Below are 49,756 nucleotides of genomic sequence, written 5' to 3' on the forward strand. Positions count from 1 at the left end.
ATGGATTTAGGGACTCAGAATACTTTTTTCTGAAAATCAAGGCGGCCTTCCCCGGAAAGCCGCGATGAACCTTTTTTATTGGGGAACGGCGGCGGGATATCGTCGGGAGAGGCGGGAACTGACCTCGCGGCCATGTATCAGCGCGTGATAGGCACCTTAAAGCCGGGAAAAGGGCGCGATCTGTGCTGTTATTGTTCAGTTTTTGTGTGCGTGTAGCGAAAGTCATTTAATTTGTCTAAACAAAAACGAGCACTGTGAGTGCGATTTTTCGCCCTTGCCGGGCGTTCAAAGGCCGCAGTAGGATGCAGTCTGGCGCCGGGATCGCATCTCCCGGCGGCGTTCATCTCATATGGCAGGGCTGCATCCATGACCTTACTCAAACCGCCGGGGCTCAACCCCGGCGACACCATAGGTTTCTTCTCCCCCTCCAGCGCGGCCACCGCCTGGGCGCCGAACCGGTTCGCGCGCGCCAAGGCTTATCTGGCGGCGCAGGGCTTCGAACTCAAGGCGGGCAGCCTGACCGGCGAACAGGATCACTGGCGCTCCGGCTCCATCGCGGCGCGGGCTGACGAGCTCAATGCCCTCATTCGCGATCCGCAAGTGCGAGCAATCATGTCGGTGATTGGTGGCAGCAACTCCAACTCCCTGCTGCCCTACCTCGATTTTGATGCGCTGAAGCGGGATCCCAAGATAGTCATCGGCTACTCCGACGTAACGGCCCTGCTGCTCGGCATTCATGCCCAGACCGGCCTCGTCACCTTCTATGGCCCTGCGCTGGTGGCTTCCTTCGGCGAGCTCTCGCCGCTGGTGGACGAGACCCTGGTCGGCTTCCTGTCCGTTTGCATGGCCGGTGGCGCCAGCCTGCCCCACCGGTTGCCGACTCCGACGCAATGGACCGAGGAGCGGCTCGACTGGGAGCATCAGACCCGGGCCAAGCAGTGCTGGCCAAACCGGCTGATCTCGGTGGGCACTGGCCGGGTGCGGGGTCGGCTCATTGGCGGCAACCTCAATACCCTGGCGGGGATCTGGGGTTCCCCCTATATGCCGTCCATCAAGCGGGGCGACATCCTGCTGCTGGAAGACAGCCTCAAAACCGCCGAAACGGTGGAGCGCTCCTTTGCCCACCTCAAGCTGTGCGGGGTGTTTGAGCGCATCGGTGCCCTGGTGCTCGGCAAACACGAGCTGTTCGACAGTCAGGGCAGCTGCAGGCGGCCCCTCGACATCCTGCTGGAGGTCGTGGGGGAGCCGACCTTCCCCATTTTGGCGGAGTATGACTGTGCCCACACCCACCCCATGCTGACCCTGCCCCTTGGCATCGAGGCCGAACTGGATCTCGATGCCCAGAGCCTCACCCTGTGCGAGTCCTGGCTTGGGGAGTGAGTCACTGCACTGCCTGCCATAGTTGCATCGGCACAGAGACAAAGAGGCCGCCCGGGCGACCTCTTTGTCGTCTGCTAGTTCGCTGCGGATCAGGGCAGGGCATCGGGCCGGAAGGTGTTGCAAGGATCTGTGTCCCTCGTGTCTCAATCGATCAGGGCAATGCATCGGGCCGGAAGCTGGCGCGGATCTGCGGCACCAGGGGTGAGGGGTCGAAGCCTTTCTCCTCCCCAAGCACCGGGTGGAGCAGGGGTTGGTCCCGGATGGGGGTGAGGTCCCCCGCCAGCAGCTGCCTTGTGGCCTGGCCCATCTGGTAGAGCTGGCGCACCGGGTCGAACTGGCGGGCGAGATCCAGCCCGTCCCCGGCCCGGGTGAAGGCCATCATGGGGATCTGGTAGCTGGCATCCCGTGGCGGTTTGGCGCCGTGGATACCCTTGCCCGCCGACATCAGGAAGGGCTGGTGATCCCCGAAGGCCACCACCAGGTAGCGCTTGCCGGAGTTGTCCAGGGTCTTGAGCAGCCGCTCCAGGGAGGCAATGGCATCCACCACCCCGGTGTAGTAGGTGTTGAGCAACTGGGTATCCGCCGGGCTCTGATCCGGGCAGGCGCCGCTGCGCTGCTGGGCCCGGTAGCGATCCCCGTCGAAGGGGCCGTGCCCCTGCATGGTGACCGCGTAGGCGAACAGGGGCTGATCGTCCTGGTTGCTGCGTTTGAGCAGGTGATCGATGAGGGCATCGTCGGAGATGTAGAGCCCCTTGTGCTCGAGGGCGGTGAAGCGGGTATCGAACCAGCGCTCCTCATAGCCGAGGGCCGGGATCGCCTTGGCGCGGCCCCAGAACTTCTCCACATAGGGGTGGGCGAACAGGGTCTGGTAGCCGCTCTGGGCTGCGCTGCGCGCAAGGCCGGGCACCTTGTCCGAGAGGTAGTAGTAGGGCACCACCCCCTGTTTGAGCAGGCCCACCGGCAGGCCGGTGTTCATCTCGAACTCCGCCAGTACCGTCATGCCGCCCGTGGTGGGGGAGTGGATGGTCTTGCGCCATTGGGCCACGCTGGCGGGCAGGCTCAAGGTGGGGGCGGGGGCGCAGAGACGGCCCTGCCAGTCAAGCCAGAGTGACTCGTATTGCAGCACGATCACCAGATCGAAGCGGGGAGCCCTGGGCTGGGCGGGCAGGCTCAGCTCCGGGGTGCGCTCGTTGATCTGCAAGGGGTAGCGAAACACGTTGCCGCTTTGCAGCATCTCGTCCACCAGGTTGAACAGGTAGAGGCCGGGGCCGGCGCGGATGATGTCCCTGTGGTAGTTCACCGCCCTGTCCACGTAGCGGATGTTGGCCCCGAGCAGCTTGTTGCCGGTCTGGGTGGCGAACACGCAGAGGGCGAAGAAGGCGGCGGTGGCGGCGGTGGTGCGCAGCAAGCCCCGCAGGATCCAGCGGGAGAGGGCGAAGCGCCACACCAGAAAAAGGAGCCCCAGCACGACGAGCACCGGCACCACAGGGTGCTGATCGAGCAGGATGTGCAGCAGGGCCAGCAGGTTGCCCAGATCGTCCCCCCCCAGCGGCACCCCGTAGATGGCGATCTTCATGAAGTTGGCGAGCAGCCCGATGCCCGAGAGGGCGGTGAAGAGCAGCCCCATATAGAGGCTGAAGCCTGCGAGGGCACAGAGGCTCCAGCCCAGCACCATGCTGCCCCAGGCGAGGTAGTAGTGCTCTGGCCGAAAGCCCGACCAGAACAGGAATTCCCCCAGCTTGAACACCACGAAGCCGTGCAGCAGCACGAAGGTGAGGTTGCCAAGCAGCAGGCTGCCTGCCACCCGGGCGCGGTAGCTTCGGCGCAGCCGCGGCAGCAGGGCCTTGAGCACGGCGGCGCTCACCAGCAGCACCAGCAGCAGGCTGGTCATCAGGTAGAGGAGGTTGAAACCGCGCTCCGGCAGGGTCTGGAGGATCTGGCTGTATTCGGCGCTCTCCGGCCTGTCTGCCAGCAGCAGCCCGATGCGCAGCTGGTAGCGGCTGTCCAGGGCGTCGTCGGGGGCGCGCAGGGCGCTGTTGAGGCTCAGGGTGCAGCGCTCCTTGCGGCACTTCTGGCGCTTGTCCACCGCCTGGCTCAGCTGATCGATGCGCACCCCTTTGTCGTTGAGCAGCTCCACCCGCACCTTGTCCCCCTCCTGCAGGGGTTTGAGCAGTTGCCACTGGCTGCGCACCACCAGATAGAAGCCCCGGTTGTCACTTTTGTAGAGCAGGCTGTAGCGATTGAGGGTAGCGATGGGCTGATCCGCCGGGCCCAGAATGAGGGGGGCGGCACGCCCGAGCCAGCTGACGGGGTTGAGCAGCGGCAGGGCGAGGGTCAGCAGCAGCAGGGCGGTCAGCAGACCCAGCAACAGCCCGGCCAGGGGCTGGGAGGCGGGGCGGTGGCCGGTGACGGGGGCATTCATAAGGGCTCATCCTTGGAGCGGTCATGGCAGCGACGACTGCCTCTATTTTGACCCGATGGTGCGTGGCTTGTTCCTTGATGTCAATTTAATGACAACAAGATGAATATTCCGTGATGAGCACTGTGAAGCAATTTGTGATCCCGATCCGCCAGGGGCACTCATTCTGTGATGAAAGCGTCATCATGAGCCTTTGCTGCTGGTCTGGGAGGGGGGCGCTGTTTAGTCTCTCAGTAACGATTGGAGGTACATGTATGAATCCCAAAGTTGCGGCGCGTCAGGCCAGATTGCTCCAGATGCTGGAGAGCAAAGAAGAGATCCGGATCGGGCGGGAGCGGGACTGCCCCCTGCCGCTGCCCCAGCTCGTCCGGCTGACCGAGGATCACCCGGACGTCGTCAAGGTCTACGGTCACGGGCTCACCGCCGAGGTGTTCCATCTCAAGGTGGAGGGGCACCACTGGTGCCTGAAACGCTGCCGCCAGGACTCTCTGGTGGCCAATGTGGACGGCAAGACCGCCTTTCTCACCGAGCTGGAGCGCCGCCGGGAGATAGAGAGCCTGCGGGAGCTGCACCCCACCATCCTCTCCAACGTGGTCTGCACCAGTTTCGGCTCCGCCCGGGCCGGGGTGCTGGTCTCCCCCTGGCTGCGGGGGGAGCCGGTGCGCACGCTCTGCGAGCGCAACCTGGCGCAGATGCTGGCGGTGGAGGCGGAGCTGGCCCGCTGGGGCTGGTTTGACTGGGATCCGAGCCCGGGCAACCTGCTGGATGACGGCCAGCATATCTCGGTGTTCGATTTTGGCTACATGTGGCCCTTCGATCCCCTGCACGAGTTCAATTCCAACGGCCTCACCGATCCCGATTTCCATGTGCCTGAGCGGCTGGAAACCCGCACCCTCTCCGGGCTCTGGCTGGACGAGGCGGATCCCTTGCCGCTGTTTCGCCGCTGGCGCGAGCTCTGCCTCGCCTGGGCCAGGGGAGAGCTGCAATACCTGTCGCGGGAGGGGGCGAGCGCCCCCGTGCTGGCGCGGATGCAGGGACTGGTGGGGGAGTGGAGTGCGGCGCTGGCAAGCAACGAGGCGCTGGCGGCCAACTGGTGGCGAGACATGTACCGCAGCCATCGGCTCGACATCCTGGACGACCTCAGCGGCAAGAGCTGCGGCCCGCTCACCCTGCGCCGCCTCGACTGGCTGGAGCAGGCGGTACGGGAGCACTTCCCGGCCCTGGTGGACAATCTGGCTCCTGACGAAGCGGGGCTCGGTCAGGCCGGGTTGCTGCAACGGCTGGGAGGGCTGCGCGAGCAGATCCGGGCCAATCTGCTGCCCACCCGGGCTACCCTGGTCACCAGCTGATGGTGGAAGAAGAGTGACAAGAGGGGCGCCGCGGCGCCCCTCTTTGCTGAGTGGGGAAGGCCGCCCCGGATGTGATGGGGCGGAGGAGGCTTGTGGTGTGCCAGCGCCGGGGCGACTCAGTCGAGCAGTTCCCGGTGCAGGCAGTTGACGATGTGGCCCGCCTCGTCCTCTTTGACCAGGAAGCAGAGGTTGTGGGCGCTGGCGCCGTAGCAGATCATCCGGATGTTGTGCTCGCGGATGGCGTCGAACACCTGGCTGCCCACCCCGGCCGCCTCGCTCATGCGGTTGCCGATGAGCGCCACCAGAGCGAAGCCGGTCTCCACTTCCACCTTGCACAGCTGGCCGAGCTCCGCCAGCACCTTGTCGTTCAGGATGGGTTCGCCGTTGCTCTGGCTGCCGGTGTGATCCAGGGTCAGGGAGACGCTCACCTCGGAGGTGGTGATGAGATCCACCGAGATGCGGTGACGGGCCAGGATGCCGAACACCTCGGCCAGGAAGCCGTAGGCGTGGAACATGTTGAGGCTGTGCAGGGTCACCAGCACCTGCTGGCGGCGCAGGGCCACGGCCCGGAACAGCGGGTTGCTGCGGGTGGTGGCGCGGATCCAGGTGCCACCGGCGGCGGGATCCTTGGCGGAGCCCACGAACACCGGGATGTCCTGGCGCAGCGCGGGTTGCAGGGTGGCCGGGTGCAGCACCTTGGCGCCGAAGGTGGCCATCTCCGCCGCCTCCACGAAGCTGATTTCGGGGATGGGGCGGGCGCGGGTAACCAGGCGAGGATCCGTGGTGTAGATGCCGGGCACGTCGGTCCAGATCTCGATGCTGCCTGCGTCCAGTGCCTCGGCCAGGAGGGCCGCGCTGTAGTCGGAGCCGCCACGGCCGAGGGTGGTGGTGCGACCATCGCCGTCGGCACCGATGAAGCCCTGGGTGATGACCAGGCTGTCACCCAGCAACGGGCCCACCGCCTGCTGGCAGAGGGCGCGGGTCGCCGCGAGATCCACGGTGGCCTTGCCAAAGCGGCTGTCGGTGCGCAGCAGTTGGCGCGCATCCTGCCACTGGGCCTTGACCCCGCGCTGGTGCAGGAGTTCGGTGAAGAGACGGGTGGACATCAGCTCGCCGCAGGCGATGAGGCGATCGGCGAGTTCGGCGTCGGTGTGCTGACTGGCCTGGCGGGCCATGGTGCGAATGTCGCCGAGCTGGGCATGGATGAGGGCGCTCACGTCGCTCGGGTTGCCAAGGGCGGCCAGAATGGCCAGCTGGATGTCGGCAAGCCTGGCAAGCTGGGCATCCTGTCCGGCTTCGTCCAGTTCACCCTGAGCCAGGCTCACCAGCAGGTTGGTGACGCCGGCGCTGGCGCTCAGCACCACCACCCGGGTCGCCGGATTGGCCAGCACCACGTCGGCGCAGTGGTTCATGGCCGCGGCATTGGCGACGCTGGTTCCGCCAAACTTGGCGACATTGATCGGGTTCATTGCATACTCCTGTCTCAAGGTGAAAATCCGGTTTCATCGGGCAAATAGAGAGGAGGAGGCAAAAAATGGCAGGAAAACGCGAGGATCCCGGCCAGAAGCACTCCACCTGCAGAGCCCATCCCGTACCCGCCCCAAGGTGGGGCGCGGTGTGGGATGACCACTACCGATGACAACCCGGGGGATTCAGCCCCCGCAGCCGACGTGGCGGTGTCCAGTCACTCGCCTCGTCTCGGCGCAGCTCCCCCTGACCCAAGTTCACCGGACACTGGTGTCCTCCCCTGGGCTGCCTGGGCAGCGCTCCTCTTCTGGTGCCACCTGTGACAGGTGGCGTGCATGTACAAATACCTTGGTCTGGATTGCACTGTCAATCGAGTTCGTAAAAAAGAACAAAATTGACGGTAACTAGGCACAAGATCAATCAGTTACGAAATGGTCTTGGACAAAACCTTGGAGCGACGCTGCCAGTTGTAGAAGCGCTGGCGCTCCACCGGCAGATCTTCGACTTCCAGGGGATCGAAGCCCCGCTCCCGGAACCAGTGGATGGAGCGGGTGGTGAGCACGAACAGGCGACGGATGCCGAGCCGCCTGGCCCGCTCGGCCACCTTGGCGATCAGGGTGTCTCCTCGGTTGGAGTTGCGATACTCCGGGTGGATGGCGACGCAGGCCATCTCGGCCATGGCTTCTTCCATGAAGCAATAGAGCGCGGCGCAGCCGATGATGAGGCCGTCCCGCTCGATGATGGTGAACTTGTCTATCTCCATCTCCAGCTGCTCCCGGGAGCGGCGCACCAGGATCCCTTCCTCCTCCAGCGGACGGATGAGATCCAGGATGCCGCCGATGTCCTCAATGGTGGCGGCCCGGGCCCGCTCGGCGCTTTCGCGCACGATCTGGGTACCCAGCCCCTCGCGGCTGAACAGCTCCTGCAGCATGGCGCCGTCGTCCTGATAGCTCACCAGGTGGGAGCGGGGCACGCCACCCCGGCAGGAGGCGATGGCCGCGCGCAGGTAGCGGGCGGTGCCTGACATCTCTTCCCCCGCCTGCTCCAGCGCCACCAGCAGCTCTTCGGCCTGTTCGGGGAAGAGCTCGGAGATAGCCTCTCCGTGCCTGTCCATGACCCCCTGGGTGCTGCTGAAGCAGATGAGCTTGTCGGCTTTGAGATCCACCGCCACCCGGCGGGCTACCTCTTCCGAGCTCAGGTTGAAGCTCTCGCCGGTGACCGAGCAGCCGATGGGGGAGATGAGCACCAGGCCGTGCTGATCCAGCTGGCGGGTGATCCCCTCCACATCGATGCGACGCACCCGGCCGCTGTGGCAGAAGTCGATGCCGTCATCCACACCCAGAGGCTGGGCGGTGACGAAGTTGCCGCTCACCACGCTGATGCGGGCCCCCTGCATGGGGGTGTTGGCGAGGCCCATGGAGAGCTGGGCGGTGATGTCGTATTGCAGACCACCGCACACCTGCTTGATGATGGCGAAACTGGCATCGTCGGTGACCCGGATCCGCTTGTGATACTGGGCCTGGATGCCGGCACGGGCCAGGGCCTCGTCATTTTGCGGACGCGAACCAAACACCAGAACCAGGCGGATCCCCAAGGTCTGCAGCAGGGCGATGTCGCTGACGATGTTGGCGAAATTGGGGTGACAAATGGCTTCCCCGCCGATCATCAGGACGAAGGTGGCACCCCGGTGCACATTGACATAGGGGGTGGATTGCCGAAAGGCATGGACCAGGCTGGGTTCGCGTTCACGCACGTGTTTCATTCCATAAAAAAGCAGCAATTCGCCCAATATATGAAAATAAATTCACAAATCAAGACTAAATATCGACTTGGTGTTTTTTTGTCGCCATTTTGACCAGTGCGGGCGGGGAGGGGAAGACGCAGGCGAGGGCGGGAGGGGCGCCCCGGGGGCCGCTCCCTTGTTGATCCGGGCTAATAACCTGATATCTTCGGTGTTCCTTTTCGTCAGCCGCATTGCGCGGGGTTTTATACAAGGACAGGGCATATGGAGCAGATTATTTCACCGGCAGAGGCGCTGCCGGGACGGCGGGAAGCGCTGGAGATTGGCCTGGTGCATGCAGTAAACGGCCACCCGACCCAGGGGCCCTGGCCCGAGGGGATGGAGCTTGCCTGGTTCGGCATGGGCTGTTTCTGGGGTGTGGAGCGTCTGTTCTGGCAGCAGCCCGGGGTCTATTCCACCGCCGCCGGGTATCAGGGGGGGCTGACCCCCAATCCCACCTACAAGGAGGTGTGCAGCGGCCTGACCGGCCACGCCGAGACGGTGCAGGTGGTGTTCGATCCCAAGGTCATCAGCTATGGGGATCTCGTCAAGCTGTTCTGGGAACACCATGATCCGGCCCAGGGGATGCGCCAGGGTGGCGACATCGGCACCCAGTATCGCTCCGTCATCTTCGTCGGGGACGACACCCAGGAGGCGATTGCCCAGCAGAGCCTGGCCGCCTACCAGCAGGCCATGACGGCGAGCGGTGACGGGCGCACCATCACCACCCGCATCCTGCCGCTGGCCCCCTTCTACTATGCCGAGGATTATCACCAGCAATATCTGGAGAAGAATCCCGAGGGGTATTGCGGCCTGGGGGGCATTGGCGTCTGCCTGCCTCCCAGCCTGAATCGCTGAGGCGTCATTGCATACCACGGGGGCCATCAGGCCCCCGTGTTATTGTGATGAAAAATAATTGAAAAAAATGCGTCAGGTGGGGAACTAAACTGAACCCTGGCTGACCAACAGGGTAGCGACCACGGACGGTTGCCAAGACCAGACACATTTTTTTGCCCCGAAATTCATTACTCTGACAAGCGCGATGAATTGACAATGCTAGCAAGCAGGGCTGCCCGATGAGGCGGCCCTTTTCATTGGGCGTCCCGCCTCACTCCTCGCCTCATTGCATCTCGTTCCCTTGCCGTCACGGCAGGGGCGGGGTCAGCCGATGGTGCTGTCGAACAGGTTTTTGATGAGGTCGATGAACTCGATGAGGAAGGCTTGCTGGGCTTCGCTGGGGGCGGACAACCAGACGGCGGAGAGCACCTCTTCCAGGTCGGCGACCACGGCATCGGCCTCCTGCATGATCAGGAAGCGCACCTTGGGGTCGAGCTGGGGGTTCTGCTCGCAGATGGCCATCAGGTTGTCGGCCACCCGGCTGCTCACCAGATCCTCGATGGTCTGGACGCCGCCGCCTTGTTGCTGGCTCTCGAACAGACCCAGACTCTCTACCAGATACTCGATCAGCGCAATGTAACCGTCGCTCTCTACCACCATGATGGCTGCCCTTTCTTCATTGCCTTGGGGAAATGGTGCGTATTTTAGTGGCTGAACCCGTCATGGCAAGCGGCAGTGGAGCCGATGGCGGATAAATTGGACACCGCCGCGCTCCACCGTCTCCAATCCGGTCAGCAGGAAGCCGTGACGCAGGAAGAGGGCGAGGCTGAAGGCGCTCGCCTCCGTGGTGAGGCTGCCAAGCCCCATCTGGCTGGCGGCTGCCAGCACCCGCTCCAGCAGCAGGGTGCCGAGCCCCTGGCGCGGATGATCCGCGCTCACGTAGAGCAGGCTGAGATGACCGTCATCGCTCAGGTTGGCAAAGCCAAGGGGCACATCGTCTTGCTCGATGACCCAGCCATGGTGCTCGCGCAACTGGCTGGCAAGCCCCGGGTGATGGGCGCCCCTGGCCCACTGCTCCACCTGCTCCGGGCTGTAGTGTGCAGGCCCCAGGCGGCGTACCGACTGCTCGAACAGATCCAAAAGTCTTGGAATGTGCGCCTCCTCGAGGGGGGCGATGCGAGGAGAAGAAGGAGACGGCATGGGTCAATCCTTCCTGATGGTCGCGCGGGGAGCCTGGGGCCGCTTCGCCCTGGGCAGACCCGCCACCACCCGCTCATAGGAGTGGACTATCCAGCCCTGCCAAAGATCGTCAGACAGGCCTTCGCTCAGGGTCACCGTGTTCCAGTGCTGCTTGTTCATGTGCCAGCCCGGTTTCACCTCGGGGTGGATCTCCCGCAGCAGCAGGGCGAGCTCGGGTTCGCACTTCAGGTTGATGGAGAGGGGCTCCGCCTGCCAGTCCACCAGGGCAAACATCTTGCCGGCGATGCGGTAGACCAGGATCTCCGGGCCGAAGGGGGTGTCCTCGGTGGCGCCGGGCTGGCTGAGCAAAAATTCACGCAATTGAACGAGGGTCATGGGGACTCCAGGCTGGTCCGATCATGGTGGAAGCATGTTCACCGGGGTGAGCCTTCTGTTAATATGCGCGCCGAGTATACCCCCCATCACCCCGGGAGCCCATGAGATGTTGTACCACAAGACCTTTGAACTGGGTCCCGATCGGGATTGGGTGGTGTTCGTGCACGGTGCGGGCGGCAGCTCCTCCATCTGGTTCAAGCAGTTGCGGGCCTACCGGGAGCACTTCAACGTGCTGCTGCTGGACCTTCGCGGTCACGGCCAGTCCAACCAGCTGCAGCAGGTGGTAAAGGGGCACTACAGCTTTCGGGAGGTGACCGAGGACATCCTGCGCCTGCTGGATCATCTGCGCATCCCCCACGCCCATTTTGTCGGCATCTCCCTTGGCACCATCCTCATTCGCCACCTGGCGGAGCTTCGCCCCGAGCGGGTCAAGAGCATGGTGCTCGGCGGTGCCATCCTGCGTCTCGACATCCGCTCCCGGGTGCTGGTGCAGCTTGGCCGCCTCGGCCAGCACTTCCTGCCCTACATGTGGCTCTACCGCCTGTTCGCCTTCATCATCATGCCGCGCCAGCACCATCAGGAGTCCCGCAACCTCTTCGTGCGCGAGGCCAGAAAGCTGTGCCAGAAGGAGTTCAAGCGCTGGTTCCGTCTCGCCACCGAGGTGAACCCCCTGATGCGCTACTTTCGCGAGCGGGCCCTGCCCATTCCCACCCTCTACGTGATGGGGGAGGAGGATCACATGTTCCTCGCCCCGGTGCGCGAGCAGGTAGCCCGCGACCCTTACAGTTGCCTCGAAATCATCGAAAAGTGCGGCCACGTCTGCAACGTGGAGCAGCCGGATCACTTCAACCGCCAGTCCCTGGCGTTTCTCTCCCGTCAGGCGGCGTCATCCGCCCTTTGAGGCCCGGCAAGGGTCTCAGATGAAGTAGTGGCCAATCTCCAGATAGCGCTGGCGGATGTGCTCGATGAGCAGCCTTATCTTGCGCGGCGGTTGGCGGGTGAAGGGGTAGACGGCGTAGATGCCGAGCTTCTTGCCCACCTGATCGGGGAAGAGATCCACCAGCTCGCCGTTCATCAGATCGTGATAGACCAGACAGCGCGGCACATAGACGATGCCGCGCCCCCCCAGCGCCGCCTTGCGCAGGGCCCCGGCGTTGTCGGTTGAAAAGCTCCCCGACACCGACACCAGATAGTTGCCCTCTTCCCCCTTGAAGGCCCACTCCGAGGCCCCCGTGCTCTGGTAGGCGTAGCGCAGGCAGTTGTGGGTGAGCAAATCTGACGGCTCCCGCGGCGCCCCGAAGCGGCGCACATAGGCGGGGGCGGCGCAGATGACCCACTGGGAGTCGAGAATGTGGCGGGCAATCAGGCTCGAGTCATCCAGATAACCGGTGCGAATGACCAGATCGAACCCCTCTTCCACCAGGTTGACGAAGCGGTTGTCGAGCGACATCTCCACCGTGAGCCCCGGGTGCTGCTGGCAAAAATCGGCCACCGCATCGGCGAGCAAGAGCTCGCCGGAGATGGTGGGCACCGACATCCGCACATGACCGCTCACCTTTTCACCAAATCCCGCCACCGCGTCGAAGGCATCCAGTGCGGCGGCCTTCACATTTTTGGCACCCTGATAGAGCGCCTTGCCCGCCTCGCTCAGGGTGAGCCGGCGGGTGGTGCGATAGAGGAGCTGGACCCCGAGCTCCTCCTCAAGACGCCCGATCCGCTTGCTAACCACTGAATTTGTCAGGGAATTTTGTTCAGCCACCTTGCTGAAGGAGCCTGCCTCCACCACCTGGGCGAAGAGGATGAGGTCGTCGGTACTGGCCATATTGATCAACTTTTGGAACGAATGTTGTTCATTATTTCCATATATCGCGAAAAAGGAACAGGGTAAGGTCACGTCCGCTTAACAAAACAACAACAAGGTGCGCCTCTGCACCCCTCTGGACAAGGACGCAATGATGACAGACACCCTGCTGGCCCTAGTGGCCTTCTCGCCGATCCTGGTGGCCGCCGTGCTGCTGGTCGGCCTCAACTGGCCCGCCAAGCGCGCCATGCCCGTCGCCTTTCTGTTGACCGTGTTCATTGCCCTGTGGGGCTGGCAGATGAGCCCGACCCGGGTCTTCGCCTCCACCCTGCAGGGGCTGGTGATCACGGTGACCGTGCTCTGGATCGTGTTCGGCGACATCCTGATGCTCAATACCCTCAAACACACCGGTGCCATCACCGCCATTCGCGGCGGTTTTACCAACATCTCGCCGGACAGGCGCATCCAGGCCATCATCATCGCCTGGTGCTTCGGCGCCTTTATCGAAGGGGCCTCGGGCTTTGGCACTCCGGCCGCCATCGCCGCGCCGCTGCTGGTGGCCATCGGCTTTCCGGCGCTCGCCGCCGTGCTGCTCGGCATGATGATCCAGTCCACCCCGGTGTCGTTTGGCGCGGTGGGCACCCCCATCCTGGTGGGCATCAACAAGGGGCTGGATAACCAGGCCATCGGCCAGACCCTGAGCGCCGGTGGCAGCAGCTGGGACATCTACCTGCAACAGGTGACCACCAACGTGGCCCTCATTCACGCCACCGTCGGCACCCTGATGCCGGTACTGATGGTGATGATGCTGACCCGCTTCTTTGGCCGCAACCGCAGTTGGACCGAGGGGCTCTCCATCCTGCCCTTCGCGATATTCGCCGGGCTCGCCTTCACCGTCCCCTATGCCCTCACCGGCATGCTGCTCGGCCCCGAGTTCCCGTCCCTCATCGGCGGTCTGGTGGGGCTGGCCCTGGTGGTGACGGCGGCGCGAGCCGGTTTTCTGGTGCCCAAGAACTCCTGGGATTTCGCCCCCGAGAACGAGTGGCCCGCCGAGTGGCTGGGCTCCTTGAAGCTCGATCTCAAAGAGGCCGCCGGTCGCCCCATGTCGCTCATGCTGGCCTGGCTCCCCTATGTGGCGCTGGCGCTCCTGCTGGTGGCGAGCCGGGTGAGCCCGGAGTTCAAGGCCAGCCTCCTGTCGGTGAGCCTCGCCTTCACGGATCTGCTGGGTGAGAAGGGGGTCAGCGCGTCCATTGAGCCGCTCTACCTGCCGGGGGGCCTGCTGGTGCTTTGCGCCCTGCTCGCCACCTGGCTGCAATCGCGCTCCCTCGCCCCCTTCGGGCGGGCGCTGGGGGAGTCCAGCCGCACCCTGATCGGCGCCGGCTTCGTGCTGATTTTTACCGTGCCCATGGTCCGCATCTTCATCAACTCCGGCGTCAACGGGGCGGATCTCGCCAGCATGCCGGTGACCACCGCCAACTTTGCCGCCGGTCTGGTGGGGGAGTTCTTCCCGGCGCTCAGCGCCACCATCGGTGCGCTGGGGGCCTTTATCGCCGGATCCAACACGGTATCGAACATGATGTTCAGCCAGTTCCAGTTCGAGGTGGCCCAGACCCTGGGGGTCTCCACCGCCGCCATGCTGGCCCTGCAGGCAGTCGGCGCCGCTGCGGGCAACATGATCGCCATTCACAACGTGGTGGCGGCCTCGGCCACCGTGGGGCTGCTCGGCCGTGAGGGGGCGACGCTGCGCAAGACGGCGCTGCCGACCCTCTACTACCTGCTGGTCACCGGCCTTATCGGGCTGGCGCTCATGTACAGCTTCCACATCTCGGACGCACTGCTGCAGCTCAAGTAAGGAGAGCAAGTGATGAAGGTAATGCGGGTCTACCCGGCCAAGCCGGCCGATGTCTATCTCTACGCCACCTGTCTGGTGGACCTGTTCGACCCGGTGGCGGGGCTCGATGCCATCGCCCTGATCGAGCGGGAAGGGATAAGGGTGCACTTTGTCGAGAAACAGACCTGTTGCGGGCAGCCGGCCTACACCTCGGGTCACGAGGAGGAGGCGCGCAAGGTGGCGCAAAGCCAGATGGCGCTCTTCCCCGAGCCCTGGCCGGTGGTGGTGCTGTCGGGCTCCTGCGGCGGCATGATGCACCACCACTACCGCCGCCTCTTCCCCGAGAGCCCCGAGGTGGCCGATTTTTGCGATCGGGTGTTCGAGCTCACCGAGTTTCTGGCCCGGATCTGCCGGGTGCGCTGGCACGGGGTGGGGGAGGCGAGCATCGTCATGCACACCTCCTGCTCGGCCCGGCGCGAGATGCAGGTACACACCACGGCCCGCAGCCTGCTGGGGCAGCTCGATGGCGTCACCTTGCATGAACAGGCCTACGAGAGCGAGTGCTGCGGCTTTGGCGGCACCTTCTCGGTGCGTCACCCCCACATCAGCCAGGCCATGGTGGAGGACAAGACCCGCCACCTGCTGGCCACCGGCGCCGACACCCTGGTGAGCGCCGATTGGGGGTGCCTCTTGAACATCAAGGGATCCCTGGCCTATCAGGGCAGGATCTTGCCTGCCACCCATCTGGCGAGCTTCCTGCTCGCCCACAGCCGCCCCGACAGTGACGAAATAGCTCATAACGGCGCCGCTGTTAGCGATTTGGCTCATACCAAAGAGGCCCAGCCCCATGTCTGATCACGCCAAGTATTCGCCGCGACGCTTCCATCCCCAGGCCGAGGCGGCCCTGGCCGACCCCGTGCTGCGCCAGAATTTTCGCGGTGCCATGGATTACCTGCGCGCCAAGCGCCGGGATGCCTTCGCCGATCCGCAGGAAGAAGCGGCGGTGCGCGATGCGGCGGAGCAAATTCGCCAGCGCTGTCTCTCGCGCCTGCCGGACCTGCTGGAGCAGCTCGAAGCCAACTGTGAGCGCAACGGCATCCGGGTGCACTGGGCCCAGACGCCGGCCGAGGCCAACGCCATCATCCTTCGCATCGCCCAGCAACACGGGGTGAGCAGCATCGTCAAGGGCAAGTCCATGGTGAGCGAGGAGGTGGGCTTCAACCACGAGATGGCGCGCCACGGCATCCGCTGCCTTGAGAGCGACATGGGGGAGTTTATCGTCCAGCTCGACGGTGACACCCCGTCCCACATCATCATGCCCGCCATCCACAAGAACAAGCAGGAGGTGAGCGATACCTTCGCCGGCAATCTGGCAGATTTCACCCCTACCACCGACGTGGACGAGCTGATCCAGACCGGACGGCGGGCCTTGCGCGAAGAGTTTCGCCGCGCCGGCATGGGGCTGTCGGGGGTCAACTTCGCGGTGGCGGAGACTGGCAGCCTGTGTCTGGTGGAGAACGAGGGCAACGGGCGCATGTGCACGACTGTGCCGAAAGTCCACGTGGCCATCACCGGCATCGAGAAGGTGGTGGAGTTCTTATCCGACGTGCCGCCCCTTTACAGCGCCCTGACCCGCTCGGCCACCGGACAGGCCATCACGACTTACTTCAACGTCATCAGCGGCCCGCGCCGGGCAGGGGAGCTGGACGGCCCGGACGAGGTGCACCTGGTGCTGCTCGACAACGGCCGCAGCCAGGCTTATCGGGACGAAGAGCTGCGCAAGACCCTGCAGTGCATCCGCTGCGGCGCCTGCATGAACCACTGCCCGGTCTACACCCGCATCGGCGGCCACGCCTACGGCACCATCTACCCGGGCCCCATCGGCAAAATCATCTCCCCCCACCTGCTGGGGCTGGAGAGCACGAGCGATCTGGTGACGGCCTCCAGCCTGTGCGGCGCCTGCGGCGAGGTGTGCCCGGTGCGCATCCCCATTCCCGATATGTTGCAGCGCCTGCGCCGGGAGGCCAAGCACGACGCACAGCCTGGCCACGAACCGTTGGCGGGGCAGGGGGCGGCCAAAAGCCGGCTCGAGACCCTTGCCATGCAGGGCTTTGCTTTTGCCGCCACCCACCCGCGCCTCTATCACGCCGCGACCGGGGTGGCCGGTCGCCTGCGGGGCTTGATGCCCAAACACTTGGGTCCCTGGACCCAGTGCCGCGAGGCCCCCAAACCCGCCCCCCAGAGCCTGCACGCCCTGCTGCGCCAGAAGAAGAAGGAGTCCTGAGATGTCGAGCAAAGAGGCTATCTTGAACCGCCTGCGCGGCGCCGCCACCCCCATTGCCCACGCACCGCACGCCTGGCAGCCCTGGCGCGGGGTAGATGACAACGCACGGCGCGAGCGCTTTGTTGCCGGGATCAGCGCGAGCCACGCCGAGATCCTCACCGTCAAGGAGGAAACACTGGCCCGGGAGCTGACCGCTTGGCTGGATGAAGAGGGCGTGACGAGTCTGGTCTGTGGCCAGGGCGGCCGCTGGCAAGTCGAAATCGCGGCCGCTTGCGCCGGGCGATCTGTGTTGACCCCCTCTGGCGAGTTCGCAAGCTGGAAGGACGATTTGTTCGATGCCTGTCAGGCGGGCATCACCCACTGCGCGGGGGCCATCGCCGATACCGGGACGCTCGTGTTGCTGCCCGATGGCGGCGAGCCGCGCACCTTGTCCCTGGTGCCACCCTGCCATATCGCCCTGCTGGCGGCCTCCACCATCGCCGACAACCTGGCGGGGCTGGTAGAGGCCGGGCGCTGGCAGCAGGCCATGCCCACCAATCTGTTGCTGGTCTCCGGCCCCTCCAAGACCGCCGACATCCAGCAGACCCTGGCCTACGGCGCCCACGGCCCGAGCCGCCTCTTGGTCGTGCTGGTGGAGGATTGCTGATGCGCTGGAATGAATTTGACGCCGCCATGCTTGAGCGCATCCCGCCGGAGCGGCTGGTGAGCGACCCGGACTTGCGCCTCGCCCACGGCACGGACGCCAGCTTCTACCGGCTGGTGCCCGAGCGCATCGTGCGCCTCGACTCCCTCGATGAAGTGCGCTTTGTGCTGGCGGTGTGCCGCAAATTGCACCTGCCGTGCACCTTTCGCGCCGCCGGCACCAGCCTCTCGGGCCAGGCCCTGAGTGATTCGGTGCTCATCACCCTGACCGACAGCTGGCGCGGCCACCGCATTCTGGACGAGGGGGCGCGCATCGCCCTGCAACCCGGGGTGATCGGCGCCGATGCCAACCGCTATCTGGCGCCTCTGGGGCGCAAGATTGGGCCGGACCCCGCCTCCATCAACGCCTGCAAGCTCGGCGGCATCGCCGCCAACAACGCGAGCGGCATGTGCTGCGGCACCGCCCACAACAGCTATCACACATTGCACGCCATGACCTTGCTGCTGGCCGATGGCACCGTGCTGGAGAGCGGCGACCCTCACAGTCGCGCCGCCTTTGCGGCCAAGCGCCCGGAGTTGCTGGACGGGCTCGCCGCCCTGCGTGCCGAAGTGCTGGCGAATGCCGAGCTTGCCGCCAAGATCCGCCACAAGTACCGGCTCAAGAACACCACCGGCTACGCCATCAACGCCCTGCTCGATCATGAGGATCCCGTCGATATCCTCACCCACCTGATGATCGGCTCGGAGGGAACCCTCGGCTTTATCGCCGAGGTGGTGCTCGATACCGTGCCCGAATACCCCCACAAGGCCTCGGCCCTGCTGGTGTTCCGGGACGCCGAGCAGGCGTGTCTGGCCACCTCGCGCCTGAAAAGTGCGCCGGTGGCGGCGGTGGAGCTGATGGATGGGCGATCCCTTCGCTCGGTGGCGGGCAAGCCCGGTCTGCCGGACTTTATCAAGACGCTGGATCTGGCTGCCTGCGCCTTGCTTGTGGAGGTGCATGGGGAATCGAAAGAGGCGCTGGTGGATCGCTGCGAGCAGGTGATGGGCATGGCGGCCGAGTTCGCTCAGGTCGCCTCTGTGCCTTTTACCAGCGACAGCGCCGGGCTCTGGGCCATTCGCAAGGGGCTCTTCCCGGCGGTGGGGGCGGTGCGCACCACCGGCACCACCGTCATCATCGAGGATGTCGCCTTTCCCATCGAGCGCTTGGCCGAAGGGGTGGCGGGGCTGCAAGCCCTGTTCGATCGCTTCGAATACGGTGAAGCCATCATCTTCGGCCACGCGCTGGAGGGGAACCTGCACTTCGTCTTTACCCAGGGGTTCGACGATCCGGCCCAGGTGCTCCGCTACGGCGCCTTTATGGACGCGGTGGCGGAGCTCGTCGCGGTGCGCTTTGGCGGGTCTCTCAAGGCCGAGCACGGCACCGGCCGCAACATGGCCCCCTATGTGGAGCTGGAATGGGGGCCGGAGGGGATGGCGCTGATGCGCCGCATCAAGGCGCTGCTGGACCCGGACGGCCTGCTCAATCCCGGCGTCATCATCAACGATGACCCCAAGGCCCACCTGGCCCATCTCAAGCCCATGCCGGCGAGCGATGCCATCGTGGATCCGTGCATCGAGTGCGGCTTTTGCGAGGCGGTCTGCCCCTCGCGCACCCTGTCGCTCTCGCCGCGCCAGCGCATCGTGCTCTATCGGGAGTTGTCGCGCCGTGGTCGCAGCGGTGAAGTTGCAGGGGATCTTGCCCGGCTGTTTGACTATCAGGGCATCGACACCTGCGCCGCCACCGGGCTGTGCGCCGATCGCTGCCCGGTGGGCATCAACACCGGAGCGCTCATCAAGAAGCTGCGCTCTGACAAGTACCAGCGCTTCGTGCCCATCGCCCGCTGGAGCGCCGATCATTTCGCCGGCGTTACCCGCACGGCCCGTGGGGCCCTCGGCTTCAAAGCCATTGCCGGGAAGGTGCTGGGAGACAAGGCGCTGGCAGGATTGGTGAACGGGGTTCGCCATCTGAGCGGCCAGCGCACACCCGCCTGGTTGCCCACACTGCCGGGGCCGAGCCGCTACCTGTGGCCGCAAGGGGAGGGGAGCCATGGCGGATCCAGCGAGGACATTGGAGAGGATCGCGCCGTGGTCTATCTGCCGTCCTGCGCCAGCCGGGTGTTCGGCCAGCAGGAGGAAGCCCCGTCACTGCCGGACGTGGTGCAATCACTCCTCAATAAAGCGGGTTGCCGGGTCATAGTGCCGCAAGGTATCGAGGGGCTCTGCTGCGGCATGCCCTATGACAGCAAGGGGATGGTCGAGGTGGCTGCCGCCAAGCGCAGTGAGCTGGCCGAGGCATTGTGGCAGGCAAGCGAGCAGGGCCGCTGGCCCGTGCTGCTCGATACCAGCCCCTGCGTGCAGCGACTGCTCTCGGGGGCACTCGGCAAGGGCCTTCGGGTGTTTGAGCCCTCTGCCTTTGTGCTGGAACACCTGCTGCCCCACCTTGAGCTGACCCCCATCGATGAGACAGTGATGCTCCATATCACCTGCAGCAGCCGGCGCATGGGGCTCGGCGATAAGATGCTGGCGGTGGCCCGCGCCTGTGCCCGCGAGGTGATAATCCCTGAGCATATCCAGTGCTGCGGCTTTGCCGGCGACAAGGGGCTGATGACGCCTGAGCTCAACGCCGCGGCGCTTGCCAGCCTGCCCGTTCAGGTCCCCAGGGATTGCCGCCAGGGATTCAGCAACAGCCGCACCTGCGAAATGGGGCTTAGCCAGCATGCTGGCATTCCCTATCACAGCATCCTCTATCTGGTGGATCAGGCGGCGAGATAGGAAAACAACAACGGCAGGACAAAAAAATCCTGCCGTTGTTGGAGACGTTAAACGCCTGGGGCGTTACTCCAAGGAGTTGCTGCGCGTCATAGTCAGAACCTGCATAGAGAAAACGGATTATCCCATCCCTGCCTAATTGTGTGCGTCAAGCCCCTGCCGGTGAGCAGTTACCGCGGGTGCTGGTGCAGCTGGGCCGATTCGGCCAGCATATCCTGCCCTAGTATGTGGCTCTATCGGCTGTGTGCCTTCATCATCATGCCGCGCCAGCACCATCAGGAATCGCGCAACCTCTTTGTGCGCGAGGCCCGTAAGCTCTGCCAGAAAGAGTTCAAACGCTGGTTCCGCCTCGCCACTGAGGTTAACCCGCTGATGCGCTACTTCCGTGAACGTCCCAGCCCATTCCCACCCTTTATGTGATGGGGGAGGAAAATCATATGTTCCTCGCCCCGGTTCGCGAGCAGGTGGCACGCGACCCCTACAGCCGGTTGGCCATCATCGAGAAATGCGGCCATGTCTGCAACGTGGAGCAGCCGGAACACTTTAACAGGCAGTCGTTGGCGTTTATATCCAGCCAAACGGTCGAGTAATAAACCATTAGCTATATTCTTTCAAATTCAAGTGCATATTTAGATTTAGACTTTACAGCTTGAAACCATTTAACATGACTCCATTCGCAACCCGAGGTGATATTCTTTAAGGTTGCCTTGTCCCGCTCTGTAGTTCTTAGCCCAAATGCTATTCAGTTAACTGCTTGCGGGGAGAATTCAACAGCCTTAGAGCTTACGAATACAAGCCTGCGTTCTCGCTCGTAGCTCCAGCTAGTATATTTAGTGCCTAGTACTGAATAAAGTATATCACCTGCGATATTTTGGATGTTATTCATTCCAGGCTGATGTTCAAAATGATGAAAACGTTCAATAATCTCTTTAAATGGGTAGTTATCTTGATAAGTGACATCTATAGGATAGATCATAGAGCCTTCTGGTCTAATTAATTGCTCCTTGAAGCCAATACATACACCTTTATGTTCATCTGCATAATGGGCCCACATCAATTGATTTTTACGAGCCTTACTAAATGAGCAGATTCCAGTTTCTGATAACTGTTTTTTTATAACGTCATGATAGTATTCTCTTTCTTCTTTCGGAAATGGATAGCGATCCCATACAGCATCCAGAACTTCTGAGAATGAAGATTCGCCTTCAAATGGATCGTTCAACGAAGCTGGTGTGGCGAACCACAGTTCACGATTTAGGAGCAGTTCCAAACAGCTTTTATCGAGTTTTCGATATTTAAATAAAATTCTCGGATGTAACATTTCATCTCTTTGAATATAACAATGTGTTAATGGAGGATGAGCAAAGCCACAGGTGATCCTTGGGGTTTTGGGCAGTAGGGGAAGGGCCGTCTGGGTAAGGTATCAAGTACGAGAAATTCTGTTGAGAAAAAAACCATCTAAAGCATGGAATCTGAATGATTTTTTGAAGGCGATCTGATTTCAAGGCGGTCAATATCCCGTCATTTCCAGATAGCCGACGCCTTTGGCGTCCCCCGAGACTAAGACCGCCCCTTCCCAGTAGTCAAAACGCCCCGTCATGGCCTGATTGGGCTGGCGCGCCTGGATGGTGAGCTTGATATCGGCGGCTTCCAGCTGCCACTCGATGGGGTAGGCTTGCCCCTTGGGGCCGCGCCAGGTCTTGCCGGGAGTGAGGCGGATGTGATCTGGGCTCAGCACCCGGCTGCTGCCGTCCCGTTCAATCAGGATGCCGTAGCGGTTCTCGGGCTTGTTTTCGGAATGGGCGCGGCCCGATTTGGTGCGCAGGCGAAACAGCATCAGCTCGCGGCCATCTTCAAATTGCAGCGAAAACCAGTCCCAGCCCGATTGCCACTCGGCCAATACCGAGCTGCTCCACTCGTGATCAAACCAGCCCTCACCGCTGACGTTGCGGGTCTCCCCATCCAGGGTCAGGGTGCCGCTGATGGTCAGGCGCGGGTAGGAGTAGTAGAAGGAGGCGTTGCCCGGGCTCTTCTCGCTGTAGCCCTGTTTGCCTTGCAGCACCGCCGGCTTGGCGGCACTCACCTTCACATCAAGATCCCCCGCCTTGCTCTGCACCTTGAGGGTGGCGGGAAAGAGCGCTTCTCCTTGAGAGGCCAAGACCCACTCTTTCAGCCAATACTCACCGCCGCTGGCACCGGCGAGCCCTGGCCCCTGGCGGCTGGTGCGCTCGTCCTGCTGGTGGCTGCCTTTGCTCACATCCGTGATGGCGAACTGGGCCAACCAGAGCTGGGGGGTGAGCCAGGGGTTGTCGGATGTTATCTCCTGCTCGATGCCTTGGCGAAACAGGGTCCACTGCATGCCGTAGCCGCGCCCTTGCTCGTCTTTGAGGTTGCCGGTGAGATACCACCATTCGGAGCGGTAGTCGGGGTGGGCACCGTGATCTGCGGGCAGGAGGATGGATTGACCCGGCAGAGCCTTTTTGAAGTGATCGCTACCGCCACCCAGGATGGTCCCCAGATCGCTGGCCTGCGCGTGACCGCTTATGGCAACAAGCGTGATCAAGAGGGCTGCAAGCCAAGAGGACAAGATTCCCCTCACCCCGGCCCTCTCCCGAAGGGAGAGGGGATGGTTCGCGGCAGCTCTGTGCGCTTCTCTGCGCTGAATCAGGGACGGTGATAGAGATCTGGTCAATGGGAACGTCAAGCCATGGCTGAGCCAGTGCGCCAACCGATATGTCATACCACTCTCCTTGCGGCGTACCAGGAGGCCAGCGCCCCGCACACCGGTGCCAGCAGGAGCGCCGTGACGGCGTGCAGGGGGGCGGTCTCGAAGGCCAGCCGCCAGCCAAAGGCGCGGGGGTTGACCACCTCAATCAGCACCCAGGCAAGGCCATAGCCCACCGGCAATGCCAGGATCGCCGTGAGCAGCCCGAGGCCTGCCCCTTGCCACACCAGCAGCCGGCGGCAGTGGCGGGGGCTCAGGCCTAAGCTCTGCAGGGTCTGCAACTCGCCGCGCCGAGCCAGCCCCAGCACCATAAAGGCCGAGCCGATGCCGACGAAAGCGATCCCCAGGATCAGCAACTTCAATAGCTCGGTCACCACGAAGGTCTGATCGAACACCCTGAGGGCGGCGGCGTGGATGGCGGGGGCGGGCAACAGGTTCACCTGCTCGCCAAACTGGCTCCTGAGCCTGTCGCCAAGGTGCTCGGGATCCGGGCTGAAGAGGGCCAGGGATTGCACCTTGCCCCCTTCGAAGGCGTGCAATATCTGCCCCTTGTCGCTGCCGTAATCCTGATAAACGCCGGTGACGGTGAAAGCCCTCGGTCCCCCCTCGCTGGTTACCTCGAGGCGCTGGCCCACCTTGACCCCGAGGCGCACCGTCAGCGGTTCGCTCGCCAGCACCTCGTCGGGGGTGGCAGGCCAGCGTCCGGCCAGCAGCGGATAGGCGGCTTTGAGCTCGGGAATAAAGTCCATCTGCGCCCACTCGATGGGCTGCCCCTGCCAGCGGACGGGGAGCACGGCGCGGCGGGAGGCGGCGCGCACGTCCGGCGAGGCGAGGATGGTGTTGAGGGTCTGCTCGCCGAGGGCGCCCCTGCTGCCTGCCACCCCCTTGGGGGCGGTGACGTAGAGATCGGCGGCCAGGCGCTGGCCGAGCCAGATCTCCACGCTCGAGCGAAAGCTCGACACCATGACCCCGATGCCGATGGCTGCGGCGATGGCCAGTTGCAGCGCCATCACCGCGATGGCGGTGCGATCCAGGTGATAGAGGGTTTCGGCTACCCCGAGCCGGGCGGTGAGGGGGCCGCGTGCACGCAGCCGCCCCAGCAAGGAGCGAAGGGCATCGGGCAGCAGGAGGGCCATGGCGAGCAGCCAGCCCCCGGCCACGAAGAGGGCGCCGCCAAGGCCGGTGGCGGGCTGCCACAGACACAGGGCGCACAGCAGCAGAATGGCGATGGCGAGCCCCCGGCGTTGCCAGGGGTGAGCCGGTGGGCGACTGTTGCCCTCTCGCAGCGCAAGGGGGGATTGGCGCAGCAGTTGCCACCAGCCGGGCAGGTTGGCGGCAAGCATCCCCAGAAGGCCGATCACCAGCGCCTTGCCAAGGCTCGTCGGGGAGAGGCGCAGCAGGTCGATGGGGTTGGGGCCATAAAGGTCGGCCAGCGCCTGGGTGAGCTGCCCCATCAGGACGAGGGCCAGCAGGCTCCCCAGCAACAGCCCGAGCAGAGTGCCGAGGGTGGCGAGGATCAGGAGCTCCAGAGTCAGCCAGCGCAGCACCCGGCGCGGCGGCATCCCGAGGATGATGAGCTGGGCGAGCAGGGGGCGGCGCACGCTCTGCACGAAGCGCTGGGCGTTGAACACCAAAAACAATCCCACCGCCATGGCGAGCAGGGAGAGGGCGGTGAGGTTCAGGGCCAGCGCATCCCCGAGCTGGCTGGCATCGAGGGCCGGGCTGATGGGCTCAAGCCAGAGGGGCTGATGGGGGGCATAGGATTGCAGGGCCGCCTGCAAGGCTCTTTGCAAGGTATTGGCCTGCGCATCGCTGAGTTTGAAGACGATGCGATCGAGCCGTCCTTCCTTGCCAAGCAGCGGCTGGGCGAGGCCGATGTCGGTCACCAGCAGCCGCTCCATGGGGACGGCGCCGGGCTCGAAGGTGCCCGCCAGGGTCAGGGTCAGGGGGCGTTGCCCCTCATCCCCCAGCACAAAGGTTCGCGACTGGCCCGGTTGCCAGTCAAGGCGCCTCGCCTCGGGGGCGGCCAGCCAGACGCTGTCGGCGCGATTCAACGAGACATCGGGTTGGCTGTCTGGCGCATCGCCAAAGAGGCGGCGCAGGGGGCCGGGGTTGAAGAGATCCATCCCCAGCAACTGGAAGCTGCGCCCCTGCTCGTCCTTGAGCCAGGCGTGAAGCTCTGGCATGGCGTCAAGGTTCGGCTGGCTTCGCACCAGCCTCACGTAGACTTGCTCATCCAGGCCACCCTGGGGGGCCAGGCGGTAGTTGGCCTCCCCGGCGAGCTGGCTGCGGGCGGCGACGAAGTTGGTGCGGGCGCTGTGGTTCAAGAGCTCGATGGCCACCACCAGGGTGACCCCGAGGGTGAGCCCGGCCAGGCTCATCAAGAGCAGCCAGGGGTGAGAGCGATAAAGGCGCAGCAGTGCCTTGAGGGGCAACATCAGCAGGCCCCCCGGCAGACGTCAGCCATGGCGGCGCCCCTTGAGCTCGACCAGCTGTCCCCCTTCAAGGCGCAGCACCCGATCCGCCAGGTCGCCATAGCCCGGGTTGTGGCTCACCAGCAAGAGACCGGCGCCGGTATCGCGCACCGCGCTCATCATCAGGGCCATCACCTGCTCGGCGTTGTGCTCGTCGAGACTCCCGGTGGGTTCGTCGGCGAGCAGCCAACGGGGCTGATGAATGAGGGCACGGGCCAGCGCCACCCGCTGGCGCTGGCCGCCGGAGAGCTGCTCCGGCCAGGCGTGGCGTTTGTGGCCCATGCCAAGGCGCGCGAGCAGGGCATCGAGGCGCCCATCGTCCTGGGGCAGGTTGTTTATCTGAAGGGGCAGGGCGAGGTTCTCGGCCACGGTCAGGGTCGGCAGCAGGTTGAAATCCTGATAGACGATGCCGAAATGGCGCCCGCGAAGCCGGGCCCGCTCGTCTGTCGGCAGGGTGTCGAGACGGGTCTCTTCCAGCCAGATCTCCCCCTCGTCCGGGGCGATGAGACCGGCGATGAGGTTGAGCAGGGTGGACTTGCCACAGCCGCTTTGCCCCAGCAGCAGGCAGGTTTCCCCCGGGGTGAGGGCGAGATCCAGCCCCTCGAACAGGGGGAGCGTCTCGCCGCCGTTGGCGAAGCGTTTACTGAGGTTGCGCAGGCTAAGCATGGGATAACCGTTTGATGGTCAATGGCTTTCACAATGTCCGTCACTATGCCAGTTAGTGATCGCGCCTGCAAAAGGGATGGGGATCCTCGCTGGATCCCGCTTGCCTGAGGTGGTTAGAATAGGGCCTTCCATGGGTCACAGGATGAGCAAGGATGTTACACAAGCAAGTCAGTTTTATCGTCGACAGCAAGGGCGTCAAGCAGGCTGCCGTGGTCCCCATCGATATCTACAACGAGCTGATGACCCTGCAAAAGGCTCTCTCCGACAACAAGCCGGGGGAGCGCGAGCTCTACCACTTCAACGGCAAGGGGGCAGAGGCCCATGGTTATCCGGTGGGCAAGCGGCAGAACCCCGGTTTCATGGTCCAGGCGGGCTCCACCGCCAACGGCGAGGATGCGGCCTCCCTGCGCGAGGCGGTGATCGAGCTGCGCCAGGAGCTGCTGGGCAAGGGGGTGCTCGTTCCCCACCCCGAAGGGGGCTTCATCTTTACCGCTGATCAGCTCTTCAACAGCCCGAGCCTGGCCGCGAGCCTGGTGGCGGGCAACAACCGAAGCGGGCTGGATGCCTGGCAAAACAGCGCAGGCTACACCCTCAAGCAATCGGGTTTTGGCAAGAAGACCTCCTGATGACGGGGCCAGGCAACGGGCCTCGCTCATGTTTGCCTGAGAGCCCGCGGCGGGCCGCTCATCAGGATGACAAGGAGGGCGGCTTCCCTTTGGGCTGCTAGCCTCAATGCCAGACGCCTGCCAGGAGATGCCGCCATGTCTGGACTCCTTCGCCTCGTGCCCGGGGCGGCCCTGCTCAGTGCCCCCGCCGCTGCGGGCAACGGCCCCCTCGAGCTGACCCACAGCGGGGTCGGGTTCTTCGCCCTCGCCATCTTCGCCCTGGCTTACGCCCTGGTGATGGCCGAGGAGTACCTGAAGCTGCGCAAGTCCAAGCCGGTGCTGGTGGCCGCCGGCATCATCTGGATAGCCATCGGCCTGGTCTATACGGGGCAGGGGCACAGCGAGCTGGTTCAGGCCGGTTTTCGCCACAACCTGCTGGAGTATGCCGAGCTGATGCTCTTCTTGCTGGTGGCCATGACCTATGTGAACGCCATGGAGGACAGGCTGCTGTTCGCCGTGCTGCGGGTACGCCTGGTGCAAGCGGGCTTCAGCCTGCGTACGCTCTTCTGGCTCACCGGTTTTCTCGCCTTTTTCATCTCCCCCGTGGTGGACAACCTCACCACGGCGCTGCTGATGTGTTCAGTGGTGCTCAACGTGGCCAACGGGGAGCGCCGCTTCATCAACCTGGCCTGCATCAACATCGTCGTGGCGGCCAATGCGGGCGGCGCCTTCAGCCCCTTTGGCGACATCACCACCCTGATGGTGTGGCAGGCGGGCAAGGTGCCGTTCCAGCAGTTCTTGCTGCTCTTCATCCCCGCCCTGCTCAACTTCCTGGTGCCGGCCACCCTGATGAGCCTGATGGTGCCCCGTCTGGTGCCCGCCATGCCGGGCGAGATGGTGGTGCCAAGGCGCGGCGCCGTTGTCATCGTGCTGCTCTTTGTGCTCACCATAGTGACCGCCGTCGCCTGCCATCACTTCCTGGGGTTGCCTCCTGTGCTCGGCATGATGATGGGGCTGGGCTACCTGCAATTTTTCAGTTTCTATCTGCGAAAGACCCAGCCCGTCACCCTGGCCCGGGCACGGGAGCTGTATGAGCGCACCGGGGACGAGGCCAGGTTGCTACGTCTGGGTTCGGTGGTGCCGTTCGATGTGTTCAACAAGATTGCCAAGGCGGAGTGGGACACCCTGCTCTTCTTCTACGGGGTGGTGATGTGCGTCGGCGGCCTCGGGTTTATGGGGTATCTGGCGCTTGCCTCCCATTTCCTCTACGACGGCGGCGATCCGACCCTGGCCAACGTCGCCATCGGCCTGCTCTCCGCCCTGATCGACAACATTCCGGTGATGTTCGCCGTGCTCTCCATGGAGCCGCAGATGAGCACGGGGCAGTGGCTGCTGGTGACATTGACCACCGGGGTGGGGGGCAGTCTGCTCTCGGTCGGCTCCGCCGCCGGGGTGGCCCTGATGGGGCAGGCCAGGGGCATGTATACCTTCGTCGGGCACCTCAAGTGGTTGCCTGCCATTTTGCTTGGCTATATGGTCGGCATAGGGGCGCACCTGTGGCTCAACAGCGCCCTGTTTTAGGGAATCCGGTTCCAGGCACCAGGGAGAGGCAGGATGGGACAACTGTTCGAGGCGCTTTCGCCGCGCCATGTCACCTTTATCGAGGGGCAGAAGATCTTCTTCGTCGGCACGGCAGCCGCGAAGGGATCGGTCAATCTCTCCCCCAAGGGCGGGGATTCGCTGCGCGTCCTCGATGCCCACACCCTGGCCTGGCTCAACCTGACCGGCAGCGGCAACGAGTCCGCGGCCCAGGTGCTGCAACAGCCGCGCATGACGGTGATGTTTTGCGCCTTCGAGGGGGCGCCGCTTATTCTGCGGGCCTATGGCCAGGCACGGGTGCTGCACCGCACTGATCCGCAGTGGCCGTCGTTGCTGGCGCTGTTCCCCCCAAGCGTCGCGGCTCGCCAGATCTTCCTGCTGAACAGTGAACGGGTCCAGACGTCGTGCGGCATGTCGGTGCCCCTGTTTGACTATCAGGGAGACAGGGAGGATCTCGCCAACTGGTCGGCACGCCAGGGGCAGGAGGGGATAGAGGCCTACTGGCGCAAGAAGAACCAGCTAAGCCTGGATGGGCTGGAGAGCGAGATCATGGCGCGCAGCGGGTTGCAGGCCGATGACTGAGGCCTGCGCCCCGATGCAAAAAGCCCTGTCCATGGACAGGGCTTTTTCATTGCAGGGCATCAGGGGACGCGCTTGCCGCTCAGCAGCCAGTAACTGAGGGCCGACCCCAGGCCGCAACCGGCGATGGCGATGGCCATGGGGAGCGGCGACTCGGGGGGATTGAGGTTGACCAGGACCCCCACCAGGGCCCCAAGGCCAAAGCGCAGGGTGCCCGCCAGCGCCGAGGCGGTGCCTGCGGACTGGGGGAAGTGGCCCATCAGGCCGGTCATGGCGTTGGCCCCCACCAGGCTGATGTGGCCGACGAAGAGCACCACCGGGATGACGATGCCCCACAGGCCCCCGGTCTGGCTCCAGGCGTTGTAGATGAGCAGGGCCCCGGCGAGCGGCAGCACGGTCAGGCCGTATCGCAGCATGCGCTCGGCACCCACCCCTTTCACCAGCCGGCTGTTGGCGAAGGTTACCACCATCATCAGCAGGATGTTGAGACCAAAGAGCCAGCCATAGTGCTCGGTCGGCACCTTGAAATACTCGATGTAGACATAGGGGGAGGCGCTCAGGAAGGCGAACATGCCGGAGCTCGACAGGGCGCCGCACAGCACATAGCCCATGGCACCACGGTGGGAGAGCACCCCCCAGTAGTTGCGAAGCACCTGCCCGAGTCGCAGGGGCTGCTTGTGCTCGGGTTTGAGGGTTTCCTCAATCTTCCACTGCATCACCAGGCAGATGAGCAGACTGATGGCCACCAGCAGCCAGAAGATGACCCGCCAGTCGCTGTGAGCGCTGATATACCCCCCCACCACGGGGGCCACCAGGGGGGCGAGGGTCATCACCAGGATGACGAAGGACATGGCGCGGGAAAACGCATCCTTCTCGAACAGGTCGCGCAGCAGGGCGTTGACCACCACGGAACCCGCGGCGCCCCCTGCGGCCTGCAACATGCGCCAGGCGAGGAGCTCAGGCAGGGAGTCCGCCATGGCGCAGCCCACGGAGGCCACGGCAAACATCGTCAGGCCCGCCAGGATCACCGGCTTTCTGCCGAAGCTGTCGGCGAGCGGCCCGTAAAAGAGCTGGCCGATGGCAAAGCCCCCCAGGAAGGCGCTGATGGTGAGCTGGGCGCCGTCGATGCTGGTAGCCAGATCCCGGGCGATGGCGGGAATGGCGGGCAGATACATGTCCACTGCGAGGGGAGTCAGGCCCGCCAGGGCACCGAGCAGGATGAAGAGGAAACGGGGGGAGAGGGAGCTGGCTTGGGGCATAGGGTATCCGAGTCGTGGGCTGGGCCGGGTTAAGAGGCAGGTGTTGAGTCTATCAGTTTTGGCGGGCGCGATCAGGTGCATCCTGCCCGATGCCCTTTTGTCTGGTGTGGCGCCAGAGCAGCCAGAGCCAGGCAAGCCATCCGAGCAGGGAGAGGGCATTGCCGGTGCGCTCCGGCCAGCGTGCCGCCAGGGTCAGGGTGAGGCTGTGGTGGCCCGCCGGAACCCAGAGTTGCATCAACCCCTGGCGATTGGCGCTCACCGTCAGCGCCAGGTGCCCGTCGAGGCGGGCCTCCCAGCCGGGGTAATGGTATTGGTGCAGGACCAGCCGGGTCGGCACCCGGGCCTTGATCTCCAGCGCCAGGGCGCGGGGTTGCCAGCGGGTCAGGGTCCAGCTCGCGCCTGGCGGTTCGGCGCTGACGGGCGGCTGGAACTCTTCCTTCCAGGCGAGCAGGGTCGGGGCGAACATGCCCCCCGGCACCTGCCTTGGCCTGTATTCCCGGGCACTGCGCTTGCTGTCGAACTCGAATGCCATGGCCTCCCGTTCGGGGGCCTGGGTCAGGGGGGCATGACGCACATAGGCCAGGGTGGAGAGGAGGGTCAGCAGAAATACTCCCCACCAGAGCCCCTGCCAGAGACGATGGGGCTGGGTGCCGAGCGCCACCACGGCGACCGTGGCAAGGGCGAGCACCAGGTTGAGCCGCCAGGGAAACTGCACCCGCTGCAAGGGGGGAAGCAGGCTCCAGAGAGGCTGGCTCGGGGGCAGCATCATCAGGAAGGCGACGACGCCGATCGCCCCCCAGCACAGCAGCTCGGGGTGGCGCGGCTCCCGGGCGGCGGCCCAGGCGATGAGCAGCAGGACCAGGGTCAGCATGCTCTGCCACGCCAGGTGACCGCGAAAACGCCAGTCCTCCCAGGCGCTGGGCAGGCGGTCGAGAAAGTTGCGCCTGTAGTCGAACATGCCGCCACGCATCAGCTCCATGGAGATGGCCCCCTGATCCGCCAGGGCGGGCAGCAGCAGGGCGGCTGCCATGCAAAGCCCCACACCCTGGGCGCCGAGGGCTTGCCAGCAGGGCGTCAGAGTGCGGGTGCGTCTGGCGAACCAGAAGGCGCGCAAGGTGACCAGCCCCATCATGAGCAAGAGGCTGGGGAGGTGGGAGAAGGCCAGCAGCGCCAGCCCCAGGATCAGCAGGGGCAACCCCTGAGGTCGTCCGCGGTGGGCGAGATCCTGCCCCAGCAGGATAAGGGGAGCCCAGGCGAAGGCCCAGAACTCCGCCAGGGCGAAGCGGGCATAGAGATCCATGGCGACATGATAGGGCAGCGCCAGATAGAGCAGGCTGGCGGCCAGGGCCCGGCCAGGGGGCGTGGTGGCACGCAGCCACAGATAGGTAAACACCCCGGAGAGCAGCAGGGCCAGGGTGGCGCTGCCAAGCAAAGGGTAGATGGCCTGCTGGGGGTGGGCACCGGGCCCGGCAAAGAGGGCGCTGACGTAGTAGGGGAGCGGGGGATAGAAGAAGAAGGTGGGGCTGCCGAAGCCGCCGTTCATGGCCATCAGCCAGCGGGGATAGAGTTCCCCCTGCCAGAGCTGACGGGGAAAGTAGTGGCCGGAGAGCAGGTGATGAAACAGATCGTGTCCCTGGCTGCCCCCCTGCCACCAGAGCGGCAGCATCAGCAGGGCGCAGGCCAGCAACAGGGCCAGCGCGACCCGTATCCCCTCCCCGGTTCCGCTCGTGTTTCTTTCCATTGCACTGGTTCCTGACAGACCCGGCTGTGAGTGTAGACGAGTCGTGCGATGCCCTCGCAAGTGCCCGGTTCAGCGGGGCAGGGCGAGCCAGAGGCCGGGTTCGGCGTGAAAGCGGGGGGCAAACCAGAGGGTGTCATAAGGGCCTGGTAGCGCCTCTGCCCCCAGGGGACGGCGGCTGAGGCGGCAGGCCCCCTGGGTGAGCGCAAGGGCGGCATCCCCCCGGTACCAGCCGTCGGTGACGGGCAGGGTTGTGGTTTCCCTAAGCAGCCTCACTCCCCACTGGGTCACCAGCGCCGGGCAGTTTTTTTCGGCGACCCTGGCCGCCTGCACCATGGCGGATGGACGGGCTGGGGTGAAGGTCACCGCGAGCAGCAGCAATCCGGCCAACGCGATCAGCTCAACTCCCCGGCGCGGCAGCCAGCCTGCCAGCAGCACGAGGCCGAGCAGGGTGATGGGGGCCAGATGGCGGGGATTGTCCGGATTCTGGCCAAACAGGGTCCACAGCAGCAGAACGAGCCAGTAGAGGGGCCAGAGCACGGAGGGGGCTGGATTTTGATCCTTTGAGCGTTGCCAGAGCGGCAGTACCAGCAAGGCCCCCATCAAGAGGGGCCAGAGCGGGGTGAGCTGATCGTTGAAGGTATTCGTCCAGCTCAGCAGTCGATCCCCGTGGGCTGCCGCCGTGTTGCCCCACAGGGTAAAGTGGCCGTCGGTAAAGCGCCGCCCCTCGGCAAAATAGGCCCAGCCGTCGGCCTGCCAGACAAACAGCAGGCAGGCTAGCCCTACCAGCGCTATGGGGAGCACAAATCTGACGCGGTTGCCCTGCTGCGCCATCCCCAGCCAAAGGGGCAGCAGGGCCAGCACGAAGTAGGAGGGGCGTAGCGCAAGCATAAGGCCGAGCAAGAGACCTGCCAGGGCCGCTTTGCGATGCAGCAAGGCCAGCAGCGCGCCGAGCCAGGCGGCCAGCGCCGGCCCGTCCGAGAGTCCGGAGAGGGCGAGCGTCGGGGTGAGCGGCAGGGCCAGCACCAGCAGCCAGGCCGGCGCCAGCAGGCTGGGCCGTTGCCACAATCTGACCGCGAGGGAGGCGGCGAGCGGCGCCAGCAAGCTGCTCCCCAAGAGGCTTGCCCACTGCACCGCACGGGCCGGATCGTCCACCGCCAGATTGATCAGCCGCGCCAGCCAGATAAAGGCGGGGTAGCCTGGAAAGTGGGGGGAGAACTCCAGCACGCTGAAGCGTACCACCCCGTGGGCAAAGTTCAGGGCATCGTCGGAATCGAGCGCCACGGGGAAGGTCAGCAGCCAGCCAAGCCAGGCCAGTTGCAGCAGGGCAAGCAAGTAGAGTCGATTGGCGAAGCGTAATCGGCCGTGGCGACGCCCCCCTTCTCCCCTTGCGGGAGAAGGGTTGGGGATGAGGGGGGCCGTCGTCATCGATGAGAGGTCATCAAAGCGGCGCCAGCACGGCCATCAGCGCTTTTTCGGCCTCGGTGAAGGCAGTGGCATCGGCGGGCTTGGCTCCCACCCCGAACACCCCAGGGTTGCCGATGGCATCGAGCACCTTGGCCAGCGCCTGTTCGGCGGCCTTGCGATCTCCTTCATTCAGGGAGGGGAGGATCAAATCCAAGAAGCGCTTGCTCTTGACCACCAGCACCTTGGCGGTCTGGTAGTCGCCAAGGTTCTGGCTGGCCCCCTCGAGGCGGCGCTCGATCTCCGCCTTGTAGGCCCGGTTGAGCAGTGCCGCGGTAGCCGCAGCGTCTTTGGCCTTGATGGCGGCCGCCAGCGGTGCTTGCAGCTCGACCTTGTGGTGCTCTTCCAGATAGGTCAGCTCCTCGGCAATCTCGCTCAAGGTGGCGCTGGCATCCTTGCCGTCAGTGGCGGCGCCCAGCAGTGCCTCGCGGGCATCGATCAGCGGCTCCTTGCCGGCGGCGGCGTAGGAGTAAGCCTGCGCCTGACCGCTCAGGGTCAGCAGCAGGGTGAGGGCAAGTAAACCCGGGCGGATGGTCATCCTCTTCTCCTTGTTTGTTTATGGCGCGGCCATCACGCCACGCTCTGGGTTTCAATGACGGTATTTTCGTTGCGATGATTGAAGATGGCGTGGCGTCTGTCCACCCCGTCGATCACCATGTCTGCGGCCATCATCCCCATCTCCATGGCGGTGTCGGTGAAGATGTAGCGGAATGTCCCCTGACGGCCGGTCATGATGAGGTTGCCTATCGGCATCAGCGCCTTGATGGCTTCGTTGCGGCGGGCCTGATAGCCCAGATCCATCAGCGGATAGGCGTATTCACTGCGCGCTTCGAAGGTCTCATCGCCGAGCTTGGCTGTATCGACGCCGAGGCTGGCGAGATCGGCGGTGACCCGACCGCGCAGATCAGAGAGCGGTGCCTGCCAGGTGGCATCCCCCGGGTTGCAGGGGATCTCCAGCATCACGGATGTTTGCCCCTGTGGCGCCATAAAGGGGCTGCGCCGGCGCGGCTCCTGCAGACGGGTCGCCAGAATATGGGGGTCGGAGAGGTACTGCCAGGTGTTGTCCGACAGGTTCTCCTGTTTGAGGGGCATATTGACGAAGCGAAGCGACCGGTAGTGGAGATCGCACGGCAAGCCCAGGTGCTTGCAGGTGAGCGGCAGCGGCAGGGTGGAGATCACCTGATCAAAGCGCTCGCTCTGCTCCACGTCATCTTGTTTCCAATACACCCGTTCAATGCGGCCATCAGCCTGCTCGAGACGGGTGATGGTTGCGCCGGTCTTGAGTGTGACGCCCTCTGTCACCAGCCGCTCCCCCAGGGTGGTGAAGATCTGGCCAAAGCCATACTTTGGATAACGATATTTGCGGGCATAGGTGCGCACCGACATGCTGCCGTTGCGCCTTGGCAACAGGCGGCGCGCCACGTCTTTGAGGTCAATCAGGCTGATGCGCTGGCCAGCCCAGTCGGCGGAGAGCTTGTCCGGGTTGATGCCCCACAACTTGCCGGTGTAGCCCTCGAAGAACTGGCGGTAGAGGGTGCGACCGAAGTGGCTCTGGATCCACTCGGCAAAGCTCGCCTTGGTAAAATCGGTGGGCTTCTTGGCAAAGGGCAACAGCAGCAGATCCTTCACCGCACCGGCCATCAGGGCGAGCGGCGCCGTCTTGAGCAGGTTGGGCAGGTTCAAGGGGTAGTCATAGGTACGCCCGCCAAAGCGGATCACGCTCTTTCGCTCGGCGTGGAGCAGGTCGTCCCCCATCAGCTCGTCGATAAAGGCGAGCAGCTCGGGGTTCTTGGTGATGAAGCGGTGGCCGCCGTAGTCGAAGCGATACTCGCCGTCGCGCCCCTTGAAGGTCTGGGTGGCGCACATGCCGCCCACGACCGGCTCCTGCTCGAACAGGGTGACTGCAAAACCGGCCTGGCGCAGGCGCCAGGCGGCCATCAGACCGGCAGGGCCGGCGCCCAGCACCGCAATGTGCTTCTTGTTGTTGTCGTTCATGAGTGTTCCGAAACGGCGTGATAGCTGGGGGAGCGCGCCTGTGCGCGGCTCCCGAACAGAGTGTGATCCCCGGGCTCAGCCCCTGGTCGGGGCGGCGCTCCCTTGGGGGCGATAGCTGCGATGCCAGAGGGTGACAAAGATGATGAGGTAGCTTGCCCAGGTCAGCAATTGCAGGCCCGCCGGTGAGGCGTTGTAGCCAAACAGGGCGCGCAGGAAGGTGCCGAATACCCCCTGATCGTCGAGGATGTGGCTGATGTTGAAGACAGGCGTGGTCCAGAAAGTGATGACGTCCGCTGCCTGCAACATGTTGACGGCGGACGAGAGCAAGCCTGCTGCGATGATGATGATGAGCAGGCCGGTCCAGCGGAAGAAGGGGGCCAGCGCCACCTTGCGGGTGGATCGCAGCAGCCCCCACACCAGCACCACAGAGACCAGCAGCCCCGCCAGCGCCCCCATCAGCCCCTGGTGCAGATCCACCCCTTGCCCGGAGTAAACCAGGGCCGAGAAGAAGAGCACGGTTTCAAAGCCTTCGCGCATCACCGCCAGGAAGGCGAGCAGTACCAGACCAAACAGGTTGCCACCATCGATGGCGGCATCGATGCGCGCCGTCATGGCCCCCACCTGGGATTTGGCCTGTTTTTGCATCCAGATAGCCATATAGGTGAGCACCAGGGTGGCGAACATCAGGATCCCCGCCATCAGCAAATGGTTATAGCGCTCGCTCTCGAACTGGCTCACCACCACCTGGAACAGGAAGGCGACGACAAGGGAGGCGACAAGACCGAGGCCCACCCCCAGATAGATGAACTTGTTGTAGCGGCTCGCCCCCAGCTTGGCGAGGTAGGAGAGGCAGATGCCGACCAGCAGGAAGGCTTCCAGCCCCTCGCGCAGGGTAATGAGAAAACTTGCGAACATCAGGATTGAGGCTCCGTATCGGGCGTGAGGGGGAGGGGCTGCAGGGTCAGTTGCAGCCGATTGAGTTGCACTATGGGTGGCTCCGGCAAGCTCGGCTCGGCGGCGCGCACCGCATCATTGACCCACTTGGGGTAGGTGCGGAAATTGAGTCTGATATCGGCCTTGAAGGGCCCCCGGGCATCTGCGGGTAGCGGCCAGGCTTCATCGCGCCAGCCATCGGCCGGGATGCGGGTGTCTTCAAGGAGCTTGGCGTAGCGCCAGAACTTGAGCCCCACCGGCTTGCCCTCGGCATCGCCGAACACCTTTCTAAATAGCCGCGCATCCTCAGGGACGGCGCCGTTTACCGGCTGGCCGCTTTCAAGCACCAGCTTGCCGCTGGCGTCGGTGACGGTCAGCTCCAGCCAGAGTTCACGGAAATCGGCGACCCCGGTGGGCAGGGCGTGGCCGGCGCCGGTATTGGCGACTCTCACTATCAGCGCAGGTTGGCCACTATGGTTTTCAATGCGTGCCGAGAGGGTGGCGCTGGAGCGCAAGAGGGCCAGGCTCTCCTGCTCGAGCGTTGCACTCCTCAGCCCCACCAGCTGATGCTGGGCGCCGGTAAAGTTGTGGCGATAGAGTCGTTCTTTCACTGTGCCGTTTTCGGTGGACTGGCCCGCCACCGGCGCGCCGCCGTTGCCAGGTGTAGGGTTCATGTGGCAGTCGATGCAGGTGCGCCGTTTGGCAGGATCTTCGGCTTTGGCGAAGCTGGATTTTTCCCACTCGTCCCAGGTGTTGACGATATTGGCACCGGTGCCCGGGGCAAACTCGTTGTGGCACGACTTGCACAGGGCCGCGTCCCGGTAGAAATCCTTCTGGTAGGAGGCCTTGTGCATGGCGGGGCGGGCGTTGATCTGCCGCTCGGCCAGCCAGTGCTGGAGGCTGCCTCCCGGGGCATCCTCGAACACATAGCTCTCGCGGTCTTTCAAATTGACCGTAAAGGCGCTGTTGCCGCCGGCATCCTCGAGCCGGGTGATGCGATGGCAGAGCACGCAGCCGGTGCCTTCTTCCACCACGGGCTCGCCTTTCTGGTGGGCGGCAATGAGCGAGGCTCCGCCCTGCTCGAACATGTGGGAGCCCTTGGGCAGATCAGTCTGGCCGTTCATCACCTGCTGGGGCATGTGGCAGCCCTGGCACCACTGGCCGAAGGCTTCGCCCTCGGTTTCGCGGGCCAGTGCCTGCACCACCTTGTAGTAGGGGTGGGAGTTGCCCATCAGCCGGTGGTTGCTCTCGCTCCAGTCCTGGAACGCCTGTTGGTGGCAGTTCTGGCAGGAGGCGGAGTTGAGCCACTCCTTGGGATGAGTGGTCGGCGCCTTGGCAGGATCCCTGCGCGGGGCATCGAGCCTGAGCCAGTTGGCCAGATAGGGGAGGTTGCCATCACTGGTTACGAAAGCGTGCAGATCCTCCATCATCGCCTGCACCTCGGGCTGGGGCCTCGCGGGGTCGACCGGCTCGGCCCCATCGCGGGTGTCATGGCCCATGCCGCCCTGGGTCTGCTGGGTCATGCGCAGGTATTCGCCGATAAAGTCCCCCGCCACCATGTTGGCGAGGTTGGCGTGGCCGTTGATGGCATTGTCACCGCTCTGCTGGCGGTGGGCCGCCATCAGGTAGCGGTTGGTGAAGTTGAACCCGTCCAGATGGCAGGAGTTGCAGCTCATCCAGTTGTCCCCCGCCATGGGAAAGCGGCTGTTGGCGGCAGTGTTGCCCAGGTTGAACAATCGTTCACCGCGCTTGAGGGCTTTGGGGCGGGGATCGGTCTCTACCAGCTTGGCGAAGTGGGGCACATCGACGGTGACCCGGGCAAACGGGCCGCTGCCGCCGCTATTGAGGCGGGTGAGATCCTGCCCCATGACGTTGTGCACCAGGATGTGGTCGCCATCGATCAGCAGATCGCGCGGATTCTGGCCCGGCAGGTGACGCAAGAGCTGGGTCGCCTTGGCACCCCCCTGAAACTTCTTGCGGCGGTGGCGGTTGCTGTTCTGCTTGCCGCTGCGCGACAGGTCAAACACCAGCAAGTCTTCGGAACCCGCCAGGGTCAGGTAGACCCGCTTGCCATCGGCGGCGAAGCGCGCCGCGAACGGGTTGGAGACGATCTGGCTGCGGTTGCCGACGCTGGGCAGGTTGATCTGCAAGAAGAGCTGTTTTCTTTCATCGACCCGCTCCTTCTCTTCATCGAGATCGATGATGGAGACGGCCGGGAAGACGGTGCTCTGAAACTGGAAGGGGTGATCGAAGCTCCACAGTACATGAGGCAGCCAGGCCTCGCTGCCATCGGGGGAGAGGGCGATGCCGTCCAGCAGGCGCGGCAAGCCCTGGGAGTCGCTCGGGGTATCGCTGTGGGTTTCCGCCAGGGTGATGAGCTTGGGCTTGGGGAGGGTAGCGCCCTTCTCAAGTTTGGCGAGATCATAGATGGCGAGCTGGCCTGTCATGGCGTGGGTGAGCAGCAGGCGATCGTCGTTGGTCAATGCCAGCCCGCGGGGAGTCTCGGCGGTTTTTGCATCCAGCTGGAGGTTGCCCGCCCTGTCATAAGCCTGAAGGCGCCCTCCCTCGAACAGCGTGACCCAGAACCAGCGCCGCTTGGGATCGAAGATGACGCCGTAGGGTCTATGGCCGGTGGGGATCGCTTTTTCCTGCTCGAGATCATCATCCAAGAGCAGCAGGCGATCGCCGCTGTAATCGGTGACTAGCAGGGTGCCGTCATCGGCGCGGGCCAGCTGGCGCAGATCGCCCCTCAGTTGTGCCTCTTTGAGTCGCTTGCCGCTATCGCGCTCAAGCAGGGTGACCGAGCCGGCACTCTGGTTGGCGGTGACGAGGCGCGGGGCGCTCCCCTCGTCATAGGCAATCATGGCGGCGCCCATCTCCTGGGCCGAGGCGGTCACCAGCAGCAGGGCGGCCAACATCAGGGATAACAACAGCTTCAACATAAGATCAGGTGCGCCATTTCAAGATGGTCCAGCGCCAGGCGTGGCGCAGCACCAGGGGCGTCAACGCGAGGGCGCTCAGCCAGTGGGCCCAGCTGGCAAGGTCGCCGAGGCTGTCCCCCGGGGTGCCGTGCAGCACCAGCACCAGCCCGCTTGCCAGACAGACCAGCAGCAAGGCTTCGATGATGCGCCCCGTGGTGCGCAAAAAAGGCTTGCGGCTCTTGCGCAGCAGGCTGCGATGGGAGAGCCAGAAGGCGCCAAACAGCAGGGGAAACAGGGTGAGCGAGAGGGCGACGTGCAAAAACAGGTTCCAGCGCGCCAGGGACCAGGTCGGCGTCAGGGGTTCCCACAGCAGCAGACCGGAGAAAAACATCAGATAAAGGGCACCCTCGGCCGCCTGATGGTGATAGGCCAGCCATTGCCAGCATTGTCGTGGTGAGAGGGAAAGACTCGTCATGGGTGCTCCAGCTCCCGGGCGGTTCAGCCCGGGGCGAGCAAGTTTACAATGCAGTAAGGGTAATGAAAAGAGTTATCAATTCGGCTCTTGATGAATAGACCCTGAATGGCGCCGGGCCCTATTTGTGCTCCGCCAGCCGCTCGGTCACCGCATAGATAAGTGCCGCGGTGGAGAAGGCGAGGAAGACGATGACCGACCACTTCATCTCGATCTCGTTGCCGGTGCCGTCGTCGAGGAAGGCTTTGAGCACCTCGATGCCGGCGATGGTCACCAGAGAGTTGATGACGATGAGCTTGAGGGACGCGAAGTTGATCTTGCTGAGCCAGTTGTCGCCGAGGGCCGCTCGCTGCTCCGGAGTCTTGATGAACTGCACGTAGCCGCAGATGGCCACCAGGATCAGCATCTGGGCGACCAGCACGAAGTCCACCAGGGTGAGTACCCCCGTGATGAGATCCAGATAGTGGATGTCGATGATGTCGCGGCACAGCACATAGAGCTGCATGGCGAACTTCACCATCAGGAGGGCGACACAGATAAGGATGCAGACATAGAAGGGGAACATCATCAACCGGCTGCCGTTGAGCATGACGTTGAAGCGGCGCATGGGAAACTCCATCGAAAAGGAAGGCAGCCAGAATATCCGGAAAGAAAGGAGCGGGAAAGCGCCTTGGCGCCTCCCGCCCGGCCTAGAGGAGGAAGGTGGGAAGGCCCCGGAACAACTGCTGCAACCCCTCGCCCCAGGCCTTTCGCAGCGCCACGAAATGGGGGTTCTGTTCGGTGATGCGGTGCAGGTTCTCCGCCGAGAAGCTGCCCTCGTGATAGACCAGGGCATCCAGGGGCAAGCCCACCGACAGATTGCTGCGCAGGGTCGAGTCGATGGAGATGAGGGCGCACTGCAATGCGGTCTGAAGCGGCGTCTCATGGTGAATGATGCGATCGATGATGGGTTTGCCGTACTTGCTCTCACCAATCTGGAAGTAGGGGGTGTCGGCGCTCGCCTCGATGAAGTTGCCCTCCGGATAGATGTGGAACAGGCGGTGGCGCTCCCCCCGGATCTGCCCCCCCAGCAGGATGTTGCAGCCGAAGTTGATATGGCCCTGCTGCTGACCCCCATCCCGGCTGATGACGGTGCGTATGGTCTGGCCGATGAGGGCGGCAGCCTCGTAGAGGCTGGGGAGGGCAAGGAGCTCCTGCCCCTCCGTCAGCAGGCTGATGACGCTCTGGGTGGTGGCCAGATTGCCGGCGCTTTGCAGCACTATCACCCTGTCCTCCCGGGTGAAGAGGTGCAATTTGCGGAAGGTGGCGATGTGATCCACCCCCGCATTGGTGCGCGAATCGGACGCAAACACCATGCCGTCTTGCAGGCACATGGCGACGCAATAGGTCATGACCGCACTCCCGCCAGGACTCTCCCGGTCTTCATTGCTGCTGTCCATCCAGGCGGGTCACCTGCGCCTGGCTCTGCAACTGTTCGCACCCGCCGCCATAGCGCACGCCGCGCACCGGACAGGCATCCAGATAATCCATGCCGACCGCGAGCTTGAGGTGCTCGCTGGTGGAGCTGGTGAGGTTGGTGACGTCGAACGTGTGCCAGCGCTCCTCGATCCACACCTCGGCCCAGGCGTGCATCGCCACGTGGCTGTTGTCCTGGCTGTAAAGGTAACCGCTCACGTACCGGGCCGGCAGGCCGGCGTGGCGGCAGCAGGTCAGGAAGACATGGGTGTGGTCCTGACAGACGCCGCTGCCCGAAGCAAGTGCCTCGTCGGCGCTGAAGGTGGCATCCGTGCTGCCAGGTTGATAGGGCATCAGCACCAGGATGCGTGCCATCAGGCTCTGCAAGTCGGCCAGGGTCGGCGCCTCTGGCAGGCAGGCCTTCGCGAGATCCTGCAGGGCCGGGGTCGGGCGGGTGAGGGGGGTGGGCCTCAGGTAGCTCAGGGGAGAGATGAGGGAGGACTCCTCATCTTCCGGGGCGTCGTCGCAGATCTCCACCTCCCCGTGGGCGCGGATCAGGATCCCCTCGTGGGGGGACTCCAGGCTCAGCACGTGCAGTATGTTGCCGTAACCGTCCGTGGTGCAGGTGGCCTCCCCCGGCAGCTCCAGCTCCCAGGAGAGGATCTGCTGGCGGGCCGTGCTGTGAGGAGTCAGGCGCAGGTACTGGGTGCTGCGGCGCACCACGTCGGCATAGTGGTAGCGGGTCTGGTGATCGATGATGAGTCTCATAATACCTCCAGGTAGGCGGCGTGGATGCTCTGGCCGATGGCGCTGAGGAAATCACTCAGGTACTCCTGCATGCCGAGGGCAAAGACATCGTCGATGGCGCCATAGGTCAGATGTGCGTTGAGTATGGTGGTCAGGCGCCGGGGCGTCTGGCCGGCGTTGCCCTCGATCTGGGCCAGGATCAGCTCCATTTCGTCGAGACAGGCCCGCAGGGAGCGCGGTACTTCATTGCGCAGGATCAGCAGCTCGGCGATGGAGGCATGGGAGAGCGTCTTGTAGAGGGTCTGGTGGGCCTCGTAAGCGCCCACTGACCGCAACAGGGCGTTCCAGCGGTAGAACTCGCGCACGCTGTCCTCGTCCTCCCGGATCACCTGATACTTCACGGTCAGGATGCGTGCCGTGTTGTCGGCCCGCTCGATGAAGGTACCAAGGCGCAGGAACCAGAGCACGTCACCGCGCATGATGGTGCCATAGGTGGCGCCGCGAAACTGGTGGGAGCGTTCCTTGATCCAGTCGAAGAACTCCTGGGCCTGGCCGCTGGACAGCCCCGCCTGGCGGCGTCGGCGGATCTCTATCCAGGCGGCATTGATGCTCTCCCACACCTCACCGGGGATCTTGCCCCGCACGGCGTGGGCGTTGTCCCTGGCCATGCGCAGACAGCTGAAGATGCTGACCGGGTTCTCCTCGTCGAAGCAGAAAAATTGCAGCAGGTTCTCCATGTTCACCTGGCCGTAGCGGGCCAGGAAGGGCTCATGGGTGCCGCTGATGGTGAGGGGCGCCACCAGCTCGCTGTGATCGGCGTCGATGGAGGGCATCAGCGACATGGTCTGGGTGACGTCCAGCATGCGTGCCGTGTTCTCCGCCCGCTCCAGGTGGCGGGACATCCAGTAAAGTTCGCTTGCGGTGCGGCTCAGCATGGGCTGCCCTCCATGACCCAGGTGTCCTTGGTGCCACCGCCCTGGGAGGAGTTGACCACCAGAGAGCCTTCGGTGAGGGCGACCCGGGTCAGGCCGCCAGGTACCAGGCGCAGCTCCTGCCCCGTGAGGACGAAGGGGCGCAGATCGATGTGGCGGGGGGCGATACCGGCGTCGACGAAGGTCGGGCAGGTGGAGAGGGAGAGCGTCGGCTGGGCGATGTAGTTGTCCGGCCGAGCCTTGAGCAGCTCGCGAAAACGGGCCAGCTCCTCGCGGCTGGCGCAGGGGCCGATAAGCATGCCGTAGCCGCCAGCGCCATGGACCTCCTTGACCACCAGCTCCTCCAGATTTGCCAGCACGTGGGAGAGGGCAGCCGGCTCGCGGCACTGCCAGGTGGGCACGTTGTTGAGAATGGGATCTTCCCCCAGATAGAAGCGGATCATCTCCGGCACATAGGGGTAGATGGACTTGTCATCCGCCACCCCGGTGCCGATGGCATTGGCCAGCACCACGCCGCCGGCGCGGTAGACCGAGAGCAGCCCGGGCACGCCGATGAGGGAGTCCGGGTTGAAGGCGAGGGGATCGAGGAAGTCGTCGTCGATACGGCGATAGATGACATCCACCCTTTTCAGCCCCGTGGTGGTGCGCATCAGCACCTGACCATCCTTGACCACCAGATCCGCGCTCTCCACCAGCTCCACCCCCATCTGCTGGGCGAGGAAGCTGTGCTCGAAGTAGGCGCTGTTGAAGCGCCCCGGAGTCATCACCACCACGCAGGGGTTGTCCACCGGGCTGCTCTCGCGCAGGGTCTGCAGCAACAGGGCCGGGTAGCGCTCCACCGGGGCGATGGGCTGGTTGTGAAACAGCTCCGGGAAGAGGCGCATCATCATCTTGCGGTTCTCCAGCATGTAGGAGACCCCGGAGGGGGTGCGCAGGTTATCTTCCAGCACATAGTACTCACCGTCGTGGTTGCGGATGATGTCGACCCCTGTGATGTGGACATAGGTGTCCCGGTGCAGGTCGACCCCCTGCATGCAGGGCTGGTACTGGGCATTGGTGAGGATCTGGGCGGCCGGGATCACCCCCGCCTTCAGGATGCGCTGATCGTGATAGATGTCGTGCAGAAAGGCATTGAGGGCGGTGACGCGCTGGCGGATCCCCTTGTCCAGATGTTGCCACTCCCGGGCGGGAATGATGCGGGGAATGCTGTCGAACGGGATGAGGCGCTCGGCGCCGTCCCCGTCTCCGTAGACGTTGAAGGTGATGCCGACCCGGCGAAACAGCAGGTCGGCCTCTTCACGCTTGCGCTCTATGCTCTTCTCGTCGGTCTGGTGCAGCCACGAGAGGTAGGCGTGGTAATGATCGCGAAACTGGTTGTCGGTGAGCAGCATCTCGTCGTAACAACCAGGTCCGGGGGGCTTGATGGGCAGCATAGGCAACTCCTTGTGACGTCCCTGCGTACATCACAAAGTGCAAGGGCTGTGCCAGCCAATTGAGTCGCTATCGAGGCCAGTGTCAGTAATTTTTCATTCAAAAATCATATGGATGACTTTTATGTCATCACGGGGCAAGGCAGGGCGCACCAGAGTGGTACCCCATAGAGGGTAAGCCTGCGCCATCTTGTGGCAACAGGCCATGAGGGCAAGGGACGGGCGCATCGGGATGCGGGGGCGGAAGGCGAGCGCCCTTGCCCCGAGGTGGGGCAGGGGGATAAGAAAGAACCCGACCGATGGCCGGGCTTGGGGGGATTCAGGCACCGGGAGTGGAGGGGCGGCATGCTGGTCCCAACGTTCAACCTTCTGGTTGGGGGATCATGCAGGGACGGGGCCAGGGCAAACCAGGCCGAAGCCAGGTCCGGGCTGCCCAGCGGCGTCGCGGCCATGAGGTCATGAACGTCAAACTCGTCCGGCACGCTGGCGGCGTGATGTTCCCAGACATGATCCAGCGTGGCTTCCTGCCGTGCGGGCAGGGCGGCAATCTCGGCGGGGCTGCACAGTCCGTGGTGCAGGAGCTGGGGAGCATAATCGAGCATGAGCTGCTCCCGGCAGGCCGTGCGGATGTCGTCCCTGCTCCCCAGGTGACGCAAGGCTTCCAGGTTGCCAGCAAGCCAGCCGAGGCGGGCTGCTTCACAGCCGAGGTCGTGCCAGGCGGCCAGTTTGTCCGTCGCGTCGGCCAGTTGCTGATTCATCTGTCGGCGCATCCGCAGCAGCAGTTGGCCCAGGGGGGTGCCGTCATCTAGGGATTCATCAGGCCAGGCCAGAATATCCTTCGCCACCTTCATCAGGACGGGCATGCTGTCTCCCTCGGCGGTGCCGACCAGATCGCACAGTTGCAGGGTAGGGGCGATGCGATTTCGCAGGAATTTTCCCTGGGCACCACACCGCTGCATGCAGTGTTGCAGAGAGGTTCGCATCAGTTCGACGGCGACGGCCTTGACCAGGCCTGCGTCGGTCTGAAAGCGGGAGGAGTGCCGTCCATCCGGCAAATGTCGTTGCTTTATCCCTTCGTACAGCGCCATGGCGGCCAGCCCCGTCACATAGGCACGAGTCAGTATCTGGCGGTGCAGGGCATGGTGCGCCAGCGGTATGACCCGCCCGTTGTGGGCGTGCAGCGGTCGTTGCTGCGCGTAGTGAATGGCCAGTGCGAGGCTCAGTTTCAAGCCGGGGATCAGGGAGGCGGTCAGCACCAGTTTTCCCCACTCAACACGGCGCAGGGAGCTGAAGAAAATGTCGCGTTGGCTGGCAAGACGAGAGTGAAAGATGCCCCCTGCACTGATGTCGTGCTCATGACCCCTGAGCCATGCCCAGCGGGGGAGCGCCATCTGCTCGAAGGTGATGATGGCGTGATCTACCACGTCGAAGTAGGGGAGATCGAGCACGTCCGGGCTGGAGACGCTGACCCCCTGACACAGTGCGCCACGGGTGTCCCGGCAGGGCACCAGAAAGGGATGAATGCCACAGTCTTGCTCGCCGACCCACAATCTGGCCATCACCACGCTGCTCTTGGGTTGCCCTTCCAGGGCGATGTAGGGCATGAACTTGGCGGCATGCCGATGGGGGGTATGGAGGATAAAACCGTCAGTGGCACTGTCGTAGCGGACTTCGGTTGCCATGCTCATGGCATTGTTGCCACAACCCAGTTCGGTGACCAGATAGAGCCCGTGAGTGCGCAGGGCCAGAGCCTCCTCAATCTGGCCGATGATCTCCGGATGGTGCCGATCCCCCAGCTCCAGCAGCGTGCCGAGATAGAGATTGTAATGACTGGCCAGCAAGGGGCAGAGCCCCCCTTGCCGGGTCAGGCAGGGAGACTCCATCAGGGTGAGGAGGGGGGCCAGGTCGTCAACGATATCCTCTTGCCCGAGTGCAGCCGTGCTGGCGACAGTGTGGAAAATCCGGTAGATGGCCCGGGTCCGTTGTGCCTTCTCGAGATGATGGAGATCGGGGAACAGGGTGTCGTTGAGTGCCAGGGTATGCAGGCGACTGGCCAGTGAAGCAGGGTGTGACATGATGGCTCCTTGACTGGATAGATCCAAATGGTCCTTTTTGAATCAATCATAGTCTTTGGGATCTCTGTGACACCCTGGTGACGCGCCTAGGGACGAGTAAGGGTCGTCATCGAAGGCCATGGGGAATCAGGAAAGCAAGCAGGTGGCGGTTTGGCGCGCCATCGGGCAGGGGGGGGGCCGTGGACAGGCCCGGAAGAGCAGATATGAAAAAGCCCAGCCAAAAGGCTGGGCTTTAAAATGTGGCTCCCTCGACAGGACTTGAACCTGTGACATACGGATTAACAGTCCGCCGTTCTACCGACTGAACTACGAGGGAATTGGCTCCTCCTACTGGACTTCATTCATTTATCAACGGATTGGGATAACCGCCGAGCCGTCGCGTCCGTCGAGATTTTGTAGCCATCTGTCATCCAGCCTGACCGGATATAGTCCGGAGAATTGTTGCTCCGGAGATAGATATTGCTGCTCAGATGAGCGGTAAAGGAAACGATAGAAACAACTAGGAGGTCCGGATAGGGACCTGAACTGGGATGTCGTGAATGCCATAAAGTAAAAAGGCCCCTGCTGTCACGCAGGGGCCTTGGTGGTTACTCTTCTCGCTTGGGTTTCGCGGTTCGCCGCTCAAATTTAACGGGGGGGTAGCGTTCCTCCAGTAGGTCGTACAAGGCATTGAGCACCTGCACTCGCCCCTTGCACTTGAGGTTGTATGTCCAGGCTTTCAACCGTGCCTCCTCACTGTTGCCGAAGTGGTTGACGAACAAGGTCCCGAACAAGACCCAGAGCTCGTCAACCCTGTATGTTTTTTTGATAGTCTTGAGCTTACTGGACTTGAACCAGTGACATACGGATTGGGATAACCGCCGAGCCGTCGCGTCCGTCGAGACTTTTTAGCCATTTATGATCCCGCTTGAGCGAGCTTGAAGATAAGTCCCAAACGTTTCCCATGTGATATTGATCAGATGTCTTATGGTTTGCGCTTGCCCAAATGATGAACTGCGTTAGTCTGTCGCGCATCATCTGTAAAAAGGATAATAAAATGAATGTCATACAGCAGCAGGCTGTCGCACTTCTTGAAAACGTGGCTCGCTGGGCTGAGGTCACTCGTCGAGCGAAATCTCTCTATCAGGCCGAGCTGGCACCAGATTTCAGCCTGATGGACTGGTTAAAGAATGATGAACTAGCACTTTCACGTTATCTATGTTTTTTACTATCCCCTAATGAAAGTCATGGGCAGTCAATATTGTTTCTAAAAGGATTTACCCATCTCATTGAAAAGACGGGGCACAGTAGCCCTATAGTTGCTAAAGATTGCCTTTATAAAGCCAGAGTAGATTATGAAGTTACTATCGAAAATGGCAGAAAAATAGATCTTTTGTTGACAACGTCAGAAGGTGTTATTGCTATAGAAAATAAGCCATGGGCTGAGGATCAAGAGAACCAATTAAGAGACTATGCACAATGGCTAAATAAACTGGAGAGACCATGGAAATTAATCTATTTATGCAATCATGAACCCGGTGAATGGACTCTTCCGAATGACACGCCAGACTCTCTGAAAAAGCATATTTTGACAATATCTTGGTATGATGTCATCGAATGGCTAGGCGATTGTTTATTGTACGTTCGGGCAGGCGCCGTCAGAATATTCGTTGAGTCACTAATTAAATACATAAATCAATCAATTAACGGAGAATTTATTGTGGATAACAACGATGAATTATCTGAAATCATCCAAAAAGATAGTAATACTATAGAGTCTGCATTTCTGATTTATAACCAGATAGAAAGTGTGCGTAAAAAGTTATATGAAAAGTTGATTTCAGACTTGAATAAAAAACTGATTCCATATGATTTAAAAATTAAATTTACTGATGTAGATACATCTAGTCGATGGGCTGGATTTTATATACCTTTAAGTTCTAGTGATATTTATTGTCTTTGCTGGGAGTTTGACCGAGCTAACTTTAATGGTTTGTACTTTGGCATATCAGGAATAAGTAAAAAAGAAGGCAAGACTGCTAACATCTCAGCAGCTATGTCAGAACTTTTTCCTCATATGCAAGGTAAATCAAATAAATATTGGTCATGGTGGAGTTGGGACCTCGATCCTCAGGGGAAAAATAGGATCCCTCAAAACTGGGGAAATGATGGCACGGTCTGGGCAAAGCTTGGTGAACGTGATGAAGACAGTATCTTTGCTGCACTGTATGAAGTGATAATTACTATTCACGAAAAACGGAATATGAAGCTATTTACGTAGGGATGAATAATTGATAAGCCACCGCAGACCCCTGGAAAATGTGAGCAACTCCTGTGAATCATTAGAGCATCGGGGAGCAGGGGGCATTCCCCATAGTGGCAATCACCTATATCAATAAGGTATTGATCTACTAAACAATTTGAGATGGTGAGCTAGCTGAGATCTCTTTGCCGGTTCGCAAACCCTGAAATTAGGAGCCATTGGTAACATCAGATAGAAAAAACGCCAGCCCCGAAGGACTGGCGTTGATACTTTAATCATTTTATCCCAGTAGAGATTCTGTTACATCGTCGATTTCCTCACAAGATTGATCTTCTAGCGACGGTTGTGTCGGGGTGACGGACTGAGCCGCCACGTCGTCGCCATCGTCACGACTTTGGTTAGCTTTTGGCTCGAACCAGACCTTGTAGTTCCGGTCAGTTGCCCGTCCTCGAATGGCTTGCACTCCGTTGCTGGTAAGGGCGTCTAAGAGCACTGGTAGCTTTCGAGACATCGCTGCTGCATTTTTGGGCATGTCTGACCCAAGACCGACAGCCGTTTGGGCTTCCAAAGCGCTGAGCAACTCATGAGGAGTTCCTCGCCAAGGATCGGTCTTGGAGTAGCGCTTCGCGAACATGGACAAGGAAACGAAGAGGGAGTCATCTACCACCCCTGCTACTTTTGCTTGTTCAACGTTCTGCTTGTATGCCTCTTGAAGTACCCCTGCTTGTTGGCCAAGTACCGCCTCCACGCCAGCAACCCAGAAGGAGAAGTCCGCCATGCGGCTCCGATAGAGAACCTTGGCGGAGCCTTTCGCGGTAATGATCTTGGCTGTTAATACATGCAATGTGTAAATTAAGGAAGGTAGCTGCTCCTCGAGTTTTGCCGACAATTCAGATTCTGAGCATCTCGCTTCATCTGGTATCGGCTTGAGAGCGATATTGAGACATCGACTAACTAGGTCGCTTTCCGTCACAAAAGTATGGATACCGTTCAATACAAGAGCGCAGCGCATCTCCATGCTGAACTCTTCACCATCCGTGTATAGTTTACGACCAGCAAGAGACCCGCCAGTGGCGACGACACAGAGGCCATCGCTTAGTTCCTGACGTATAAATCGCAGGTTATCGTAAATCAGCACATGGTTATTCTGAGATGAAATTGCAATATCTTTGATGTTTTTTTGCATTGCTTGGCTCATGTACAGAACCTTAAGCGGCAAGCGAATTAATAATACCGTCTAACGTGTTGTTTTGCTTGGATTTTCTCTGCCTA

The 49,756-nt window shown here is 62.8% G+C and carries 40 protein-coding genes, 1 tRNA gene, 1 pseudogene and 1 riboswitch; of the genes and pseudogenes, 14 read left to right on the forward strand and 28 right to left on the reverse strand.

The window, feature by feature from the left end:
- The first annotated feature begins 366 nt into the window (after window positions 1-366).
- Window positions 367-1,380 carry a S66 family peptidase gene (locus PG887_RS12045; protein ID WP_202040961.1) on the forward strand — a complete coding sequence of 338 codons (1,014 nt, stop codon included), beginning with the start codon at window positions 367-369 and terminating at the stop codon, window positions 1,378-1,380.
- A 151-nt stretch (window positions 1,381-1,531) separates the two neighbouring features.
- Here PG887_RS12045 and PG887_RS12050 read toward each other — a convergent pair whose 3' ends face one another.
- Window positions 1,532-3,802: an LTA synthase family protein gene (locus PG887_RS12050; protein WP_270821780.1), complete on the reverse strand. Its 2,271-nt coding sequence runs from the start codon at window positions 3,800-3,802 to the stop codon at window positions 1,532-1,534.
- 251 nt (window positions 3,803-4,053) lie between these two features.
- Here PG887_RS12050 and PG887_RS12055 point away from each other — a divergent pair, with 251 nt between their 5' ends.
- Window positions 4,054-5,148, forward strand: coding sequence for a hypothetical protein (locus tag PG887_RS12055; protein WP_203762238.1), 1,095 nt, complete (start codon window positions 4,054-4,056; stop codon window positions 5,146-5,148).
- A gap of 116 nt (window positions 5,149-5,264) precedes the next feature.
- Here PG887_RS12055 and lysC read toward each other — a convergent pair whose 3' ends face one another.
- Window positions 5,265-6,617 (reverse strand): lysine-sensitive aspartokinase 3, encoded by a 1,353-nt coding sequence (lysC, locus tag PG887_RS12060; protein WP_010674363.1) that lies wholly within the window; start codon window positions 6,615-6,617, stop codon window positions 5,265-5,267.
- An 87-nt stretch (window positions 6,618-6,704) separates the two neighbouring features.
- Window positions 6,705-6,930: riboswitch (Lysine riboswitch) on the reverse strand.
- A gap of 109 nt (window positions 6,931-7,039) precedes the next feature.
- Entirely contained in the window at window positions 7,040-8,368 is a 1,329-nt protein-coding gene (gene argA, locus PG887_RS12065; RefSeq protein ID WP_010674364.1) for an amino-acid N-acetyltransferase, read from the reverse strand.
- 252 nt (window positions 8,369-8,620) lie between these two features.
- On the opposite strand from argA, the gene msrA reads away from it, so the two are divergent.
- The gene (gene msrA, locus PG887_RS12070) at window positions 8,621-9,253 is read left to right on the forward strand and encodes a peptide-methionine (S)-S-oxide reductase MsrA (RefSeq protein WP_104455739.1); all 633 of its coding nucleotides are present in this window, start codon (window positions 8,621-8,623) and stop codon (window positions 9,251-9,253) included.
- A gap of 303 nt (window positions 9,254-9,556) precedes the next feature.
- Here msrA and PG887_RS12075 read toward each other — a convergent pair whose 3' ends face one another.
- Genes PG887_RS12075 through PG887_RS12085 form a run of 3 tightly spaced genes read right to left on the reverse strand, consistent with a single transcriptional unit; the run spans window position 9,557 to window position 10,807 of the window.
- Window positions 9,557-9,892 (reverse strand): DUF3802 family protein, encoded by a 336-nt coding sequence (locus PG887_RS12075; RefSeq protein WP_201968844.1) that lies wholly within the window; start codon window positions 9,890-9,892, stop codon window positions 9,557-9,559.
- Window positions 9,893-9,952: 60 nt separating this feature from the next.
- Complete coding sequence (locus PG887_RS12080; protein ID WP_270821783.1) at window positions 9,953-10,432, reverse strand: GNAT family N-acetyltransferase; 480 nt, start codon at window positions 10,430-10,432, stop codon at window positions 9,953-9,955.
- Window positions 10,433-10,435: 3 nt separating this feature from the next.
- Window positions 10,436-10,807, reverse strand: a complete 372-nt coding sequence (locus PG887_RS12085; protein ID WP_270821786.1) for an MmcQ/YjbR family DNA-binding protein — start codon at window positions 10,805-10,807, stop codon at window positions 10,436-10,438.
- Window positions 10,808-10,913: 106 nt separating this feature from the next.
- On the opposite strand from PG887_RS12085, the gene PG887_RS12090 reads away from it, so the two are divergent.
- Window positions 10,914-11,708 carry an alpha/beta fold hydrolase gene (locus tag PG887_RS12090; protein ID WP_270821787.1) on the forward strand — a complete coding sequence of 265 codons (795 nt, stop codon included), beginning with the start codon at window positions 10,914-10,916 and terminating at the stop codon, window positions 11,706-11,708.
- A gap of 15 nt (window positions 11,709-11,723) precedes the next feature.
- Here the strand turns inward: PG887_RS12090 and PG887_RS12095 are convergent, their stop codons facing one another.
- A complete protein-coding gene (locus tag PG887_RS12095; protein WP_080767962.1) occupies window positions 11,724-12,701 on the reverse strand; it encodes a LysR family transcriptional regulator in 978 nt (325 codons plus the stop codon).
- A gap of 61 nt (window positions 12,702-12,762) precedes the next feature.
- Between PG887_RS12095 and PG887_RS12100 the strand changes: the two genes are divergently transcribed.
- From PG887_RS12100 to PG887_RS12125, 6 genes and pseudogenes are all read left to right on the forward strand, one after another.
- The gene (locus tag PG887_RS12100) at window positions 12,763-14,460 is read left to right on the forward strand and encodes an L-lactate permease (RefSeq protein ID WP_270821789.1); all 1,698 of its coding nucleotides are present in this window, start codon (window positions 12,763-12,765) and stop codon (window positions 14,458-14,460) included.
- 12 nt (window positions 14,461-14,472) lie between these two features.
- On the forward strand, window positions 14,473-15,294 hold the full coding sequence (locus tag PG887_RS12105) for a (Fe-S)-binding protein (RefSeq protein ID WP_010674372.1): 822 nt from the start codon (window positions 14,473-14,475) through the stop codon (window positions 15,292-15,294).
- Window positions 15,287-16,723 (forward strand): LutB/LldF family L-lactate oxidation iron-sulfur protein, encoded by a 1,437-nt coding sequence (locus tag PG887_RS12110; RefSeq protein ID WP_223930096.1) that lies wholly within the window; start codon window positions 15,287-15,289, stop codon window positions 16,721-16,723. The genes PG887_RS12105 and PG887_RS12110 overlap by 8 nt, the downstream gene beginning before the upstream one ends.
- A gap of 1 nt (window position 16,724) precedes the next feature.
- Entirely contained in the window at window positions 16,725-17,369 is a 645-nt protein-coding gene (locus PG887_RS12115) for a LutC/YkgG family protein (protein WP_270821790.1), read from the forward strand.
- Window positions 17,369-20,176 (forward strand): FAD-binding and (Fe-S)-binding domain-containing protein, encoded by a 2,808-nt coding sequence (locus PG887_RS12120; protein WP_041212866.1) that lies wholly within the window; start codon window positions 17,369-17,371, stop codon window positions 20,174-20,176. Before PG887_RS12115 ends, PG887_RS12120 begins: the two co-directional genes overlap by 1 nt.
- Window positions 20,177-20,349: 173 nt before the next feature.
- Window positions 20,350-20,763, forward strand: a pseudogene (locus tag PG887_RS12125) (alpha/beta fold hydrolase); the annotation flags it as partial.
- Window positions 20,764-20,915: 152 nt separating this feature from the next.
- Here the strand turns inward: PG887_RS12125 and PG887_RS12130 are convergent.
- The 4 genes from PG887_RS12130 to PG887_RS12145 all read right to left on the reverse strand — a co-directional run bounded on the left by PG887_RS12130 (window position 20,916) and on the right by PG887_RS12145 (window position 26,038).
- Window positions 20,916-21,494: a DUF2971 domain-containing protein gene (locus PG887_RS12130; protein WP_270821791.1), complete on the reverse strand. Its 579-nt coding sequence runs from the start codon at window positions 21,492-21,494 to the stop codon at window positions 20,916-20,918.
- 189 nt (window positions 21,495-21,683) lie between these two features.
- Window positions 21,684-22,736, reverse strand: coding sequence for a lipocalin-like domain-containing protein (locus PG887_RS12135; RefSeq protein ID WP_270821793.1), 1,053 nt, complete (start codon window positions 22,734-22,736; stop codon window positions 21,684-21,686).
- 173 nt (window positions 22,737-22,909) lie between these two features.
- Window positions 22,910-25,336, reverse strand: coding sequence for an FtsX-like permease family protein (locus PG887_RS12140; protein WP_270821795.1), 2,427 nt, complete (start codon window positions 25,334-25,336; stop codon window positions 22,910-22,912).
- 21 nt (window positions 25,337-25,357) lie between these two features.
- Complete coding sequence (locus PG887_RS12145) at window positions 25,358-26,038, reverse strand: ABC transporter ATP-binding protein (protein ID WP_103254832.1); 681 nt, start codon at window positions 26,036-26,038, stop codon at window positions 25,358-25,360.
- Between the two features lie 152 nt (window positions 26,039-26,190).
- On the opposite strand from PG887_RS12145, the gene PG887_RS12150 reads away from it, so the two are divergent.
- The 3 genes from PG887_RS12150 to PG887_RS12160 all read left to right on the forward strand — a co-directional run bounded on the left by PG887_RS12150 (window position 26,191) and on the right by PG887_RS12160 (window position 28,824).
- Window positions 26,191-26,664, forward strand: a complete 474-nt coding sequence (locus PG887_RS12150) for a DUF4357 domain-containing protein (RefSeq protein WP_010674381.1) — start codon at window positions 26,191-26,193, stop codon at window positions 26,662-26,664.
- A gap of 135 nt (window positions 26,665-26,799) precedes the next feature.
- Complete coding sequence (gene nhaD, locus PG887_RS12155; protein ID WP_270821797.1) at window positions 26,800-28,224, forward strand: sodium:proton antiporter NhaD; 1,425 nt, start codon at window positions 26,800-26,802, stop codon at window positions 28,222-28,224.
- A 33-nt stretch (window positions 28,225-28,257) separates the two neighbouring features.
- On the forward strand, window positions 28,258-28,824 hold the full coding sequence (locus PG887_RS12160) for a pyridoxamine 5'-phosphate oxidase family protein (protein ID WP_270821799.1): 567 nt from the start codon (window positions 28,258-28,260) through the stop codon (window positions 28,822-28,824).
- A 59-nt stretch (window positions 28,825-28,883) separates the two neighbouring features.
- Here the strand turns inward: PG887_RS12160 and PG887_RS12165 are convergent, their stop codons facing one another.
- The 16 genes from PG887_RS12165 to PG887_RS12240 form a co-directional block, all read right to left on the reverse strand.
- Window positions 28,884-30,080 carry a Bcr/CflA family multidrug efflux MFS transporter gene (locus tag PG887_RS12165; RefSeq protein ID WP_010674385.1) on the reverse strand — a complete coding sequence of 399 codons (1,197 nt, stop codon included), beginning with the start codon at window positions 30,078-30,080 and terminating at the stop codon, window positions 28,884-28,886.
- Window positions 30,081-30,132: 52 nt separating this feature from the next.
- Complete coding sequence (locus tag PG887_RS12170) at window positions 30,133-31,821, reverse strand: 6-pyruvoyl-tetrahydropterin synthase-related protein (protein WP_270821800.1); 1,689 nt, start codon at window positions 31,819-31,821, stop codon at window positions 30,133-30,135.
- Window positions 31,822-31,890: 69 nt separating this feature from the next.
- Window positions 31,891-33,153, reverse strand: a complete 1,263-nt coding sequence (locus PG887_RS12175; RefSeq protein WP_270821816.1) for a hypothetical protein — start codon at window positions 33,151-33,153, stop codon at window positions 31,891-31,893.
- Between the two features lie 106 nt (window positions 33,154-33,259).
- Window positions 33,260-33,820 (reverse strand): hypothetical protein, encoded by a 561-nt coding sequence (locus tag PG887_RS12180; protein WP_270821801.1) that lies wholly within the window; start codon window positions 33,818-33,820, stop codon window positions 33,260-33,262.
- Between the two features lie 32 nt (window positions 33,821-33,852).
- On the reverse strand, window positions 33,853-35,277 hold the full coding sequence (locus PG887_RS12185; RefSeq protein WP_270821802.1) for an NAD(P)/FAD-dependent oxidoreductase: 1,425 nt from the start codon (window positions 35,275-35,277) through the stop codon (window positions 33,853-33,855).
- Window positions 35,278-35,352: 75 nt separating this feature from the next.
- On the reverse strand, window positions 35,353-36,192 hold the full coding sequence (locus PG887_RS12190; RefSeq protein WP_270821803.1) for an FTR1 family iron permease: 840 nt from the start codon (window positions 36,190-36,192) through the stop codon (window positions 35,353-35,355).
- Window positions 36,192-39,152 (reverse strand): YncE family protein, encoded by a 2,961-nt coding sequence (locus PG887_RS12195; protein ID WP_270821805.1) that lies wholly within the window; start codon window positions 39,150-39,152, stop codon window positions 36,192-36,194. Before PG887_RS12195 ends, PG887_RS12190 begins: the two co-directional genes overlap by 1 nt.
- Before the next feature lie 4 nt (window positions 39,153-39,156).
- A complete protein-coding gene (locus PG887_RS12200; RefSeq protein ID WP_270821806.1) occupies window positions 39,157-39,606 on the reverse strand; it encodes a hypothetical protein in 450 nt (149 codons plus the stop codon).
- Between the two features lie 118 nt (window positions 39,607-39,724).
- Window positions 39,725-40,210: a YqhA family protein gene (locus tag PG887_RS12205; protein ID WP_010674393.1), complete on the reverse strand. Its 486-nt coding sequence runs from the start codon at window positions 40,208-40,210 to the stop codon at window positions 39,725-39,727.
- Between the two features lie 82 nt (window positions 40,211-40,292).
- Window positions 40,293-40,994 carry a peptidase gene (locus PG887_RS12210; RefSeq protein WP_270821808.1) on the reverse strand — a complete coding sequence of 234 codons (702 nt, stop codon included), beginning with the start codon at window positions 40,992-40,994 and terminating at the stop codon, window positions 40,293-40,295.
- A 31-nt stretch (window positions 40,995-41,025) separates the two neighbouring features.
- Window positions 41,026-41,826 (reverse strand): transglutaminase family protein, encoded by an 801-nt coding sequence (locus PG887_RS12215; RefSeq protein ID WP_103259930.1) that lies wholly within the window; start codon window positions 41,824-41,826, stop codon window positions 41,026-41,028.
- Window positions 41,823-42,740 carry an alpha-E domain-containing protein gene (locus tag PG887_RS12220; protein WP_270821809.1) on the reverse strand — a complete coding sequence of 306 codons (918 nt, stop codon included), beginning with the start codon at window positions 42,738-42,740 and terminating at the stop codon, window positions 41,823-41,825. The genes PG887_RS12215 and PG887_RS12220 overlap by 4 nt, the downstream gene beginning before the upstream one ends.
- On the reverse strand, window positions 42,734-44,170 hold the full coding sequence (locus tag PG887_RS12225) for a circularly permuted type 2 ATP-grasp protein (protein ID WP_010674397.1): 1,437 nt from the start codon (window positions 44,168-44,170) through the stop codon (window positions 42,734-42,736). Before PG887_RS12225 ends, PG887_RS12220 begins: the two co-directional genes overlap by 7 nt.
- Before the next feature lie 119 nt (window positions 44,171-44,289).
- Window positions 44,290-46,242, reverse strand: coding sequence for a hypothetical protein (locus PG887_RS12230; RefSeq protein WP_270821811.1), 1,953 nt, complete (start codon window positions 46,240-46,242; stop codon window positions 44,290-44,292).
- A 240-nt stretch (window positions 46,243-46,482) separates the two neighbouring features.
- A tRNA-Asn gene (locus tag PG887_RS12235) sits at window positions 46,483-46,558 on the reverse strand.
- A 271-nt stretch (window positions 46,559-46,829) separates the two neighbouring features.
- Window positions 46,830-46,964, reverse strand: a complete 135-nt coding sequence (locus PG887_RS12240; protein WP_270821812.1) for a hypothetical protein — start codon at window positions 46,962-46,964, stop codon at window positions 46,830-46,832.
- 314 nt (window positions 46,965-47,278) lie between these two features.
- Between PG887_RS12240 and PG887_RS12245 the strand changes: the two genes are divergently transcribed.
- Window positions 47,279-48,502: a PDDEXK-like family protein gene (locus PG887_RS12245; RefSeq protein ID WP_134749380.1), complete on the forward strand. Its 1,224-nt coding sequence runs from the start codon at window positions 47,279-47,281 to the stop codon at window positions 48,500-48,502.
- A 262-nt stretch (window positions 48,503-48,764) separates the two neighbouring features.
- On the opposite strand, the gene PG887_RS12250 is transcribed toward PG887_RS12245, so the two are convergent.
- On the reverse strand, window positions 48,765-49,682 hold the full coding sequence (locus PG887_RS12250; RefSeq protein WP_270821814.1) for a hypothetical protein: 918 nt from the start codon (window positions 49,680-49,682) through the stop codon (window positions 48,765-48,767).
- Window positions 49,683-49,756 lie beyond the last annotated feature (74 nt).

The organism is Aeromonas sp. QDB14 (genome assembly GCF_027707845.1).
Lineage (GTDB): Bacteria > Pseudomonadota > Gammaproteobacteria > Enterobacterales > Aeromonadaceae > Aeromonas > Aeromonas caviae.

Coding starts and splice junctions, on each gene's coding strand:
- PG887_RS12045 (WP_202040961.1), top strand. CDS start 367: ATGACCTTACTCAAACCGCCGGGGCTCAACCCCGGCGACACCATAGGT.
- PG887_RS12050 (WP_270821780.1), bottom strand. CDS start 3,802: ATGAATGCCCCCGTCACCGGCCACCGCCCCGCCTCCCAGCCCCTGGCC.
- PG887_RS12055 (WP_203762238.1), top strand. CDS start 4,054: ATGAATCCCAAAGTTGCGGCGCGTCAGGCCAGATTGCTCCAGATGCTG.
- lysC (WP_010674363.1), bottom strand. CDS start 6,617: ATGAACCCGATCAATGTCGCCAAGTTTGGCGGAACCAGCGTCGCCAAT.
- msrA (WP_104455739.1), top strand. CDS start 8,621: ATGGAGCAGATTATTTCACCGGCAGAGGCGCTGCCGGGACGGCGGGAA.
- PG887_RS12075 (WP_201968844.1), bottom strand. CDS start 9,892: ATGGTGGTAGAGAGCGACGGTTACATTGCGCTGATCGAGTATCTGGTA.
- PG887_RS12080 (WP_270821783.1), bottom strand. CDS start 10,432: ATGCCGTCTCCTTCTTCTCCTCGCATCGCCCCCCTCGAGGAGGCGCAC.
- PG887_RS12085 (WP_270821786.1), bottom strand. CDS start 10,807: ATGACCCTCGTTCAATTGCGTGAATTTTTGCTCAGCCAGCCCGGCGCC.
- PG887_RS12090 (WP_270821787.1), top strand. CDS start 10,914: ATGTTGTACCACAAGACCTTTGAACTGGGTCCCGATCGGGATTGGGTG.
- PG887_RS12100 (WP_270821789.1), top strand. CDS start 12,763: ATGACAGACACCCTGCTGGCCCTAGTGGCCTTCTCGCCGATCCTGGTG.
- PG887_RS12105 (WP_010674372.1), top strand. CDS start 14,473: ATGAAGGTAATGCGGGTCTACCCGGCCAAGCCGGCCGATGTCTATCTC.
- PG887_RS12110 (WP_223930096.1), top strand. CDS start 15,287: ATGTCTGATCACGCCAAGTATTCGCCGCGACGCTTCCATCCCCAGGCC.
- PG887_RS12115 (WP_270821790.1), top strand. CDS start 16,725: ATGTCGAGCAAAGAGGCTATCTTGAACCGCCTGCGCGGCGCCGCCACC.
- PG887_RS12120 (WP_041212866.1), top strand. CDS start 17,369: ATGCGCTGGAATGAATTTGACGCCGCCATGCTTGAGCGCATCCCGCCG.
- PG887_RS12130 (WP_270821791.1), bottom strand. CDS start 21,494: ATGTTACATCCGAGAATTTTATTTAAATATCGAAAACTCGATAAAAGC.
- PG887_RS12140 (WP_270821795.1), bottom strand. CDS start 25,336: ATGTTGCCCCTCAAGGCACTGCTGCGCCTTTATCGCTCTCACCCCTGG.
- PG887_RS12145 (WP_103254832.1), bottom strand. CDS start 26,038: ATGCTTAGCCTGCGCAACCTCAGTAAACGCTTCGCCAACGGCGGCGAG.
- PG887_RS12150 (WP_010674381.1), top strand. CDS start 26,191: ATGTTACACAAGCAAGTCAGTTTTATCGTCGACAGCAAGGGCGTCAAG.
- nhaD (WP_270821797.1), top strand. CDS start 26,800: ATGTCTGGACTCCTTCGCCTCGTGCCCGGGGCGGCCCTGCTCAGTGCC.
- PG887_RS12160 (WP_270821799.1), top strand. CDS start 28,258: ATGGGACAACTGTTCGAGGCGCTTTCGCCGCGCCATGTCACCTTTATC.
- PG887_RS12165 (WP_010674385.1), bottom strand. CDS start 30,080: ATGCCCCAAGCCAGCTCCCTCTCCCCCCGTTTCCTCTTCATCCTGCTC.
- PG887_RS12170 (WP_270821800.1), bottom strand. CDS start 31,821: ATGGAAAGAAACACGAGCGGAACCGGGGAGGGGATACGGGTCGCGCTG.
- PG887_RS12180 (WP_270821801.1), bottom strand. CDS start 33,820: ATGACCATCCGCCCGGGTTTACTTGCCCTCACCCTGCTGCTGACCCTG.
- PG887_RS12185 (WP_270821802.1), bottom strand. CDS start 35,277: ATGAACGACAACAACAAGAAGCACATTGCGGTGCTGGGCGCCGGCCCT.
- PG887_RS12190 (WP_270821803.1), bottom strand. CDS start 36,192: ATGTTCGCAAGTTTTCTCATTACCCTGCGCGAGGGGCTGGAAGCCTTC.
- PG887_RS12195 (WP_270821805.1), bottom strand. CDS start 39,152: ATGTTGAAGCTGTTGTTATCCCTGATGTTGGCCGCCCTGCTGCTGGTG.
- PG887_RS12200 (WP_270821806.1), bottom strand. CDS start 39,606: ATGACGAGTCTTTCCCTCTCACCACGACAATGCTGGCAATGGCTGGCC.
- PG887_RS12205 (WP_010674393.1), bottom strand. CDS start 40,210: ATGCGCCGCTTCAACGTCATGCTCAACGGCAGCCGGTTGATGATGTTC.
- PG887_RS12210 (WP_270821808.1), bottom strand. CDS start 40,994: ATGACCTATTGCGTCGCCATGTGCCTGCAAGACGGCATGGTGTTTGCG.
- PG887_RS12215 (WP_103259930.1), bottom strand. CDS start 41,826: ATGAGACTCATCATCGATCACCAGACCCGCTACCACTATGCCGACGTG.
- PG887_RS12220 (WP_270821809.1), bottom strand. CDS start 42,740: ATGCTGAGCCGCACCGCAAGCGAACTTTACTGGATGTCCCGCCACCTG.
- PG887_RS12225 (WP_010674397.1), bottom strand. CDS start 44,170: ATGCTGCCCATCAAGCCCCCCGGACCTGGTTGTTACGACGAGATGCTG.
- PG887_RS12230 (WP_270821811.1), bottom strand. CDS start 46,242: ATGTCACACCCTGCTTCACTGGCCAGTCGCCTGCATACCCTGGCACTC.
- PG887_RS12245 (WP_134749380.1), top strand. CDS start 47,279: ATGAATGTCATACAGCAGCAGGCTGTCGCACTTCTTGAAAACGTGGCT.
- PG887_RS12250 (WP_270821814.1), bottom strand. CDS start 49,682: ATGAGCCAAGCAATGCAAAAAAACATCAAAGATATTGCAATTTCATCT.